The sequence below is a fragment of the Streptomyces sp. NPDC043746 genome (assembly GCF_056436485.1).
Genome location: NZ_JBWKCM010000017.1, coordinates 78059 through 134368 on the forward strand (window position 1 = coordinate 78059; position 56310 = coordinate 134368).

The 56310-nt window shown below is 71.9% G+C and carries 51 protein-coding genes, 3 tRNA genes and 1 pseudogene (2 of these 55 only partly in view); 31 read left to right on the plus strand and 24 right to left on the minus strand.

Translation table 11 applies throughout. From position 1 onward, the window contains the following. The 3 genes from AC0682_RS19545 to recQ all read left to right on the plus strand — a co-directional run. Window positions 1-1304, plus strand: the 3' portion of a protein-coding gene (locus AC0682_RS19545) for an NADH-quinone oxidoreductase subunit M (protein ID WP_254811944.1). 268 nt of this gene lie to the left of the window's left edge; the window shows 1304 of its 1572 coding nt (coding positions 269-1572); its start codon lies off the left edge, out of view; its stop codon occupies window positions 1302-1304. Further along, window positions 1301-2965, plus strand: a complete 1665-nt coding sequence (gene nuoN / locus AC0682_RS19550; RefSeq protein ID WP_254811943.1) for an NADH-quinone oxidoreductase subunit NuoN — start codon at window positions 1301-1303, stop codon at window positions 2963-2965. The genes AC0682_RS19545 and nuoN overlap by 4 nt, the downstream gene beginning before the upstream one ends. A gap of 188 nt (window positions 2966-3153) precedes the next feature. Next, on the plus strand, window positions 3154-5256 hold the full coding sequence (gene recQ, locus AC0682_RS19555; protein WP_478534253.1) for a DNA helicase RecQ: 2103 nt from the start codon (window positions 3154-3156) through the stop codon (window positions 5254-5256). Window positions 5257-5275: 19 nt separating this feature from the next. On the opposite strand, the gene AC0682_RS19560 is transcribed toward recQ, so the two are convergent. From AC0682_RS19560 to AC0682_RS19575, 4 genes are all read right to left on the minus strand, one after another. Beyond that, window positions 5276-5884: a Uma2 family endonuclease gene (locus AC0682_RS19560; protein ID WP_254813212.1), complete on the minus strand. Its 609-nt coding sequence runs from the start codon at window positions 5882-5884 to the stop codon at window positions 5276-5278. Between the two features lie 121 nt (window positions 5885-6005). Continuing rightward, complete coding sequence (locus AC0682_RS19565; RefSeq protein WP_254811942.1) at window positions 6006-6719, minus strand: GOLPH3/VPS74 family protein; 714 nt, start codon at window positions 6717-6719, stop codon at window positions 6006-6008. Then, window positions 6716-7945, minus strand: a complete 1230-nt coding sequence (gene fahA, locus AC0682_RS19570) for a fumarylacetoacetase (protein WP_254811941.1) — start codon at window positions 7943-7945, stop codon at window positions 6716-6718. The genes AC0682_RS19565 and fahA overlap by 4 nt, the downstream gene beginning before the upstream one ends. A gap of 178 nt (window positions 7946-8123) precedes the next feature. Further along, window positions 8124-10118, minus strand: coding sequence for a CocE/NonD family hydrolase (locus tag AC0682_RS19575; protein ID WP_478534255.1), 1995 nt, complete (start codon window positions 10116-10118; stop codon window positions 8124-8126). Window positions 10119-10333: 215 nt separating this feature from the next. On the opposite strand from AC0682_RS19575, the gene AC0682_RS19580 reads away from it, so the two are divergent. The 4 genes from AC0682_RS19580 (at window position 10334) to AC0682_RS19595 (ending at window position 16411) form a co-directional block, all read left to right on the plus strand. Then, window positions 10334-11344: a polyprenyl synthetase family protein gene (locus tag AC0682_RS19580; RefSeq protein WP_254811939.1), complete on the plus strand. Its 1011-nt coding sequence runs from the start codon at window positions 10334-10336 to the stop codon at window positions 11342-11344. A 224-nt stretch (window positions 11345-11568) separates the two neighbouring features. Continuing rightward, window positions 11569-12840 carry a LolA family protein gene (locus tag AC0682_RS19585; RefSeq protein ID WP_478534189.1) on the plus strand — a complete coding sequence of 424 codons (1272 nt, stop codon included), beginning with the start codon at window positions 11569-11571 and terminating at the stop codon, window positions 12838-12840. Between the two features lie 571 nt (window positions 12841-13411). Further along, window positions 13412-14002, plus strand: coding sequence for a TetR/AcrR family transcriptional regulator (locus AC0682_RS19590; RefSeq protein ID WP_478534191.1), 591 nt, complete (start codon window positions 13412-13414; stop codon window positions 14000-14002). A 285-nt stretch (window positions 14003-14287) separates the two neighbouring features. Beyond that, the gene (locus tag AC0682_RS19595; RefSeq protein WP_478534193.1) at window positions 14288-16411 is read left to right on the plus strand and encodes an ATP-binding SpoIIE family protein phosphatase; all 2124 of its coding nucleotides are present in this window, start codon (window positions 14288-14290) and stop codon (window positions 16409-16411) included. A 31-nt stretch (window positions 16412-16442) separates the two neighbouring features. On the opposite strand, the gene AC0682_RS19600 is transcribed toward AC0682_RS19595, so the two are convergent. The 3 genes from AC0682_RS19600 to AC0682_RS19610 form a co-directional block, all read right to left on the minus strand. Further along, window positions 16443-17261, minus strand: coding sequence for an HAD family hydrolase (locus tag AC0682_RS19600; RefSeq protein WP_478534195.1), 819 nt, complete (start codon window positions 17259-17261; stop codon window positions 16443-16445). Between the two features lie 219 nt (window positions 17262-17480). Then, window positions 17481-19340 (minus strand): glycosyl hydrolase family 18 protein, encoded by a 1860-nt coding sequence (locus tag AC0682_RS19605; protein WP_478534197.1) that lies wholly within the window; start codon window positions 19338-19340, stop codon window positions 17481-17483. A 220-nt stretch (window positions 19341-19560) separates the two neighbouring features. Next, window positions 19561-20016 (minus strand): VOC family protein, encoded by a 456-nt coding sequence (locus AC0682_RS19610; protein WP_478534199.1) that lies wholly within the window; start codon window positions 20014-20016, stop codon window positions 19561-19563. 22 nt (window positions 20017-20038) lie between these two features. On the opposite strand from AC0682_RS19610, the gene AC0682_RS19615 reads away from it, so the two are divergent. Together AC0682_RS19615 and AC0682_RS19620 are read left to right on the plus strand one after the other, a co-directional pair. Continuing rightward, entirely contained in the window at window positions 20039-20677 is a 639-nt protein-coding gene (locus tag AC0682_RS19615; protein WP_478534200.1) for a CGNR zinc finger domain-containing protein, read from the plus strand. A gap of 30 nt (window positions 20678-20707) precedes the next feature. Next, on the plus strand, window positions 20708-21097 hold the full coding sequence (locus AC0682_RS19620; protein ID WP_478534202.1) for an SRPBCC family protein: 390 nt from the start codon (window positions 20708-20710) through the stop codon (window positions 21095-21097). 30 nt (window positions 21098-21127) lie between these two features. On the opposite strand, the gene AC0682_RS19625 is transcribed toward AC0682_RS19620, so the two are convergent. The 4 genes from AC0682_RS19625 to AC0682_RS19640 all read right to left on the minus strand — a co-directional run bounded on the left by AC0682_RS19625 (window position 21128) and on the right by AC0682_RS19640 (window position 25625). Continuing rightward, the gene (locus AC0682_RS19625) at window positions 21128-21598 is read right to left on the minus strand and encodes a hypothetical protein (protein WP_478534203.1); all 471 of its coding nucleotides are present in this window, start codon (window positions 21596-21598) and stop codon (window positions 21128-21130) included. Between the two features lie 12 nt (window positions 21599-21610). Next, complete coding sequence (locus AC0682_RS19630; protein ID WP_478534205.1) at window positions 21611-23365, minus strand: FAD-dependent oxidoreductase; 1755 nt, start codon at window positions 23363-23365, stop codon at window positions 21611-21613. Window positions 23366-23447: 82 nt separating this feature from the next. Then, entirely contained in the window at window positions 23448-24515 is a 1068-nt protein-coding gene (gene rarD / locus AC0682_RS19635; protein ID WP_478534207.1) for an EamA family transporter RarD, read from the minus strand. 249 nt (window positions 24516-24764) lie between these two features. Next, window positions 24765-25625, minus strand: a complete 861-nt coding sequence (locus AC0682_RS19640) for an SDR family oxidoreductase (protein ID WP_478534208.1) — start codon at window positions 25623-25625, stop codon at window positions 24765-24767. Window positions 25626-25727: 102 nt separating this feature from the next. On the opposite strand from AC0682_RS19640, the gene AC0682_RS19645 reads away from it, so the two are divergent. After that, window positions 25728-26225 carry a winged helix-turn-helix transcriptional regulator gene (locus tag AC0682_RS19645; protein ID WP_478534210.1) on the plus strand — a complete coding sequence of 166 codons (498 nt, stop codon included), beginning with the start codon at window positions 25728-25730 and terminating at the stop codon, window positions 26223-26225. A gap of 59 nt (window positions 26226-26284) precedes the next feature. Here AC0682_RS19645 and AC0682_RS19650 read toward each other — a convergent pair whose 3' ends face one another. The 5 genes from AC0682_RS19650 to AC0682_RS19670 all read right to left on the minus strand — a co-directional run bounded on the left by AC0682_RS19650 (window position 26285) and on the right by AC0682_RS19670 (window position 33434). Beyond that, window positions 26285-27358, minus strand: coding sequence for a 2-oxoacid:ferredoxin oxidoreductase subunit beta (locus tag AC0682_RS19650; RefSeq protein WP_478534211.1), 1074 nt, complete (start codon window positions 27356-27358; stop codon window positions 26285-26287). Next, window positions 27351-29315, minus strand: coding sequence for a 2-oxoacid:acceptor oxidoreductase subunit alpha (locus AC0682_RS19655; RefSeq protein WP_478534212.1), 1965 nt, complete (start codon window positions 29313-29315; stop codon window positions 27351-27353). The genes AC0682_RS19650 and AC0682_RS19655 overlap by 8 nt, the downstream gene beginning before the upstream one ends. 339 nt (window positions 29316-29654) lie before the next feature. Continuing rightward, entirely contained in the window at window positions 29655-30314 is a 660-nt protein-coding gene (locus AC0682_RS19660) for a LuxR C-terminal-related transcriptional regulator (protein ID WP_478534257.1), read from the minus strand. A 327-nt stretch (window positions 30315-30641) separates the two neighbouring features. Further along, complete coding sequence (locus tag AC0682_RS19665) at window positions 30642-32048, minus strand: sensor histidine kinase (protein WP_478534214.1); 1407 nt, start codon at window positions 32046-32048, stop codon at window positions 30642-30644. Between the two features lie 195 nt (window positions 32049-32243). After that, window positions 32244-33434, minus strand: a complete 1191-nt coding sequence (locus AC0682_RS19670) for a sensor histidine kinase (RefSeq protein WP_478534215.1) — start codon at window positions 33432-33434, stop codon at window positions 32244-32246. Between the two features lie 369 nt (window positions 33435-33803). On the opposite strand from AC0682_RS19670, the gene AC0682_RS19675 reads away from it, so the two are divergent. From AC0682_RS19675 to AC0682_RS19740, 14 genes are all read left to right on the plus strand, one after another. Beyond that, the gene (locus AC0682_RS19675; RefSeq protein ID WP_388195597.1) at window positions 33804-34229 is read left to right on the plus strand and encodes an NADH-quinone oxidoreductase subunit A; all 426 of its coding nucleotides are present in this window, start codon (window positions 33804-33806) and stop codon (window positions 34227-34229) included. After that, the gene (locus tag AC0682_RS19680) at window positions 34220-34921 is read left to right on the plus strand and encodes an NADH-quinone oxidoreductase subunit B (RefSeq protein ID WP_478534217.1); all 702 of its coding nucleotides are present in this window, start codon (window positions 34220-34222) and stop codon (window positions 34919-34921) included. The genes AC0682_RS19675 and AC0682_RS19680 overlap by 10 nt, the downstream gene beginning before the upstream one ends. Further along, window positions 34918-36159, plus strand: a complete 1242-nt coding sequence (locus AC0682_RS19685) for an NADH-quinone oxidoreductase subunit C (RefSeq protein WP_478534219.1) — start codon at window positions 34918-34920, stop codon at window positions 36157-36159. The genes AC0682_RS19680 and AC0682_RS19685 overlap by 4 nt, the downstream gene beginning before the upstream one ends. Beyond that, on the plus strand, window positions 36156-37124 hold the full coding sequence (locus AC0682_RS19690) for a complex I subunit 1/NuoH family protein (RefSeq protein WP_478534220.1): 969 nt from the start codon (window positions 36156-36158) through the stop codon (window positions 37122-37124). The genes AC0682_RS19685 and AC0682_RS19690 overlap by 4 nt, the downstream gene beginning before the upstream one ends. Further along, the gene (locus tag AC0682_RS19695; RefSeq protein WP_254811933.1) at window positions 37124-37681 is read left to right on the plus strand and encodes a NuoI/complex I 23 kDa subunit family protein; all 558 of its coding nucleotides are present in this window, start codon (window positions 37124-37126) and stop codon (window positions 37679-37681) included. The genes AC0682_RS19690 and AC0682_RS19695 overlap by 1 nt, the downstream gene beginning before the upstream one ends. After that, window positions 37678-38370, plus strand: a complete 693-nt coding sequence (locus AC0682_RS19700; RefSeq protein ID WP_478534222.1) for an NADH-quinone oxidoreductase subunit J family protein — start codon at window positions 37678-37680, stop codon at window positions 38368-38370. Before AC0682_RS19695 ends, AC0682_RS19700 begins: the two co-directional genes overlap by 4 nt. Continuing rightward, window positions 38370-38753, plus strand: coding sequence for an NADH-quinone oxidoreductase subunit NuoK (gene nuoK, locus AC0682_RS19705; RefSeq protein ID WP_254811931.1), 384 nt, complete (start codon window positions 38370-38372; stop codon window positions 38751-38753). The genes AC0682_RS19700 and nuoK overlap by 1 nt, the downstream gene beginning before the upstream one ends. Next, on the plus strand, window positions 38750-40750 hold the full coding sequence (locus tag AC0682_RS19710; protein WP_478534223.1) for an NADH-quinone oxidoreductase subunit 5 family protein: 2001 nt from the start codon (window positions 38750-38752) through the stop codon (window positions 40748-40750). The genes nuoK and AC0682_RS19710 overlap by 4 nt, the downstream gene beginning before the upstream one ends. Continuing rightward, a complete protein-coding gene (locus tag AC0682_RS19715; protein ID WP_478534224.1) occupies window positions 40747-42435 on the plus strand; it encodes a complex I subunit 4 family protein in 1689 nt (562 codons plus the stop codon). The genes AC0682_RS19710 and AC0682_RS19715 overlap by 4 nt, the downstream gene beginning before the upstream one ends. Further along, window positions 42432-44000 carry an NADH-quinone oxidoreductase subunit N gene (locus AC0682_RS19720; protein WP_478534226.1) on the plus strand — a complete coding sequence of 523 codons (1569 nt, stop codon included), beginning with the start codon at window positions 42432-42434 and terminating at the stop codon, window positions 43998-44000. The genes AC0682_RS19715 and AC0682_RS19720 overlap by 4 nt, the downstream gene beginning before the upstream one ends. 116 nt (window positions 44001-44116) lie before the next feature. Beyond that, a complete protein-coding gene (gene mscL / locus AC0682_RS19725) occupies window positions 44117-44572 on the plus strand; it encodes a large conductance mechanosensitive channel protein MscL (RefSeq protein WP_254811927.1) in 456 nt (151 codons plus the stop codon). Between the two features lie 251 nt (window positions 44573-44823). Further along, window positions 44824-45687: a zinc metalloprotease HtpX gene (htpX, locus tag AC0682_RS19730; protein ID WP_254811926.1), complete on the plus strand. Its 864-nt coding sequence runs from the start codon at window positions 44824-44826 to the stop codon at window positions 45685-45687. Then, window positions 45684-46076 (plus strand): YccF domain-containing protein, encoded by a 393-nt coding sequence (locus tag AC0682_RS19735; protein ID WP_478534228.1) that lies wholly within the window; start codon window positions 45684-45686, stop codon window positions 46074-46076. The genes htpX and AC0682_RS19735 overlap by 4 nt, the downstream gene beginning before the upstream one ends. A 65-nt stretch (window positions 46077-46141) precedes the next feature. Next, window positions 46142-46414: a GlsB/YeaQ/YmgE family stress response membrane protein gene (locus AC0682_RS19740; protein ID WP_478534229.1), complete on the plus strand. Its 273-nt coding sequence runs from the start codon at window positions 46142-46144 to the stop codon at window positions 46412-46414. Window positions 46415-46493: 79 nt separating this feature from the next. Here AC0682_RS19740 and AC0682_RS19745 read toward each other — a convergent pair whose 3' ends face one another. From AC0682_RS19745 to AC0682_RS19755, 3 genes are all read right to left on the minus strand, one after another. Beyond that, the gene (locus tag AC0682_RS19745; RefSeq protein ID WP_478534231.1) at window positions 46494-47177 is read right to left on the minus strand and encodes an alpha-ketoglutarate-dependent dioxygenase AlkB family protein; all 684 of its coding nucleotides are present in this window, start codon (window positions 47175-47177) and stop codon (window positions 46494-46496) included. A 55-nt stretch (window positions 47178-47232) separates the two neighbouring features. Beyond that, entirely contained in the window at window positions 47233-47757 is a 525-nt protein-coding gene (locus AC0682_RS19750; protein ID WP_478534232.1) for a methylated-DNA--[protein]-cysteine S-methyltransferase, read from the minus strand. Between the two features lie 189 nt (window positions 47758-47946). Next, a complete protein-coding gene (locus AC0682_RS19755; protein ID WP_103416836.1) occupies window positions 47947-48435 on the minus strand; it encodes a YajQ family cyclic di-GMP-binding protein in 489 nt (162 codons plus the stop codon). Between the two features lie 166 nt (window positions 48436-48601). Between AC0682_RS19755 and AC0682_RS19760 the strand changes: the two genes are divergently transcribed. Continuing rightward, window positions 48602-48683, plus strand: a tRNA-Tyr gene (locus tag AC0682_RS19760). Window positions 48684-48802: 119 nt separating this feature from the next. On the opposite strand, the gene AC0682_RS19765 is transcribed toward AC0682_RS19760, so the two are convergent. Continuing rightward, entirely contained in the window at window positions 48803-49459 is a 657-nt protein-coding gene (locus AC0682_RS19765; protein WP_254811922.1) for an SDR family oxidoreductase, read from the minus strand. 34 nt (window positions 49460-49493) lie between these two features. Then, window positions 49494-50777 (minus strand): amidohydrolase family protein, encoded by a 1284-nt coding sequence (locus AC0682_RS19770; RefSeq protein ID WP_478534235.1) that lies wholly within the window; start codon window positions 50775-50777, stop codon window positions 49494-49496. Window positions 50778-51062: 285 nt separating this feature from the next. On the opposite strand from AC0682_RS19770, the gene AC0682_RS19775 reads away from it, so the two are divergent. The 6 genes from AC0682_RS19775 to AC0682_RS19800 all read left to right on the plus strand — a co-directional run bounded on the left by AC0682_RS19775 (window position 51063) and on the right by AC0682_RS19800 (window position 53703). Further along, a tRNA-Thr gene (locus AC0682_RS19775) sits at window positions 51063-51135 on the plus strand. Window positions 51136-51180: 45 nt separating this feature from the next. Next, a tRNA-Met gene (locus AC0682_RS19780) sits at window positions 51181-51253 on the plus strand. An 88-nt stretch (window positions 51254-51341) separates the two neighbouring features. Then, window positions 51342-51506, plus strand: a complete 165-nt coding sequence (rpmG, locus tag AC0682_RS19785; protein ID WP_003956487.1) for a 50S ribosomal protein L33 — start codon at window positions 51342-51344, stop codon at window positions 51504-51506. A gap of 118 nt (window positions 51507-51624) precedes the next feature. Further along, the gene (locus AC0682_RS19790) at window positions 51625-52077 is read left to right on the plus strand and encodes a MaoC family dehydratase N-terminal domain-containing protein (RefSeq protein WP_019765115.1); all 453 of its coding nucleotides are present in this window, start codon (window positions 51625-51627) and stop codon (window positions 52075-52077) included. Beyond that, window positions 52077-52502, plus strand: coding sequence for a MaoC family dehydratase (locus AC0682_RS19795; protein ID WP_478534237.1), 426 nt, complete (start codon window positions 52077-52079; stop codon window positions 52500-52502). The genes AC0682_RS19790 and AC0682_RS19795 overlap by 1 nt, the downstream gene beginning before the upstream one ends. A gap of 145 nt (window positions 52503-52647) precedes the next feature. Continuing rightward, window positions 52648-53703 (plus strand): UDP-N-acetylmuramate dehydrogenase, encoded by a 1056-nt coding sequence (locus tag AC0682_RS19800; protein WP_478534238.1) that lies wholly within the window; start codon window positions 52648-52650, stop codon window positions 53701-53703. A 56-nt stretch (window positions 53704-53759) separates the two neighbouring features. Here AC0682_RS19800 and AC0682_RS19805 read toward each other — a convergent pair. The 3 genes and pseudogenes from AC0682_RS19805 to AC0682_RS19815 all read right to left on the minus strand — a co-directional run. Further along, window positions 53760-53891 (minus strand): annotated as a pseudogene (locus AC0682_RS19805) (epimerase); the annotation flags it as partial. A gap of 81 nt (window positions 53892-53972) precedes the next feature. Then, on the minus strand, window positions 53973-54986 hold the full coding sequence (locus AC0682_RS19810; RefSeq protein WP_478534239.1) for an adenosine deaminase: 1014 nt from the start codon (window positions 54984-54986) through the stop codon (window positions 53973-53975). A gap of 116 nt (window positions 54987-55102) precedes the next feature. Beyond that, window positions 55103-56310, minus strand: partial view of a pyridoxal phosphate-dependent aminotransferase gene (locus AC0682_RS19815; RefSeq protein WP_254811917.1) — the 3' portion only. The gene runs 19 nt beyond the window's last position; the window shows 1208 of its 1227 coding nt (coding positions 20-1227); the start codon falls outside the window, past its right edge; it ends in the stop codon at window positions 55103-55105.

A 56310-nucleotide genomic window follows, 5' to 3' on the forward strand; every position in this document is an offset into this window, starting at 1 on the left:
TCACCGCGCTGCTCATCCCGTTCGTCATCGTGGCCGGCTGGCACGACGCCGACCCGCTGGAGACGACGTCCTCGCGCTGGCGGCCCACCCAGGGCTTCTTCGCGCTGATCCTCATGGTCGAGGCCATGGTGATCCTGTCGTTCCTCGCGACCGACGTCTTCCTCTTCTACATCCTCTTCGAAGCCATGCTCATCCCGATGTACTTCCTCATCGGCGGCTTCGGGGACCGGGCCCATGCGGGCAGCGACGAGAACGCCGCCAAGCAACGCTCGTACGCGGCGGTCAAGTTCCTCCTGTACAACCTGGCCGGTGGCCTGATCATGCTGGCCGCCGTCATCGGGCTCTACGTGGTTGCGGGAAGCTTCTCGCTCACCGAGATCGCGGCGGCCCGCGCCAACGGTGACCTGGCGATGGCGAGCAGCACCGAGCGGTGGCTCTTCCTCGGGTTCTTCCTCGCCTTCGCGATCAAGGCCCCGCTCTGGCCGCTGCACACCTGGCTCCCCAACGCGATGGGCGAGGCGACCGCGCCGGTCGCCGTGCTCATCACCGCGATCGTCGACAAGGTCGGCACCTTCGCGATGCTCCGCTTCTGCCTCGGGCTCTTCCCGGAGGCCAGCAAGTGGGCGACCCCGGTCGTCATCGCCCTGGCGCTGGTCTCCATCGTCTACGGAGCGCTGCTCGCGGTCGGCCAGCGCGACATCAAGCGGCTCATCGCCTACGCCTCGATCTCGCACTTCGGCTTCATCATCCTCGGCATCTTCGCGATGACCAGCCAGGGCCAGTCGGGCGCCACGCTCTACATGGTCAACCACGGCATCTCCACCGCCGCACTGCTCCTGGTCGCCGGATTCCTCATCACCCGGCGCGGTTCGCGCCTCATCGCGGACTACGGCGGGGTGCAGAAGGTCGCCCCCGTGCTGGCGGGCACCTTCCTCATCGGCGGTCTGGCGACCCTGTCGCTGCCGGGGCTCGCCCCGTTCGTCAGCGAGTTCCTGGTGCTGGTCGGCACGTTCAGCGCCTATCCGGTGGCCGGGATCATCGCCACCACCGGCATCGTGCTCGCCGCGCTCTACGTCCTCGTCCTCTACCAGCGGACGATGACCGGCCCGGTCAACGAGTCGGTCCGCACCATGCCCGACCTCAAGGCGCGTGAGCTGGTGGTCGCCGTACCGCTGATCGCGCTCCTGCTCTTCCTGGGCGTCTTCCCGAAGCCGCTCACCGAGGTCGTCAACCCGGCGGTCCAGCACACCATGTCCGACGTACAGAAGAAGGACCCCCAGCCCGAGGTGGAGGCCGCCAAGTGAGCGCAACAGCTGTCCACAGCCTGTGGACGACGGCGAGCGGGGTGACATCCGCAGCCCCGGGGGACCGCTTCACGGCGCCCACCATCGAGTACGCCCAGCTCGCACCCGTCATCATCATCGTGATCGGGGCCGTCCTGGGCATCCTGGTGGAGGCCTTCGTCCCGCGGAGGGCCCGCTACCACACCCAACTCCTGCTGACCCTGGTGGCGCTGGCCGCCGCGTTCGCCGCCGTCGTCTCCCTCGCGGCCGGCGGATACGCCACCACCAAGGCCCAGATCGCGGCCATGGGTGCCATCGCGACCGACGGTCCCACCCTGTTCCTGCAAGGCACCATTCTCCTGGTCGCCGTGGTGGCCGTCTTCACCTTCGCCGAGCGGCGGCTCGACCCCACGGCCCACGGCAAGAAGGTCGACTCCTTCGCCGCCCAGGCCGGCACGGTCCCCGGCAGCGACAGCGAGAAGGCCGCCGTCCGCGCGGGCTTCACCACCACCGAGGTCTTCCCGCTGGTCCTCTTCTCGGTGGCGGGCATGCTCGTCTTCCCCGCCGCCAACGACCTGCTGACCCTCTTCATCGCGCTGGAAGTCTTCTCGCTCCCGCTCTACCTCCTCTGCGCCGTCGCCCGCCGCAAGCGGCTGATGTCGCAGGAGGCGGCCGTGAAGTACTTCCTGCTCGGCGCGTTCTCCTCGGCGTTCCTGCTCTTCGGGATCGCCCTCCTCTACGGCTACGCGGGCTCCCTCTCGTACGCCACCATCGCCAACGTCGTCGACGGCGCGGTCCTGGAGATCGACCCCGCCCTCGCCGGCACCATGGGCAACGACGCGCTGCTGCTCATGGGCGGGGCGCTGATCCTGACCGGCCTGCTCTTCAAGGTCGGTGCCGTCCCGTTCCACATGTGGACCCCGGACGTCTACCAGGGCGCACCGACCCCGGTCACCGGCTTCATGGCCGCCGCCACCAAGGTCGCCGCCTTCGGCGCGCTGCTGCGCCTGCTGTACGTGGTGCTCCCCGGGCTCACCTGGGACCTGCGGCCCGTCCTGTGGGCGGTCGCCATCATCACGATGCTGGGCGGGGCGGTCGTCGCGATCACCCAGACCGACATCAAGCGGCTGCTGGCCTACTCCTCGATCGCGCACGCGGGCTTCCTCCTGGCCGGTGTCATCGCGACCAGCCCGGAGGGGGTCTCCTCGGTCCTCTTCTACCTGGGCGCGTACTCCTTCGTGACGGTCGGCGCGTTCGCGGTCGTCACGCTGGTACGGGACGCGGGCGGCGAGGCCACGCATCTGTCGAAGTGGGCCGGGCTCGGCCGCCGCTCGCCGCTGGTCGCGGCGGTCTTCGCGGTGTTCCTGCTGGCCTTCGCCGGTATCCCGCTGACCTCGGGCTTCGCCGGGAAGTTCGCCGTCTTCAAGGCGGCGGCGGAGAGCGGTGCGGGTGCGCTGGTCGTGGTCGGTGTGATCTCGTCGGCCATCGCCGCCTTCTTCTACATCCGGGTGATCGTCCTGATGTTCTTCAGCGAACCGAAGGCGGACGGCCCCACGGTCGCCGTCCCGTCCCCGCTGACGATGACGACGATCGCGGTGGGTGTGGCGGTCACACTGGTGCTGGGCCTGGCCCCGCAGTACTTCCTGGACCTGGCGGGCCAGGCGGGGGTCTTCGTGCGGTAGCCGGAATCCTCGCCGCACAGCGCCGGACGGTCGATATCCACAGACTGTCCGGCGTTGTCGTAGGAGCCGCCTATCGTGGTCGGGGACGGAGCAAGGACGGACGGGGCCGGGCGTGCGGCCGGGACGACGGGCGACCGACGGCGGACCGGACGGGCACGGACCCCGGGGACAGAGCATTGGGCGTGACCATGGATGTGACCGGGACGGTGACCGGCAACGGGACCGACACCGACGGCGGGAACGACGGCGGGACCGGTGGCGGAGTCGGCGGCGGGGCCGAGACCGAGGCGCTGCGGACGCTGCACCGGGTCTTCGGGTACGACGCGTTCCGCGGCGAGCAGGGCGCGGTCATCGAGCATGTGGTGGCCGGCGGTGACGCCGTCGTGCTCATGCCGACCGGTGGCGGAAAGTCCCTCTGCTATCAGATCCCGTCCCTGGTCAGGCGCGGCACCGGGGTCGTCGTCTCCCCGCTGATCGCCCTCATGCAGGACCAGGTCGACGCCCTGCGGGCGCTCGGCGTGCGGGCCGGCTTCATGAACTCCACGCAGGACTTTGACGAGCGCCGCTCGATGGAGGCGCAGTTCCTCGCGGGCGAGCTGGACATCCTCTATCTGGCCCCCGAGCGGCTGCGGCTCGACGCGACTCTCTCCCTGCTGGCCCGGGGCGAGATCTCCGTCTTCGCGATCGACGAGGCGCACTGCGTCGCCCAGTGGGGCCACGACTTCCGCCCCGACTACCTGGCGCTCTCCGTGCTCGGTGAGCGCTGGCCGGACGTCCCGCGCATCGCCCTGACGGCGACCGCCACGGACGCCACCCACCAGGAGATCACCCGCCGCCTCGGCATGCCCGAGGCGAAGCACTTCGTCGCCAGCTTCGACCGGCCCAACATCCAGTACCGGATCGTCCCGAAGTCCGACCCGAAGAAGCAGCTCCTCACCTTCCTCCAGGAGGAGCACGCCGGGGACGCGGGCATCGTCTACTGCCTCTCACGCAACTCCACCGAGAAGATCGCGGAGTATCTGACCCGCAACGGCATCGACGCCGTGCCGTACCACGCGGGCCTGGACGCCGCCACGCGCGCCGCCCACCAGTCGCGCTTCCTGCGCGAGGAGGGCCTTGTCGTCGTCGCGACCATCGCGTTCGGCATGGGCATCGACAAGCCGGACGTCCGCTTCGTCGCCCACCTGGACCTCCCGAAGTCCGTCGAGGGGTACTACCAGGAGACAGGCCGGGCGGGCCGGGACGGGGAGCCGTCGACGGCGTGGATGGCGTACGGCCTCCAGGACGTCGTCCAGCAGCGCAAGCTCATCCAGGGCGGCGAGGGCGACGAGGCGTTCCGCCGCCGGGCCGCCGCGCACCTGGACTCGATGCTGGCCCTCTGCGAGACGGTCCAGTGCCGCCGCGCCCAGCTGCTGACCTACTTCGGCCAGGAGCCCGCGGCGGCGAACTGCGGCAACTGCGACACCTGCCTGACCCCGCCGGAGACCTGGGACGGCACGGTCGTCTCGCAGAAGCTGCTCTCCACGGTGGTCCGCCTCAAGCGTGAGCGGAACCAGAAGTTCGGCGCGGGCCAGATCATCGACATCCTGCTGGGCCGCAAGACCGCCAAGGTCATCCAGTTCGACCACGACCAGCTCTCCGTCTTCGGCATCGGCGAGGAGCTGTCCGAGGCGGAGTGGCGCGGGGTGGTCCGCCAGCTGCTGGCCCAGGGCCTGCTGGCGGTGGAGGGGGAGTACGGCACGCTGGTCCTCACCGACGCCAGCGCCACGGTCCTCGGCCGCGAGCGCGAGGTCCTGCTCCGCAAGGAGCCGAAGAAGCCCACGACCCGCTCGTCGTCGGCGGCGGGCGGGTCCCGGGGCGCCAAGGGCAAGGCGGCCCCGACCGACCTGCCGCCCGCCGCGGTGCCGGTCTTCGAGGCCCTGCGCGCCTGGCGCGGCGCGACCGCCAAGGAGCAGGGCGTCCCGGCATACGTGATCTTCCACGACGCGACGCTGCGGGAGATCGCGACGGTCCACCCGACGTCCCTGGCGGAGCTGGGCGGGATCAGCGGCCTGGGAGAGAAGAAGCTCGCGACGTACGGGGAGGGCGTCCTGGAGGTGCTGGCGGAGACGTCCCCGGGGGCGGCGGACGCTCCGGAGACCCCGGCACCACGTCCGGCGGCGACCCCGGCCCGTACGAAGGCCCCGGCCGCCCCGGACCGCACCGACAAGGCCCCGCAGACCCCGGCGACCACGCAGCAGTACGGCGACCCCGAGTTCGCCTGGGACGAGGAGCCGCCCGAGTACGAGTGAGGTTGACCGGGCGGCGGGGCTACTGCGGGTCCGCCGCCCGGCGCCGGGGCGTGATCGCGGTGAGGTCCAGGTCCACGGGGAACGGCACCGACACCTTCATCCGGTCGTGGAAGATCCCGGTGGAGGTGTACGCCCCGGTGGCCGGCTCCAGCTCGAAGACGTACACCACGGCCCGCCCGTCGTGGTTCTCCACCCGCCAGTAGTGGGGGATCGTCGCGCGGGCGTACTTCACGGGCTTGGTCTCCCGGTCGCGGGACCGGGACTCGGGGGAGACGACCTCGATGGCGAGGCGCACCGACTCGGCAGGGAAGCGGGTCTGGTTCGGGTCCTGGATGATGTCGCCGTCGATGACGATCACATCGGGCTCGGGCCGGTTGTAGCGGTCGATGTCGATGGTGAACTCGCGCACGACCTCCAGCTCGGGCGGCGCCAGGGACTGCAACTGCCAGTTGAAGAAGTCGACCGCCCGGGTGTGGAACAAGGTCTGCGGACTCACGAAAACGAGACTCCCGTCGATCAGCTCCGTGTGCGGAGGCAGATTCGGGAGTGTGTCCAGGTCATCGGCGGTCCAGCCGCCCTCGGGCGGGACCGCCCACCGCGGCTCGGAGGCCTCGGGCTCGATGCTCATCATTGCTCCCATGGGGAGGAGTCTCGCGGGCCTGACCAGCGTATCCGCCGGAAACCGGCTAAGGCTCCCCCGAACGTGTGACCGCATCGCGCGCCGCTGACCGAGCCTTTCCGGGCGCCCCTCAGTCCCCACCCCCGCAGCCGCCCCCGCCCGCACTGCCGCCGCTCCAGCCGTCGCTTCCGCCGCCACCGCCGGACTCGCTCTGCTTGACGTTGTCGTGGACGGCCGTCGCGGTCCACTCGGAGCGGCGCAGGACCTTCATGGCGGTGCGGCCGGGGCGGCCGTTGCGGGTGAGGCTGGAGGCGAGGCCCATCGCGGAGACCAGGGCGGCCAGGAGGCGGTCGCGGGGGTCGGGGTAGCCCGCCCTCTCGGCCTGGGTGAAGCGCCTGCGCAGGCCGGGCACGAGGTCCGGGTGGACCGGGAAGTGGCGGTGGTACGGGAAGAGGCCGAGGACGCGGCGGGTCTCCCGGGAGAGCACGGAGCGCTCGACCAGGGAGTCCAGGTGGGTGTCCCGGACGTGCTTGTCGAAGTCGGCCACCCAGCGCCGGGCGCGCATCCCCGAGCGGGGCTTCTTGCCCTGGGGCAGGGTGCGCAGCAGGGCGGCGAGGCGCGGGTCGGCCGGGTCCAGCGGGTTCACCACCTGGACCCGGCCGCGCTCCTCGCGTATCCGGCCCTGGAGCTCCAGCTCCGCGAGTGCCGCCCCGGCCGTCCCGTACGCCAGGGCGGCGGCCGCGCACAGCGGCTTGCCGCTCCCCGGGTCCAGGGTGAGCAGGATCAGCTCCTCGGGGAGCGTCAGCGCGGGGGTGTCGGGGCCGGAGGCCGCGGGGGCCGTCATGGTGCCGTGACGATCCTGCCGGTCACATCGCCGAGGCCCACCCGGGTGCCGTGCGGGCCCGGGGCCCAGGCGGTCAGCGTGACCGTGTCGCCGTCCTCCAGGAACGTCCGCTTGCCCTCGGGGAGTTCGAGGGGGTCGCGGCCGTTCCACGTCAGCTCCAGGAGCGAGCCGCGCTGGGCGGTCTCGGGCCCGCTGACCGTGCCGGAGCCGTACAGGTCGCCCGTTCGCAGCGAGGCGCCGTTGACCGTCATGTGTGCGAGCTGCTGCGCCGCTGTCCAGTACATCGTGGCGAACGGCGGCTCGGAGACGACCTGGCCGTTGATCTCCACCGTGATCCGGATGTCGAAGCCGCCGTGCTCCTCCTCGTTCGCGTCGTCGAGGTAGGGCAGGAGGGGGACGTCCCGGGCCGGCGGTTCGGTGCGGGCCGCGTCCAGGGCCTCCAGCGGGGTGACCCACGCCGATACGGAGGTGGCGAAGGACTTGCCGAGGAACGGGCCCAGCGGTACGTACTCCCAGGCCTGGAGGTCGCGTGCCGACCAGTCGTTGAGGAGGGAGAGCCCGAAGACGTGCTCGCGGAAGTCGGCCAGCGGGACCGGGGTGCCGTGGGCGGAGGGGACGCCGACGAGGAAGCCGACCTCGGCCTCGATGTCCAGCTTCACCGAGGGCCCGAAGACGGGCGCCGGGTCGGTGGGGGCCTTGCGCTGGCCGCTGGGACGGACCACGTCCGTACCGGAGACCACGACGGTGCCGGAGCGGCCGTGGTAACCGATCGGCAGGTGCTTCCAGTTGGGGGTGAGCGCGTCGCCGTCCGGTCGGAACATCTGCCCGACGTTGGTGGCGTGGTGCTCGCTGGCGTAGAAGTCGACGTAGTCCGCGACCTCGTACGGCAGGTGCAGGGTCACCGCGTCCACCGGGTGCAGCAGCGGTTCGATCTCCGCGCGGTGGGCGGGCACCGTCACCCAGGCGGTGAGCGCGCGGCGCACATCGCTCCAGGCGGTGCGGCCCGCCGCGAGCAGCGGCGTCAGGCTCGGCTGGGCCAGCAGTCCGGCGTAGGGCGAGCCGAGTGCGTGGGCGGCGGCGCCGGCGTCCAGGACGTGGTCGCCGATGCGGACGCCGACCCGGCGGTCCTCGGGGTGGCCGGGGGTGGAGAACACACCGTAGGGCAGGTTGTGCGGGCCGAAGGGGTCGCCCTCGGGGAGGTCGAGCGGGCTGCTCTGCTCGGGCATGTGTTGCTGCCTCGCTTTCCAGGTCGTGTGAAGGACACGTTACGTCGGAGGCCCTGCCCCACGGCAGTGCCCTGACCATCCCCAACTGCGCCTAATGCCCGGAAAGTTCAGTGCGTCCCCCGCGCATCCGGGGGATCCGCCCACGCACCGTCTCGTAACACCGTGCCACTGGGGCCGCTCAGCCCGCCGTGCGCGGAATCCGCTTCTCCCAGGTGCGGTGGAAGACGATCTCGTCGCCGTCCTTGCAGATCACCTCGTCGGAGGTGATGAAGTCGTGCTCGTCGGCGGCGATCTCGGAGCGCGTCTCGATCTCCACGTCCCAGGCCGTCTCCGGCCGGTGCAGCCGGATCCGCCAGTCGGAGCGGGTGCGGGCGGAGAGCGGGTCGTCCTGCTGGATCGTGTACGTCTCCAGGGCGTCCTCGGTGAATTCGAGGCCGTCGGGGTACACCCGCGTACCGCCGTAGCGCGGGTCCACCTCCAGGCGCCACTCGCCCTGGGCGACATCGCGCACGACGAGCCGTTCGGGGCGCGGCTCCTCCAGGGTGACCGGGTGGACCACGCCGAGCGGTTCGGACTGCTCCGGTTCGCCGAAGGCGATCGCCGGGTCCTCGGTGTGGCGGCGCACCGGCAGCTCGACGAAGCTGCCGTCGGCGTCGAGCGTGAAGCCGGCCGACCCCGCCTGCGGCCAGATCCAGGGCCAGTACGCGGAGGAGACGGCGATCCGGATGCGGTGGCCGGGCGGGAAGGTGTGGCCGATGCCGTTGAGGGCGAAGACCACGTCCTCACTCTCGCCGGGCGGCCAGTCGTCGGTGCGGTCGCGGCCGTGCCGGGCGGCGAGGTTGAGGGCGCCCCGGGTGACCAGGGTGGAGGCCCCGTCGGGCGCCACGTCGCAGAGCCGGGCGATGACCTGCCCGCGCGGGACGTCCATCCGGAGCCGGAGCTTCACCCGCGGGCGGCCCAGGATCTCGATCGGCGCCCCCTCCACCGGGAACTCGAACGACACGGACTTCGCGTCCTCGTCCCGCTGGTCCGGCGGCAGGTCCGCGTCGTTGCCGAAGGGGAAGAACCGCCCCGCGTCCAGCCCGGTCTGCTGCGGCGAGGCGACGATCCGCTCACCGCCCTGGAGTGCGTACGCCACCGGGGTGACGTTCTCCGAGGGCCAGGAGGCGTCCCCGACCCACCGGCCGGGCAGCGTCCCGTAGACCGTGGCGGGCGGGTGCGAGCCGCTGATCCAGGACCGCAGCAGCGGCTCCCGCATCACGCCCGTCTCCTTGCCCTTCAGATGCTGGTCCCACCAGCGCAGCGTCTCCTGGAGGAAGCCGATCGCGGGCCCCGGCGGCAGCCCCCGGTCGGGGTACTGGTGCGACCACGGACCGATGATGCCGCGCACCCGCTCCGGGTCCAGGTGCTCGACGAGGCGCAGGACGGTGTCCCGGTACGGGTCGTGCCAGCCGCCCACCGCCAGCACGCTGGCCTTGATCGCCCCGTAGTCCTCGCAGACGCTGCCGTGCTTCCAGTAGTCGTCGCGGCTCTGGTGGGACAGCCAGGTGTGGACGAAGGGCTCGATGGCCTCCAGCCGCTTCAGCCACATGGCCTTCCACTCGTCCCCGACCTGCGCCGGGTCGGGCGGGCGGGCGACGAAGGCGAGCATGGTGGCGGCCCAGGCGTGCATGTCCACGGCGAGGACCGAGCCGCCCATGTAGTGGACGTCGTTGTCGTACCGGTCGTCGGCCGAGCAGACGGTGACGACCGCCTTCAGCGGGTCGGGGGCGAGCGCGGCGATCTGGAGCGAGTTGAAGCCGCCCCAGGAGATCCCGAACATGCCGACCCGGCCCGAGCACCACTCCTGCTGGGCCAGCCAGTGGACGACGGCCACCCCGTCGGCCAGCTCCTGCGCGTCGTACTCGTCGCCCGGCAGCCCCTCGCTGTTGCCGTGGCCCCGGACGTCGACGCGTACGGAGGCGTAGCCGTGGCCCGCGTACCAGGGGTGGCGCTGCCAATCGCGGGGAGCGGTCCAGTCGCCGAGCCGGTAGGGCAGGTACTCCAGCAGCGCGGGGACCGGTTCGTCGGTCATCGGCCGCCAGATCCGGGCGTAGAGCCGGGTCCCGCCGGGGAGCGGGATGCGGACGTCCTCGCGGGTCGTCTCGTACGGGAACTCGGTCGTGATGTTCATGGTCACCTCGATGGACGACGACGGGTGCGGAGAGGGCCGGAGGTGCTGCTGGACAAAGCGGTTGCTCATGGCCATAGGGGCTGATCGCGAACATACCGGCGGTGGCGGGAAGGCGCCCACGGTGATCCACAGGGGACCGGATACGCTGAAGTTGCCAGGAGAGACAGCGACACATCGACATCGGGTGTGATCGTCAGCAGACAGGAGATGCCCCCGTGACCGTCGTCGGGCCGTTCGGACTGCACGTGCGGGACCAGGCTCTTGAGGCCGATGTCCACGCGGGCCTGGCCGCTGTCGAGGCGGGGCTGCTCGAAGCCACCAAGAGCGACGTGCCCTTCATCACGGAGGCCGCCCAGCACCTGGTGCGGGCGGGCGGCAAGAGGTTCCGCCCCCTGCTGGTCATGCTCGCGTCACAGTTCGGCGACCCGGACGCACCGGGTGTCGTGCCCTCGGCCGTCGTCGTCGAGCTGACCCACCTGGCCACGCTGTACCACGACGACGTGATGGACGAGGCCGACGTACGTCGAGGGGTGCCCAGCGCCAACACCCGCTGGGGCAACTCGGTGGCCGTGCTGACGGGCGACTTCCTCTTCGCGCGCGCCTCCCACATCCTGGCCGACCTCGGCCCCGAGGCCGTGCGCATCCAGGCCGAGGCGTTCGAGCGGCTGGTGACCGGCCAGATTCTGGAGACCGCGGGCCCGCGCGACGGCCGCGACCCGGTGGACCACTACCTGGACGTGCTCAGCGGCAAGACCGGCTCGCTGGTCGCCGTCTCCGGCCGGTTCGGCGCGCTGATGGCCGGGGCCGACGAGCGGACCGTGGACATCCTCACGCAGTACGGCGAGCGGCTGGGTATCGCCTTCCAGCTCGCCGACGACGTCCTCGACATCGCATCCGACACCCACGAGTCCGGCAAGACCCCCGGCACCGACCTGCGCGAAGGCATCCCCACCCTCCCGGTCCTGCGGCTGCGCGCCCGGGCCGCGAAGGACCGCAGGCCCGACGACCTGGCCCTGGTCGAGCTGCTCGACGGCGACCTCGCCGACGACGCCACCCTCGCCGAGGCGCTGCGCCGGCTGCGTGCCCACCCGGCGCTGGAGCAGGCCCGCCAGGACACCGTCCGCTACGCCCAGGAGGCGCGCGCCACGCTCGCGCCGCTGCCCGAGGGGTACGCGAAGTCGGCGCTGGAGGAGCTGTGCGACGCGGTGGTCCACCGCGCGGGCTGAGCGCCCCCGACCGTACGAGGGCCCTACCCCTACTGGATGGCCGATGAGGCATGCCCGGTTGTCATACCGGAGCAGTAGGCGGGTTGATCCCCGGGGCTGACGCTTCGGGCCGCCCGATTTGGTCAGATGGAGAACAACCACTCCTGACCCCATCGGGTGAGAAGGGCGGCAGGGAGTGGACGGGCAACCGGACGGAAGCCGCCGACCACGGAGGTAGGGCACACATGGCACCGAACGACAGCGTGGAGACCACCGGCAAGGCCACGGGCACTGCCGTGGGCCGCCGGAAGGCGGCGCGCTACATCGTCCCCGTCGCGGTCGCGGGGGTGGCGGCCGCGACCATCGGACTCGTCCCGGCCCTCGCGAACAGCGGCGACCCGGACCTGCCGAAGATCAGCGCACAGGAACTCATCGAGAAGATCGCCGCTTCCGACGAGGAGCAGCTCTCCGGAACCTTCAAGATCAGCACGGACCTCGGCCTGCCCCTCGACGGCCTCGCGGGCTCGCTCCTCTCGGGCGTCGGCGGGGACGGGGGCAAGGGCTCGGCGGCGCCGGAGGACAGGTTCATGGAGCTGACGTCCGGCACGCACACCCTGCGGGTGGCCGTCGACGGCCCGGAGAAGCAGCGCCTCTCCCTTCTCGGCAAGGCCTCCGAGTACAGCGTCATCCACAACCAGGGCGAGGTCTGGGCGTACGACTCGCAGTCCGACGAGGTCTACCACTCCAAGGCCCCCGAGGGCCGGGGCGACGGCGACGGCGCGAAGGCCCCGAAGGGCGCCCCCGCCCTGCCGAAGGACTTCGCCGAGCAGGCGCTTGCGGCGGTCGGTGACACCACGTCGGTCACCGTGGACGGCACCGCGCAGGTGGCCGGGCGGGACGCGTACCAGCTGGTGATCAAGCCCAAGCAGTCCGGCTCGACGGTCGGTTCGGTACGGATCGCGGTCGACGCCGCGAACGGCGTACCGCTGAAGTTCACCCTGGCCGCGGCGAGCGGCGGCAAGGCCGTGGTCGACGCGGGCTTCACCAAGGTGGACTTCGCCAAGCCCGCCGCCTCCACCTTCGACTTCACCCCGCCCAAGGGCGCCAAGGTGACGGAGGCGGACGAGCTGGAGCACGGCAACGGCGACGCGGACGGGCCCGGTGCGGCGGAGAAGTCGCTCCAGGAGAAGTTCTCCGGCCAGATCCCCGGACTGGAGGGGCTGGGCGGTCTCGAAGGCTCCGAGGGCGTCAAGGTCATAGGCGAGGGCTGGACGTCGATAGCCGCCATCGAGATCCCCGGCGGCAAGGGCCTCCTGCCCCCGGCGGGTTCGGGCGACGTCCCGGCCGAGGCACAGGGCTTCCTGGACGCGCTGGGCGACAAGGTCACCGGGAAGTTCGGCTCCGGCACGGTCTTCAAGACCCGCCTGGTCAACGCCCTGCTGACGGACGACGGCAAGGCGTACGTCGGCGCGGTGACCAAGGACGAGCTGGTACGGGTGGCGAACGGCGCCGAGTAGCGCCTTCGGGCCGCTGTGGTTCCCCGGCCGGGCCGCCCCGCCGCGAGAGAGTGTGCGGCGGGGCGGCCCGTTCGCGGTGAGCGTGCGCGGTGGTCCGGTCCGGCCGCAGTGAGGTGCGGTGGCCCGGCTGCTGGGCGGTCGCCCTGAGGGCGTGCGGCGGGTCGGCCGGCCGCTGGGCGCGAGTGCGGATGCGAGCGTCGAGAGCTCTCGACCCCGCCGGTCCTCCGGGGAGGCCCGGTGAAGAACTTCCCACTCCAGGACCTGTACGCGGCGGTGTTCGGCCCGGTGGCCCGGGCCCGCTTCGCGGCGAAGGGCATCACGGCCTGAGCGAGACCGCGGGGCGGACCGTGGGGGTGGCTGTCCCGTGGCCGGATCGGATCGGTGAGCGGTCGTCCGCGCCGTCGGCCGGGCGAGCCGTCCCCCGATCGGCTCGTCGCGGCACGAACGGCACGAACGGTGTGGGGAGCGGGATCGAACCGACACGGTACGTTCCGTTTCCCCCTGGGTATTGTTCGGCCTATGACGACTGGCTGTCAATAAGGAATGGCTCAAACCGTCCTATGCTCACCAAATGATCACGCCGCCCAGTAGCCTGCGCCGCAGCGAGAGATCACGCCGCGCGACGCTTCAGGCCGCCCTCGACCTCTGTACGGAGAAGGGGTACGGGCGCGTGACGATAGAGGCCATCGCGGCCCGCGCGGGCGTCAGCAAGAAGACGATCTACCGCTGGTGGCCGTCGAAGGGGGCGATCCTGCTGGAGGCGTTCACGGACGCCCTGGTGGACGCCACGCCGTTCGTGGACACCGGGGACATCGGCGCCGACCTGCGTACACATGTGGCGGGCGCGGTGAAGCTGCTCAACGTCCCGCCCTTCGGCCCCGCGTACGCGGGCATCCTCTCCGAACTCCACCACGACGACGTCCTCGCACAGGCGCTCAAGGACCAGCTGGTGGACCCGCGCGTGGAGGAGGCGGTGGCGCGGCTGCGCAGTGCGCAGGACCAGGGCCAGATCCCGCCCGGCGCGAACCTCCCGCTGGCGGTCGAGATGCTGTACGGCCCCCTCTACTACCGCCATGTCCTGCGCAAACCGGTCCAGGACGAGGAGACGATCGCCGCCCTGGTCGCGCATGTGCTGCGCTCGCTGGGCTCGCCGGGCTACTGAAGGCCGTGCCGGGGGCCGTTGGCCCGGTCGGCTCCAGCGCCCGCGCGGTGTCGGCGGCCAGGACCCGGGGGTCTCCGGGGCCGTGACGATGGTGCCGGGCGGGCACGCGGGGAGGGCACGCGGGGAGGGTGCCGCGCCGCTCGCCCTCCCGGCCTCGCGGGGGCGTCACACCCCTGCTGCCCCTCCGGTGGCCGCTCCCCGGCCCGCAGGTAATGCTGGACCGGCACGTGTCGGTGCTCCGGTGGTCCGGTGCACCGGGGCCGGACCCTGAGGGTGGGTGGAGCCGTGTCGTACGCCGATACCCCGGCCGGGGACCGAGCCGGGAAGGACGGGCCCGGCGCCCTGGACGACGCCCTGCTGGAGGTCCTGTTCGCCCAGTCCGCCGTGGGGCTCGTCGTGCTCGACCCGCAGCTGCGGCTGGTCCGCGTCAACTCCCTGGTCGAGGGCGTCGGGACCGAGGAGTACGTCGGACTCCGCTTCACCGACGCCTTCCGGCTCGACGACCCCGACGGGTGCGAGCAACTCCTGAAGCGGGTGCTCGCGGGGGACGGGCCCGTACACGAGCATCTCGTACGCGGTCGGCTCAGGCAGATCCCCGGCGACCGCACCTTCCTGGTCTCCGTCTACCGCCTCGCAAGCCCTGACGGCCCGGGGGACCCCGCCATCGGCCTGCTCGGCGCGGTCGTCGACGTCACCGAGCGGGAGAGGGCCCGGGCGCGGGAGGCCGCGCTGGCCGCCGTGCGGAACGCGGTCGGCGGTTCGCTGGACGTGGCGGCCACCTGCCGGTCGCTCATCGGCGCGCTGGTGCCCGGGTTCGCCGGGCTCGCCGTCGTCGAGGTGGTGGACGAGGTGCTGCGCGGGGCCGATCCGCCCGTGGGTCCGCTGCCGCCCGAGACCCCGCTGCGCCGGGCGGCGACCGGCCGCTGCGCGACCGTACGGACCACCCCGGGCGACGATCCGCCCCGGGGCCGCCCGGTCGGCGGGACCCGCCGCCTCCCGCCCCGTACGCCGTACGCGCTCGCCGTCGCGGACCTGCGGCCCCGGCTCGTCCCGCTCACCGCCGACACCCCGTGGCTGGACGCCGACCCGGACGGGGCCGGTGCCCTGGCACAGGCCGGTGCGCACTCCCTGATCGTCGTGCCCCTCACCCTGCGAGGAGCCGTGCTCGGCCTGCTCAGCCTCTACCGCTGCGGGTCCGCCGAACCCTTCGACGAGGACGACGTCTCCCTCGCCGCCACCGCCGCCACCCGTGCGGCCCTCGCCATCGACAACGCCCGCCGGTACGAGCGCGAGCACATCGTCGCCTCCACCGTGCAGCGCCGCCTCCTCCCGCAGGCCGAACGCCACCAGGCCGCCGTGGAGACCGCCCACGTGCTGCTGCCCGGCCGGGACAGCGGCTGCTGGTTCGACACGATCGCGCTCTCCGGTGCCCGTACGGCGCTCGTCGTCGGCGATGTCGCGGGGGAGGGGCTCCAGTCGGCCATCGCCATGGGCCAGCTCCGTACGGTCATCCAGGCACTGGCCGGTCTCGACCTGGAGCCGGAGGAGGTGCTGGCCCGCCTCAAGGAGACCGCCGACCGCCTCGCCTGCGAACGCGCGGCCCTGCCCCCGAGCGACGCTCTCCAGGGCGAGGAGCTGCGGGCCGGGTGTGTGTACGGGGTCTACGACCCGTTCACCCGCACCTGTACGGTCGCCCGCGCCGGACACCCCGCGCCCCTGGCCGTCGCCCCGGACGGGCGGGTCGTCGCGCTCGACGTCCCTGAGGGGCCCGGCCTCTTCGACGCGGACGGCGGCCTCTTCGCCCCCGCGGCCATCACCCTGGAGGAGGGCAGCGTCCTCGCCTTCTGCACGGGCGACCTGCTCGCCGACGAGCGCGCCGAGGACCGCGTCAGGCAGTCCCTCACCGAGGGCATCCGGTCCGCCCGCGCCCTGCGGCACCTGGCCGACGACGTCGTGTACGCCCTCCCCGACGACCCCCGCTCCGCCGGTGCGGCGCTGCTCCTGGCCCGTACCGGCACGGTCTCCGATCACCGCGTCGCCACCTGGGACCTCGCCCAGGACCGTACGACCCCAGCCACCGCCCGCCTGCTGGTCCGCGACCGGCTCCAGGGGTGGGGGCTCGACGAGGACACCGTCGACTCGACCGAGCTGATCGTCAGCGAACTGGTCACCAACGCCGTCTGCTACGGCAGCCCGCCGCTCCGGCTCCGCCTGCTCCTGGACACCACCCTCACCTGCGAGGTCCACGACGGCTCCACGGCCTCCCCGCACCTGCGCCACGCCCGCACGGTCGACGAGGGCGGCCGCGGCCTCTTCATCGTCTCCCGCCTCGCCGCCCACTGGGGCGCCCGGCACGGGCCGGACGGCAAGGTGCTCTGGACGGAACAGCTCCTTCCGGGGGGTGGCTGACCGGCCGGCCGGGCGCGAGCCGGTGCGGGTCTCAGCCGAACAGCCGCTCCAGCACCGCCGCCACCCCGTCCTCCGCGTTGGTGGCCGTCACCTCGTCGGCCGCCGCGCGCAGTTCCGGGTGGGCGTTGCCCATGGCGACGCGGTGGCCGGAGCGGTGGAACATCGGGAGGTCGTTGGGCATGTCGCCGAAGGCGATCGTCCGCTCGGGGCCGATGCCCAGCAGTTCGGCCGCCGCCGCGATGCCGGTGCCCTTGTCGACGCCGTACGGAGCCAGCTCGACCGTGCCCGGCCCCGCCATGGTGACGCTCGCCAGGCCGCCCACGGCGCCGCGCGCGGCGGCGGCCAGGGCGTCGTCTCCCAGCTCCGGGTGGCGGACCAGCACCTTGATGACGGGGCGTTCCCACAGGGCGTCCCGGGAGTCCACGCGCAGGGCCGGGAGTGTCGGGTTGGGCATCCGGTAGCCGTGCTCGATGAGGGTGACGCCGTCGGCCCCGTCCTGGTCCACGGCCGCGTACACGGCGCCGACCTCCGCCTCCAGCTTGCCGAGCGCGGTGTCGGCGGCCTCCCGGTCCAGAGTCACCGAGCGCAGGAGCCGGGCGCTGTCGGCGTCGTACAACTGCGCGCCCTGCCCGCACACGACCAGCCCGGTGTAGGCGAGATCCGCCAGCAGGGCCCGTATTCCGGGAACCGGCCGACCGGTGACGATCAGGTGCCGGGCGCCCGCGGAGGCGGCGAGGGCGAGTGCGGCGCGGGAGCGGGCGCTGACGGTGTCGTCCGGGCGCAGCAGGGTGCCGTCCAGGTCGGTGGCGACGAGGGCGTACGCGGGCGGCATGGGCGAGGGCGAGGGCATGGGCCACAGCCTAGAAGGGCCCGGACGGCGGCTTGCGCGCGAGGGGAGGATCGGGTATCGGCCGGGGACGGGGTGCGTGGGAACCCTCGGGGCGCCCCGGGGCCGCGGCCGGGAACGGAGCGAGCCCGCCCGCCCCTGTGCGGGGCGGACGGGCTCGGGACCGTACGGGAGTCGCTGCGGGCCGGAGTGCTTCAGGCTGGAGCTGTCCCGGGCCGGAGGCTACTTCAGGCCGTTGCTGATGGCCTTCACGAGTTCGCCGTCGGTGGTGTCTCCGTTGAACTCCCAGAAGAACGCGCCACCCAGGCCCTGCTCCTTGGCCCACGCCATCTTGGTGCCGATGGTGGCCGGGGTGTCGTAGCTCCACCAGTCGGTGCCGCAGTGGGCGTACGCCGTGCCGCCGATGGTGCCGGTGGCCGGGCAGGTGGTCTTCAGGACCTTGTAGTACTGGTTGCCGGGCTCGATGCCGGCCGCCGGGCCGGTGGCGGTGCCGCCGGGGGCGGACTGGGTGACGCCGGTCCAGCCGCGGCCGTAGAAGCCGATGCCGAGGAGCAGCTTCTCGGCCGGGACGCCCTTGGCCCTCAGCTTGGCGATCGCGTCGGCCGAGTTGAAGCCCTGCGCGGGGATGCCGGGGTAAGCGGTCAGCGGCGAGTGCGGGGCGGTCGGGCCCTGCGCGGACCAGGAGCCGAAGTAGTCGTACGTCATCACGTCGTACCAGTCGATGTACTGCGCGGCGCCGCCGTAGTCGGCCGCGTCGAGCTTGCCGCCGTTGGAGCCGTCGGCGGTGATGGCCGCGGTGAGCAGGTTGTCCGGGCCGAACGTGGCCCGCATCGCCTGCATCATGTTCCTGATCGCGGCCGGGCCGCTGTTGTCACAGGTCAGACCGCAGGCGTTGGGGTACTCCCAGTCCAGGTCGATGCCGTCGAAGACGTCGGCCCAGCGCGGGTCCTCGACCAGGTCGTAGCAGGACTGGGCGAAGGCGGCCGGGTTCTGGACGGCCTGGCCGAAGCCGCCGGACCAGGTCCAGCCGCCGAAGGACCACAGCACCTTGATGTGCGGGTACTGCGCCTTCAGCTTCCGGAGCTGGTTGAAGTGACCGCGCAGCGGCTGGTCCCAGGTGTCGGCGACACCGTCGACGGAGTTGGCCGCGGTGTAGGTCTTCTCGTAGTCCTCGTACGCGTCGCCGACCGTGCACTTGCCGTTCTGCACGTTGCCGAAGGCGTAGTTGATGTGCGTGATCTTGTCGGCGGAGCCGGAGGTCACGAGGTTCTTCACCGTGTAGGAGCCCCAGTTGGTGAAGTAACCCAGGTTGATCTTGCCCCCGCCCGGAGTCTCGCCGCCACCGCCGCCGGTGGTGCGGACCGTCGTGGCGGCCGAGGCCGGGCCGGTCTGGTCGGCGGTGTCGCGGGCGACCACGGTGTAGGTGTAGTCGGTGCCCGCGGTCAGACCGGTGTTGGTGTACGTGGTGCCGGTGACGGTCGCGACGGTGGCGCCGTCGCGCTTGACGTCGTAGTTCTTGATGCCCTTGTCGTCCGTGGCGGGTGCCCAGGAGAGCTTCACCGAGGTGTTGGTGATGTCGCTCGCGGTGGGCTTGCCCGGGGCGGAGGGGGCGTTGTCACCGGGGGCGGTGGAGCCGTCGCAGGGGTTGCCGTTGAGCTTGCAGCCGGAGGGCGCGCCGGAGCCGGAGCCGTTGAACCCGAAGGAGACGGAGGCGCCGGGGGCGAGCGTGCCGTTCCAGCCGAGGTTCTTCGCCGTCCAGTGGTTGGCGGAGTTGGTGACGGTCGCGTCCCAGGCGGAGGTCACCTTGGTGTTCGCGGGGAAGTCCCACTCGACGGTCCAGGAGGAGAGCGTGGTGGTGCCGGTGTTCTTCACCGTCCACCTGCCCTCGAAGCCGGAGCCCCAGTCGGAGGCCTTGGCGTAGGTGGCGGTGGCCGAGGTCGCGGCGGACGCGGGGGTGGCGAGGCCGACCATGGCGGCCAGCGGGAGGGCCAGCGCCGTGGCGCCCGCGAGGACCTTGGACCGCTTGTTCGGGGTGCTGCCGTGCGGCGATCTGATCCGGCGCCGGCGTGTTTCCGTGCTCAAGGATGCTCCCTGGGGGCTCTGGACGGACAGGGGGACCCCTGGCCTGTCAACCCTGCGTGGCCCTGAGCGCGTCGCGCCTCTCCTCGGCACCCCCGCAGTGTTCCCGCGACCCTAGGAAGGCCTAGACCAATCGTCAAGAGGTCTGGACCAAGAGGCTGTTGAGGTGCCGCCAGGGATGCCGACTCCGTCGTGAAATGTCTTCGATTGCTTCCCCTTGTCGTCAGTTGACACAGAATTCGTTGCCCTCAGGATCTTCCAGGACGAGCCAGCTCCCGCCCTGTTCGTCGACCGCGCGCAGGATGCGCGCACCGAGCCCCACCAGCCGTTCCGCTTCCGTGTCGCGCTCCCCGGGAGGGGTGTGCACATCGATGTGCAGGCGGTTCTTGACCGTCTTCGGCTCAGGGACGCGCTGGAACAGCAACCGCCGCCCCAGCCCCGTACCGCTGTTCTCGTCGTACGGGTCGTCCGGGTGCCGGGCCGCCGCCAGATCGCGCCAGGTGCGGCGACCGTGGGCGTGGGTGGTGACGGCCTCGGGGACGGCCCCGGCGGCGAGCAGCTGCTCGACGAGGGCGCTGTTGTCCTCGACCAGGTAGCCGAGGGCATCGGCCCAGAATCCGGCCTGGGCGTGCGGGTCGGCGCTGTCGACGACGAGCTTCCAGGAGAGTACGCGTGTCATGGAAACTGTTTATAGTGGTTACATGAGTGGGAAGGCAATGGACACACCGAAGGTGGACGCGGAGGCGGCGCCTCGGGGGATGCTGCTGGTGCATCCGGACGGCAGCTCGTTCCGGTTCGACCCGGGCGCGCTCTGTCTGGAACTTCTGCCGACCGGTGGGCCCGGGGTGCTGGCGTACTTCGAGGTGCTGCACGGGCCCGAGGACCTGGTGGACTGGGCGGGGCGGAGCCGGTTGCCGGGCGGGCTCGACCTGGTCGTGAGCCCGGCCGAGGTGGTGGCCGCGCGGCGGCTGCGCGATGCGCTGTGGCGGCTGGCGGAGGCCCGGGTGGCGGGGGACCCGATCGGGGCGGACGACCTCGCCGCGGTGAACGACGCGGCGGAGCAGCCGCCCCTGACACCCCGGCTGACGGCCGACGGGGGGTGGGAGTGGTCGGCCGGGGCGACCGGGACCGGGCTGCTCTCCACCGTCGCGCGGGATGCGGTGGACCTGTTCACGGGGGCGTACGCCCACCGCATCCGTACGTGTGGCGCGGATGACTGCCGCCTGCTGTTCGTCGACACCTCCCGGCCCGGCAAGCGGCGCTGGTGCTCGATGGAGCGGTGCGGGAACCGCCACAAGGTCCGGGCCCACCGGGCGCGGACGTCTGATCGGGACGACTGACTGCGAAACGACTGACTGAAGGGGTTTGCCATGCCTGTCGGACTTACTCAGGACGCCGGCTGGGAGATCGGCGTCTCCCGGACCCTCCACCAACCGCCTCAGGCCGTCTGGGAGTTCATCACCGGTCCGGAGGGCGTCGCCCTGTGGCTCGGCGCCGAAGGCCCGCTACCCACCCGGAAGGGCGCTCCGTACCGTACGGCCGACGGGACCGAGGGCGAGATCCGCAGCTACCGCCCCGGCGACCGCATCCGCCTCACCTACGGCACCTCCACCGTCCAGGTCGCGGTGACCCCCGGCAGCTCCGAGGGCCGGACCGTCCTCCGCTTCCACCAGGAGCGGCTGGCGAGCGCGGAGGAGCGGGAGGAACGGCGTACGCACTGGAAGGGCGTGATGGACCGGGTGGTGGCCGAGCTGGGCTGAGGCCGGCCTGCCCCTACGGTTTCCGGCGGGTCAGTCCTTCTGTGCCCGGCAGGCCGGGCACCTGTGGCCGTCCAGCGTCGCCAGCAGCCGGGCGGCGGCCTCCCGTACGGGGTCGGCGTGCGGCGGCGAGGACGTGCCGGCCGCCAGACGCACCGCCGTCGGTCGGCCCTCCGCCACAGCCTCGTGCGCGGAGCGCGCCCACTCCGGGTGCTCGGCGTGACCGGCGGCGAGGATCGTGGTCAGCAGGTCCAGGACGCCCGCCCGGTCGCTGACCGTCTCCGTCCCCGCCAGCTCCCACAGGAACGGCACCGCCGCCGCTGTCGCGTCGAAGACGGCCGGGGCACCGATCCACCGGCCCAGCTCGCCCAGGGCGTCCTCGGCGGTCGGCCCGTCACCCCAGGCGACCCGCGACAGCATCCCGGGGACCTGGGAGGCGGAGCCGTACGCATGCTGCAATTCGTGCCACCGCACGTTCCTCATCCCGCCCAGGACAGTCCCCATCCGGGCACTCAATCAGCCTTGTCGCGCGGCGTCCACCGTGCCGGGCGCTCCGTGCAGCCGCCGCAGGTACTCCCGTACGGGAGCGGGGTCGTCGGCGGAGGTCACGGCGCCCACATGGTGGTCGGGGCGGACGACGACGAGAGCGGCGGCGTACGCCGCCGCGGCGTGACCCTGGCCGTCGACGAGTGAGCCCGACGGTGCTGTCCCGCGGTCCTCGTGGGGCGCGTACACCCGGCAGGTGCGGACGTGGGCGTTCCCGTACGCGCTCGCCACCTCGCGCAGAGCCGCCGCGCTCGCCGGGCCGAAGCCGAGGACGGTGGTGTGCGGGCCCGCGAAGGCGCGGTGGAGGCGCGTGGGCTCTCCCGTGTCGGCGTCCTGGCAGGGGGCGTCGGGGGCGCGGTCGCCGGGGAGGGCTCCTCGCCCCTCGGTGCCGGGCCTCGGTCGAGCGGCCGGGGCCGGTGGCGAGGTGGTCTCGGGGGCCGAAGTCGGGGGCGGGGTCTCCTCGGCGTTCGAGACCGGTGGCGGGGTGTCCTCGGGGGTCGGGGTCGGGGCCGGGGCCGGGGCCGGTGGGGAGGTGGTCTCGGGGGTCGGGGCGGTCAGGGTGCTCCAGCGGTAGCCGATGCCCAGCCCCGTCGTGTCCTCGGTCATCGCGGAGGCCAGGCTTCCGCCCGGCTCGCGGATCGCCTCCAGGGTGGCCCGCAACCGGTCGGAGGCGAGATCGAGCGTCCAGGCGGCGACGGGCAGCCGCTCCTCCTCGTACGTGTCGAGCAGCTCCGCGTCCGCGTGCCCGGCGAGTACCTGGCCCAGCTTCCATCCCAGGTTGAACGCGTCCTGGATCCCCGTGTTCATCCCGAGCCCGCCCGCGATGGCATGCACATGAGCCGCGTCCCCGGCGAGGAGGACCCGGCCGACCCGGTAGCGGTCCACCATGCGGACGTTCACCCGGTACGTCGACAGCAGCTCGGCCCGGGTCAGGTGGCGGCCCGGCAGTCCGGTGTGGCGGGTGAGCAGCCTCCGGAAGCCGTCGGCCGAGGGCGAAAGCGGCCGGCCCGCCCCGTCCCGCTCGGGCCCGGCCTGGAACCACCACCCCGTCCGCGTACCGGGAATGGGGCAGAGCATGACCGCCCCGTCCTCGTCGAACCACTGGTGCCACCGGTCCCGGCCCAGCACCCCGGGGGCCAGCTCCACATCGCCGGTGACCATGACCTGGTCCTCGGCGGTCGTCCCGTCGAAGGGGACGCCGAGCAGCTTGCGTACGGAGCTGTGGGCGCCGTCGCACCCGACGACGTACCGCGCCCGTTCCGCGGGCCCCCTCCTGAAGGCGACGGTCATGTGCGGCCCGTCGGTCCCCTCTGCCAGGCCGTCCACCTCGCGGCCCAGCTCGACGTGGACCCCGTAGGTCGCCAGCCGGGCGCGGAGAATCCCCTCGAACCGCCACTGGGCGATCAGCCACGGCCGGTCGTAGTGCGCTGCCGGGGTGGGGGCCGCCCGCGCCCACGGGTCGGTGTCGGAGACCGGGCGCAGGTCGCGGTACACGCGCATGGGCAGCGGTGCCGAACCGGCTGCTAGCACCTCGTCCACCACGCCCAGGTCCGCCAGGATCTCCAGCGACCGGGGGTTCGGGCCTTTGGCGCGCGAGGTGCGGGGATGGGCGGGGGCCTTGTCCACGATCCGGACCGCCCTGCCGCGCCGGGCCAGGTCGATGGCGAGGGTGAGGCCGGTGGGACCGGCGCCCACGATGAGGACGTCGGCGGGGATGTCGGGCATGGCGGTCGCTGCTCCTCGGTCACGGTTCCGTCGGAGCCACCAGGGAAGCGCAACTGAGTCATAAAAGCAACCAGGTAAGATTTTACTGGTTCGCGGTCTCCGAGGTCGCGGTCCTCGGGGCCGCGGTTTTCGGAGCCGCAGTCCCCGGAGTCGCGGTCTTCGGAGTCGCAGTCCCCGGAGTCGTCGGCGCGGGGGGTGAGAGCGTGGGGGCTGCCTGTGCGGGGGTCGCCGCCGCGGCCGCCAGCAGCTCGGCCGCCAGGATCCGGTTGCGTCGTGCGTTCCGCAGGGCGTCCCAGGTCAGCAGGGCGAGGGCCAGCCAGACCAGCGCGAACCCGGCCCACCGCTCCGGCGGCATCTCCTCATGGAAGTAGACGACGCCCAGGATGAACTGGAAGACCGGCGCCAGATACTGGAGCAGCCCCAGCGTGGAGAGCGGCACCCGGATCGCCGCCGCGCCGAAGCAGATCAGCGGCACCGCCGTGACGATCCCCGTCGCGGCGAGCAGGGCCCAGTGGCCGGTGCCCCCGGCGGTGAACGTGGACGCGCCGCTCGCCGTCAGCCAGAGCAGGAAGCCGAGCGCGGGCAGGAAGAGGACGGCGGTCTCGGCGGCCAGCGACTCCAGGCCGCCCATGTTGACCTTCTTCTTCACCAGGCCGTACGTGGCGAAGGAGAACGCCAGCACCAGCGAGATCCACGGCGGACGCCCGTAGCCGATCGCCAGGACGAGCACGGCGGCCAGACCGATGGCGACCGCGACCCACTGGACGGGGCGCAGGCGCTCGGCGAGCAGGATGACGCCCATGGCGATGGTGACGAGCGGGTTGATGAAGTAGCCGAGCGAGGCCTCGACGACGTGGCCGTTGTTCACGGCCCAGATGTAGAGGCCCCAGTTGATGGTGATGGTCGCCGCCGCGAAGGCTATGAGGCCCAGCTTCCGCGGGTCGCGGGCCAGCTCGCCGATCCAGGCCCAGCGGCGCACCGCGAGCAGCGCGATCCCGACGACGGCCAGGGACCAGACCATCCGGTGGGCCAGGATCTCGATCGCCCCGGACGGCTTCAGCAGTGGCCAGAAGAGGGGGACGATGCCCCACATCCCGTACGCGCCGACTCCGTACAGCAGGCCGGCCCGCTGTTCGTTCTTCCCCTTCACGGGCCCCTCCAGGACTTGCCGCGCCGCTCGCCGTGCCGACACGTCTGCCGACGGGATGACGGTAGCGCTGGAAGGGCTCCGTGTCATAGCCGTTTCAGGTGAACGCTCATGACAGCGTTCATGACAGCGTTCATGACAGCGCTCATGACAGCGCTCATGACAGCGCTCGCGACGGCGTTGGCGGCGGCGGGCGGCTGCGACGGGTGTGTGCGGGGCGGCTGTGGCGGGTGTGGGCGGGGTGGCGGTGGCTCAGGCGGTCGCGAGAGCCGCGCGTACGGTCGTGGCCAGGGGGGTCGTCGGGCGGCCGATCAGCCGGGCCAGGTCGCCGCTGGTCCCCGCGAGCCGCCCGCGCCCGATCGCCTCGTCCACGTCGGTGAGGATCGCGGCGAACCCCTCGGGCAGGCCCGCGCCGACCAGGATCTCCTGGTGCAGGGCGGCCGGGACGTTGTTGTACGCGATCTCCCTGCCGGTCACCTCGGAGAGCAGGGCCGCGTACTCCGCGAACGACCAGGCGGTGTCGCCGCTCAGCTCGTAGGCCTTGCCGAGGTGTCCCTCGCCGGTCACCACGACCGCGGCCGCGGCGGCGTAGTCGGCCCGCGAGGCGGAGGCGACCCGGCCCTCGCCCGCGTTGGAGACGACCGCGCCGTGCGCCAGGACGGAGGCGAGGTTGGCGGTGTAGTTCTCCGTGTACCAGCCGTTGCGCAGGAAGGTGTACGGCAGCCCGGAGTCCAGGATCAGCCGCTCGGTGGCCCTGTGCTCGTCGGCCAGCGTGAAGTCGGCGTCCGGTCCGCCGAGGATGCCGGTGTACGCGAGCTGCGCCACGCCCGCCGCCTTGGCCGCCTCGACGACCGCGGTGTGCTGCGCCACCCGCTTGCCCACCTCGCTGCCGGAGATCAGCACCACCCGGTCGCCGGCCCGGAACGCCCCGGCGAGGGTGTCGGGGCGGTTGTAGTCGGCGACGCGCAGCTCGACACCGCGGGCCGCCAGCGGGGCGGCCTTCTCCTTGTCGCGGACGACCGCCGCGATCTCGCCGGCCGGGACTGCGGCCAGCAGTTCGTCGATGACGAGGCGGCCGAGTCCTCCGGTTGCTCCAGTGACGACGATGCTCATGGGTGGCTCCTGTTTCGGGTTCTTCGGTGGGGTGTGTTCCCGATCGAGCGTAGGACGAGCACTAACTATTGGAAAGTACCCACTTTGAAGTAAGGTACTGGCATGGGAGTTAGCTATGGAGTGGCGGGCGCGACGGGCCTGCAAGGACTGCCGAAGCCCGTCCAGGACGTCAACCAGCCGATGTGTCCGTCCCGGCTGGTGCTGGAGCATGTGACGAGTCGCTGGGGCGTCCTCGTCCTGGCGGCCCTGCTGGAACGTTCGTACCGCTTCAGCGAGCTGCGCCGCACGATCGGCGGGGTCAGCGAGAAGATGCTGGCCCAGACCCTCCAGACGCTGGAGCGCGACGGCTTCGTCCACCGCGACGCGAAGCCGGTGATCCCGCCGCGGGTGGACTATTCGCTGACGCCGCTGGGCACCGAGGCCGCCGAACAGGTGTGGGCACTCGCCCGCTGGTCCGAGCGCCGGGTCGACGCGGTACAGGCGGCGCGCAAGGCGTACGACGAGGGCAGGGCGCAGGGCCGGGGTGCGGCCCAGGGTGTCCCCCCACGTGAGGGCGAGGCCCACGGCCGGAGCGGGGCGGACGACGAGGCCCGGGCCTGATCCCGCTGGTCGCGGGGTCGGGTCCGGGCCGCTGCCGTGCCTGGTGACTCTCTGCCCGGTCAGCCGATGACGGTCCAGGTGTCGGTCCCGGTGAGGAGTGCGTTGAGGTCACCCTTGCCGTCGCGCTGTACGGCGGTGTCGACCTGGTCGGACATCAGGGTGTCGTAGACCGGCCGTTCGACGCTGCGCAGGACTCCGATGGGGGTGTGGTGGAGGGTGTCGGCGTCGGCGAGGCGGGAGAGGGCGAAGGCTGTGGTGGGGGAGGCGGCGTGGGCGTCGTGGACGAGGACCTGCGCGCGGTTCTCGTCGGTGACGGCGACGACCTCCAGATCACCGGTGGCCTGGTTGCGGACGACGCCCTTGGAGCCGTCGGCTCCGAAGAGGATCGGCTCGCCGTGTTCGAGGCGGATGACGGCCTCGGCGGCCTGCTCCTTGTCCTTGAGGACCTCGAACGCGCCGTCGTTGAAGATGTTGCAGTTCTGGTAGATCTCCACGAGGGCCGTGCCCGGGTGTTCGGCCGCCGCGCGGAGCACGCTCGTGAGGTGCTTGCGGTCGGAGTCGACCGTGCGCGCCACGAACGTGGCCTCGGCGCCGAGGGCGAGGGACACCGGGTTGAAGGGCGCGTCGAGCGAACCCATCGGCGTCGACTTGGTGATCTTGCCCAGCTCGGAGGTGGGGCTGTACTGGCCCTTCGTCAGCCCGTAGATCCGGTTGTTGAAGAGCAGGATCTTCAGGTTGACGTTGCGGCGCAGGGCGTGGATGAGGTGGTTGCCGCCGATGGAGAGCGCGTCGCCGTCACCGGTGACCACCCAGACCGACAGGTCACGGCGAGAGGTGGCGAGCCCGGTGGCGATGGAGGGGGCGCGGCCATGGATGGAGTGCATCCCGTAGGTGTTCATGTAGTACGGGAAGCGGGAGGAGCAGCCGATGCCGGAGACGAAGGCGATGTTCTCCTTCGCCAGGCCCAGCTCGGGCATGAACCCCTGGACGGCGGCGAGAACGGCGTAGTCGCCGCAGCCCGGGCACCAGCGCACTTCCTGGTCGGATTTGAAGTCCTTCATGGACTGCTTCGCCTCGGCCTTGGGCACCAGCTGCAGCAGTTCGTTGTGCTGCAGTTCCTGGGTGTCAGGCATCGATGGCCTCCTTGAGAGCTGTGGCGAGCTGCTCGGCCTTGAACGGCATGCCGTTGACCTGGTTGTAGCTGTGGGCGTCCACCAGATACTTCGCCCGCAGCAGCATCGCGAGCTGTCCGAGGTTCATCTCCGGGACGACGACCTTGTCGTACCCCTTCAGCACTTCGCCGAGGTTCCTCGGGAAGGGGTTGAGGTGGCGGAGGTGGGCCTGGGCGATGGGGAGCCCGGCGGCGCGGAGCCGGCGGACGGCGGCGGTGATCGGCCCGTACGTCGATCCCCAGCCGAGCACCAGCGTCGCCGCTCCGGCGGGGTCGTCGACGGCGAGGTCGGGGACGGTGATGTTGTCGACCTTGGCCTGGCGGGTGCGGACCATCAGGTCGTGGTTGGCGGGGTCGTAGGAGATGTTGCCGGTGCCGTCCTGCTTCTCGATGCCGCCGATGCGGTGCTCCAGGCCGGGGGTGCCGGGGATCGCCCAGGGGCGGGCCAGGGTCTGCGGGTCGCGCTTGTAGGGCCAGAAGACCTCGGTGCCGTCGGCCAGGGTGTGGTTCGGGCCGGTGGCGAAGGGGGTGGAGAGGTCGGGCAGGCTGCTCGTCTCCGGGATGCGCCACGGCTCGGAACCGTTGGCCAGATAGCCGTCGGAGAGCAGGAACACCGGGGTCCGGTACGTCAGCGCGATCCGGGCCGCGTCGATCGCGGCGTCGAAGCAGTCGGCCGGGGTCTGCGGGGCCACGATCGGCACCGGGGCCTCCCCGTTCCTCCCGTACATCGCCTGGAGCAGGTCGGCCTGCTCGGTCTTGGTCGGCAGCCCGGTGGAGGGCCCGCCGCGCTGGATGTCGATGATCAGCAGCGGCAGCTCAAGGGAGACCGCGAGCCCGATCGTCTCCGACTTCAGCGCCACCCCGGGCCCCGATGTCGTGGTCACACCGAGCGCCCCGCCGAACGCGGCACCCAGCGCCGCCCCGATCCCGGCGATCTCGTCCTCTGCCTGGAAGGTGCGTACGCCGAAGTTCTTGTGCTTGGACAGCTCGTGCAGGATGTCCGAGGCCGGGGTGATCGGATACGAGCCCAGGTAGAGCGGCAGATCCGCCAGCTGCCCGGCGGCGATGAGGCCGTAGGAGAGGGCCAGGTTCCCCGAGATGTTGCGGTAGGTGCCGGTGGGGAACGCCTGCGCGGCCGGAGCGACCTCGTAGCTGACGGCGAAGTCCTCGGTCGTCTCGCCGAAGTTCCACCCGGCCCGGAAGGCGGCCACGTTCGCCTCGGCGATCTGCGGCTTCTTCGCGAACTTCTGCCGCAGGAACGTCTCCGTCCCCTCGGTCGGCCGGTGGTACATCCACGACAGCAGCCCGAGCGCGAACATGTTCTTCGACCGCTCGGCCTCCTTGCGGGAGAGCCCGAACTCCTTCAGCGCCTCGATCGTCAGTGTCGTCAGCGGCACCGGGTGGACGTTGTACGCCTCCAGCGACCCGTCCTCCAGCGGACTGGTCGCATACCCCACCTTCGCCATCGGCCGCTTGGTGAACTCATCGGTGTTGACAATGATCTCGGCGCCACGCGGCACGTCGTCGATGTTCGCCTTGAGAGCGGCGGGATTCATCGCGACCAGGACATTGGGAGCGTCGCCGGGGGTGAGGATGTCGTGGTCGGCAAAGTGCAGCTGGAAGGAGGAAACCCCGGGCAGAGTGCCGGCAGGGGCCCGGATCTCGGCAGGGAAATTGGGCAGAGTGGAGAGATCGTTCCCGAACGATGCCGTCTCCGAGGTGAACCGGTCACCCGTGAGCTGCATCCCGTCACCCGAGTCACCCGCGAAACGAATGATCACCCGGTCCAGGCGGCGGACCTCTTTTCCGTCGCCGCCGGTCGTTCCCGTCGTACCTGACAGAGGGGCACGCTGACCCCCGAGGACGGCGTCATTGGCCTCGTCGGCCTTCTCTGCCGCGCTACTGACCTGGCTCGTCACTGAACTGGACCTCCCTTGGGGCGGCGGCTCGGAACTGTCCGGCCGGCCGGCGGTTCCAGAGGCAACCCTACGTCCGTGCGGTTCGCCCTCCAGGGGCCGATCATATGGTGGACGCTGTTTTGAGACACCCTTTTAGCCGGTTTTGCCATCTTTCTCAAGCCCTCCGATCGCTGGATGGAAGTGCTCTGTCCGTAGGTCTTTGGTGCTAGGTCCCACCGCCCAGGACTGCCCGGCGGGGGTCCGCCGGACACCCCCGGCAAAGACCGGAGGGGCGTGCGCCGTCCGCTCGCCGGGTGTGCGGCGGCTGCCCGGGCAGGTGCCTGACAGGGTGTCAGATGGCTAGGAGTTGAGGTAGGTGAGTACGGCGAGGACGCGCCGGTGGTCCCCGTCGCTGGGCGAGAGCCCCAGCTTCAGGAAGATGTTGCTGACGTGCTTCTCCACCGCCCCGTCGCTCACCACGAGCTGCCGGGCGATCGCGGAGTTCGTCCGGCCCTCGGCCATCAGACCGAGGACTTCCCGCTCGCGCGGAGTCAGCCCGGCCAGCACGTCCTGCTTCCGGCTGCGGCCCAGCAGCTGCGCCACCACCTCCGGGTCCAGCGCCGTCCCGCCCCGGGCCACCCGCACGACCGCGTCGACGAACTCGCGGACCTCGGCCACCCGGTCCTTGAGCAGGTACCCCACGCCCCGGCTGCTTCCCGCGAGCAGCTCGGTGGCGTACTGCTCCTCCACGTACTGCGAGAGGACCAGCACTCCTATGCCCGGGTACTCCCTGCGCAGCCGCACCGCCGCCCGTACGCCCTCGTCGGTGTGGGTCGGCGGCATCCGCACATCGGTCACCACCACATCGGGCAGCGCCTGCTCCGCGCCGAGGTCCGCCACGGTCTTCAGCAGGGCCTCCGCGTCGCCCACCCCCGCGACCACGTCGTGTCCCAGATCGGTCAGCAGGCGGGTGAGCCCCTCCCGCAGGAGAACCGAGTCCTCGGCGATGACTACCCGCACCCTGTTCTCCACGTGCTTCACGTGCTCCACGTCGCTGTGTCCCCCGCTGGTTCTGCTCTGCGCCCTGCGCCCGACACCCCCAGCATCCCAGGACCACCCCACAGATGGGCCACCTGTGGACAACCGCCCCCACTTCCCTCCAGCTCGTCCGGTGTCCGAGGGCGGAATTCCGGAGGAGGCTGGCGGCGGCCTTCGAGAGGGCCTGGGCGGTGGAATCCCAGCCCGTCCGGCGTTTGAGGGCGGAACCCTCGACGGGGTGGCCGACAACCCCGCGGGGGCCGACGCGGGGCGGCCGGGCCCGGGGCGACAGGGCCAGGCCGACGCAGGTCAGCCGCGCCAGGGAAGCTCGGCCGTGACCGTCGTCGGGCCGCCGGACGGCGAGTCCACCACCAGGACCCCGTCCACCGCGTCCAGCCGCTCCGTCAGGCCGGCCAGTCCGCCGCCCGCAGCCGCAGCCGCCCCACCCCGCCCGTCGTCCGTGACCTGGAGCATCAGCCGGTCCGAGGTCCGCCACACATCGACCGCGGCCCGGGTCGCCCCCGCATGCTTGCTGACGTTCTGCAACAGCTCCGACACGGTGAAGTACGCGATGCCCTCGATGGCCTGTGCCGGGCGCGTGTCCAGGTCCACCTCGACCGTCACCGGGACGGTGCAGCGGGAGGCGATGGCGGAGAGGGCGGCGTCGAGGCCCCGGTCGGTGAGGACGGCGGGGTGGATGCCCCGGGCGAGGTCGCGCAGCTCTTGCAGGGCCACCTTCACCTCGCCGTGGGCCTCCTCCACCATCCGCGCGGCCGCTTCGGGGTCGTCCGTCAGCTTCTCCTTCGCCAGCCCCAGGTCCATCGCCAGGGCGACCAGCCGGGCCTGTGCCCCGTCGTGGAGGTCCCGTTCTATGCGGCGCAGGTCGGCGGCGGCCGTGTCCACGACCACCCCCCGGTCCGACTCCAGCTCACTGACCCGGGCCGAGAGCGCGGACGGGCCCAGCAGACCGGACACCATCAGCCGGTCCACCGAGACCAGCCCCCGCACGATCCACGGCGACACCAGCACCAGCACCAGACCCACCGCGCTCGTCACCGCCAGCTCGGCGGGCGAGTCCAGATACTCCGCGTGGGTGCGGTCCCCGTACAGCTGGATGCCGTCGGCCCCCACGAAGACCGGGAAGATCCACTGCCAGAGCGGGTACGTCAGCGCCATCACGCCGTACGTCCAGAACGTGACCGAGACGCAGAACGTGAACACCGCCCAAGGGAAGTGCAGCAGCGTGTAGAGAAGGTGACGCCAGGAGACCCCGCTCTTGAGGACGGCCCCTATCCACGCCATCGGGCCGCCGGTCTTCCCCCGCACCCGCACCGGCTCCGCCACGTCCAGCTTCAGCAGCCCGCGCGCCCGGGCCCGCTCCACCACCCCGAACCCCCGGCAGACGGCCAGACCGACCGCCAGCAGCGGTATCCCGATGAAGGTGATGAGCAGACCGGCGCTGACCGACGTCATGGCGATCGCGAAGACGAACATCGCCATGCTCAGCGGCAGGCTCAGGAGGACATAGAGCAGCTCGCGCCAGCTGCGCGCCTCCAGCGGCGCACGCAGTACCGCCGGGAGGAACCGCCTCACCGGCTCCGGCCCCTGGGGCCGGCCGGGGTGGCCGTGCGGGCCGGGGTGGCTGTGCCGACCCGTATGGCCGTGCGAGCCCGCTGCCTTGTGGTCCCGGGTGTCCGGTCCGTATGCCGTGGCCATGAGTGCCGTCCGTTTCCGTCTCTTCTGTCGAAACTCTTCTGCCGACTCTTCCGGCGATCGGCGGAGAGTCCCGCTTCCCCGCCCTGCTCCCTCAAGGGTGCTGGCCCGCCGCCTCCGGCACCATGCGGTCGGTCTCCGTATCCGTACGGGGGTTTTCCCCACCCCCGGCCCCCCCCGTGGGGAGTGCGGATCGGCTCAGGTCGCCCCGCTGCCCGCCGGGGCCCGGTCGCGCCAGGGCAGCTCGGCGGTGACGGCCGTCGGCCCGCCCACCGGGGAGTCCAGGACGAACAGCCCGTCCACCGCACCCAGCCGCTCGGCCAGCCCCGCCATGCCCGAACCGCCGTCGAGCCGTGCGCCCCCCGATCCGTCGTCCGTGACCTGGATCAGCAGCCGGTCCGCCGCCCGCCACACCTCGACAGAGGCCGACCGGGCACCGCTGTGCTTGCTGACGTTCTGCAACAGCTCCGAGACCGTGAAGTACGCGATGCCCTCGATCGCCTCCGCCGGACGCCCCGGCAGATCCACCGACACGCTGACGGGGACGGTGCAGCGGGAGGCGATGGCGGAGAGGGCGGCGTCGAGGCCCCGGTCGGTGAGGACGGCGGGGTGGATGCCCCGGGCGAGGTCGCGCAGCTCTTGCAGGGCCACCTTCACCTCGCCGTGGGCCTCCTCCACCATCCGCGCGGCTGCCTCCGGATCGTCCGTCAGCTTCTCCTTCGCCAGCCCCAGCCCCATCGCGAGGGCCACGAGCCGGGCCTGTGCCCCGTCGTGGAGGTCCCGCTCGATGCGGCGCAGGTCGGCGGCGGCCGTGTCCACGACCACCCCCCGGTCCGACTCCAGCTCCGCGATCCGCCGCTCCAACTCGTCCGAGGGCGACAGCAGCCCCCGCACCATCGCCCGGTCGGCCGCCGTCAGCCCCCGCGCGATGAACGGGAGTACCGGCCACAGGACGAACAGGCTCACCAACGTCACCGTGAACGTCAGCACGCCCCAGGGCAGCCGGATGAACCCGTACAGCAGGGAACGCCAGCCCACCGGGTCCTTGAGCCCCGACCAGAGCCAGGCGAACACGCCCTTGTCCTGGCGGCCGCGCGACAGCGGACTCGGCTCCTCCATCCGCACCCCGAGCAGCGACCGGGCACGGCCGCGCTCCGCCCGGCCCAGCCACCGCGCCCCCCGCAACCCGCTGACGAGCACGGGCAGCCCGATCACGGTCACCGAGAGACCCACGCCGACGGCGACCACGAGGAGCGCGTACACGAAGCCGACGACGGCCAGTGGCAGATTGACCAGCAGATGTGCGATCTCCCGCCAGGTCCACCGGTCGAGGGCGAAGCGGGCGGGCGGCAGCCGGTCGGGGGCCGGAACGGGAGGGCTCATGGTCATGGAACCAGCCTGCCGGGCCGTGTCCGCGCACGCCATGGGGCTCGTAGGTGGCATGAAGTAGGGATAACCCCACCTGGGCGCGACGCGGCTGCTTGCTGTGCGCTTATCAGGGCCCAAGGGCTGTCCCGCAATCCCTGGTGGATCAGCGCGGCGTCAGATGTGGTGCACCGCAAGGCGGAGGGACGTCCGCATACTGGATGTATTCGGGCGTTCCGACAACGCGGCGAGGCGCCGTAGCTGTCGTCGTGCGCCCGCCCGGGACTGCGGGACAGCCCTTAGACTCCCGTGCGTACGAAGGGACCTCGTGAACGGGCGGGGTCAGAACTGGATGACGAGGAGCGAGGGGCGGACGTGAAGGACGTGGCGTACGTGCCGGAAGTGCCGCACGTGGCGTACGTGCCGGTCCACCAGCAGACCGCCCTCGCATCGGAGTACTTCCAGAGCTACTCGGTGGTCGGCCTGCTGGCGCTGGTCGGCGTCCTGTTCGTGGCCGTCGCGTTCGGGGCAGGACGGCTGCTGCGGCCGGTGGTCCCGACGCCGGAGAAGCTCCTGACGTACGAGTGCGGGGTCGACCCGGTCGGTGAGGGCTGGGCCCACACCCAGGTCCGTTACTACGTCTACGCGTTCCTCTACGTCATCTTCGCCGTCGACTCCATCTTCCTGTTCCCGTGGGCCACGGTCTTCGCGGCACCCGGATACGGTGCGACCACGCTGGTGGAAATGTTCATCTTCCTCGGCTTCCTCGCCGTGGGACTGCTCTACGCATGGAAGAAGGGCGTCCTCGCATGGGCCTGACGAGCCGGCCGACCGCCGCAGGACCGCAGCCCGAGCAGGAGGCCCCATCGGGCGGGCCTGCCGCGCAGGAGCCGGTGCTTCTCCCGGAACCCCGGCGCCTCGGCCTCCTCTCCCGGCTCGCGCCCGAACCGATGAAGGTCGTCCTCAACTGGGGCCGTCGCTACAGCCTCTGGGTCTTCAACTTCGGACTCGCCTGCTGCGCCATCGAGTTCATCGCCGCGTCCATGGCGCGCCACGACTTCATCAGGCTCGGTGTGATCCCCTTCGCACCCGGCCCCCGACAGGCCGATCTGATGATCGTCTCCGGCACGGTGACCGACAAGATGGCCCCGGCCGTGAAGCGCCTCTACGAACAGATGCCCGAACCGAAGTACGTCATCTCCTTCGGCGCCTGCTCCAACTGCGGTGGCCCCTACTGGGACTCGTACTCCGTCACCAAGGGCGTCGACCAGATCATCCCCGTCGATGTGTACGTACCCGGCTGCCCGCCTCGGCCCGAGGCGCTTCTCCAGGGCATTCTCAAGCTCCAGGAGAAGATCGCGCGCGAGTCCCTGGCGGAGCGCTACGCCCCCGCCTCCGCTCCCGCCGGCGGAGTCCCGTCCACGGGGGCGCTGCGCAGTGGCCTGATCACCCCGCCGACGGCACCGGGTACGGGATCGGGCACGGGACCGGGGAAGGGGGAGCAGCGGTGAGCGAGCGTCAGCACCGCGGCCACCACCCGTACGACGGGCTGCCGGATGCCGTCACGGAGCTGTTCGGCGAGGGTGCGACGGCGGAGTCGGCCTACGACCTGCTCACCGTCGACGTCCCCGCCACGGAGTGGATCGCCGCGCTGCGGACCGCCCGCGACGGACTCGGCTGCACCTATTTCGACTGGCTCAGCGCCGTCGACGAGCCGGGCACCGGCTTCCGTGTCTGCGTCCACGTCGCGGCTCTCGGGAACGGCACGGTCCGGCGGCTCATGCTGCGTACGACCGTTCCGTACGACGTGGCCGTCCTGCCCACCGCGGTCGACGTCTACGCGGGCGCGGCCTGGCACGAGCGCGAGACGCACGAGATGTTCGGCGTCGCCTTCGAGGGCCACCCCGGTCTCGCCCCGCTCCTGCTTCCGGAGGGCTTCGAGGGCCACCCGCTCCGCAAGGACTTCGTCCTTGCTGCCCGGGTCGCCAAGGCCTGGCCCGGAGCGAAGGAGCCCGGCGAGTCCGAACACGGTGGCCCCAAGCGCCGTACGATGCTGCCCCCCGGCGTTCCCGACCCGAACGAGTGGGGGCCTCTCAAAGGCCAGCTCCCCCCTGCCGCCGCTCGCCCGGGCCGTGCGGCCCGTCCCGCGGCGGTGGGCGACCGACCGCCCCGCCGTACCCGGTCGGCGAGCGAGGGTTCGGCCGAGCAACGCCCGCAGCCGACAGAGGTGGAGGCCCCCACCGGCCCGGACGCGTCGGCCGAACCGTCGGGCGCCACCCGGCCTGAGGCCGTACCGCCTCCGCCCACGCGCCCGCGCCGCTCCCGTTCGGCATCCGGCGGTTCGGCGAGTCAGCGCAGCGAGCAGGGGGCGGAGACCGTACAGCCGGGCACCCAGACACCCGCGACTCCCGAGGCCTCGGCACCACGCCCGCCCCGCCGGTCCCGCTCCGCGTCGGACGGCTCCGCGAGCCAGCGGGCCGAGCAGGGCTCTGAGACGTCCGCACCACGCCCGCCCCGCCGGTCCCGCTCCGCGTCGGACGGCTCCGCGAGCCAGCGGGTACGCAGCACCGACGCCCCCTGGCACGACGCCCGACCGGCGTTCGACGACCCCTCACCGCGCCCGGAGCCTCCGGAAGGCAGCAGCCCCACCTCGGAACCCTCCGAAGCCGAGAAGCCCACCGACTCCGACAAAGCCGGGCCCGGGTCCGGCCCCGACACCCCCCACCCCGCCGGAGGCGATGCCGAGTGAACGACGTGTCCGACGTCGCCCTCCGCCTGGCCGTCATCTTCGCCGTGTTCCTGGTCGCCCCCCTCCTCGTGGGCCAGACCGAGCACAAGGTGATGGCCCACATGCAGGGCCGACTGGGCCCCATGTACGCGGGTGGCTTCCACGGCTGGGCCCAGCTCGTCGCGGACGGTGTGAAGTTCGCGCAGAAGGAGGACGTGGTCCCGGCCGCCGCCGACCGCCGCGTCTTCCAGCTGGCCCCCGCCGTCGCCCTCCTCCCGTACCTCCTCGTCCTCGTGGCCATCCCCGTCGGTCCCGGCGACGGCGCGGTGGGCCAGGTCATCGACGCGGGCATCTTCTTCGTCCTGGCCGTGATGGGCATCGGCGTCCTGGGCTCGCTCATGGGCGGCTGGGCCTCGGCCAACAAGTTCTCCCTGCTCGGCGGCCTCCGTACCGCCGCGCAGCTCCTCTCCTACGAACTCCCGATGCTCCTCGCCGCCGCCTCCGTGGCCATGGCGGCCGGTACGGTCTCGCTCACCGGCATCCTCGACGCCTTCGAGTGGTGGTGGCTGCCCTGGCAGATCGTCGGAGCCCTGGTCTTCTTCGTCGCCGGTCTCGCCGAACTCCAGCGCCCGCCCTTCGACATGCCGGTCGCCGACTCCGAGATCATCTTCGGCGCGTACACCGAGTACACGGGGCTGCGCTTCGCCCTGTTCCTCCTCGCCGAGTACGCGGGCATCGTCATCCTCTGCGTGCTGACCACCGTCCTCTTCCTCGGTGGCTGGCACGGCCCGTTCGGCGCCGACGGACTCGGCTGGCTCTGGACCCTCCTGAAGACCGCCCTCCTCGCGTTCGTCGTCATCTGGCTGCGCGTCAGCTACCCGCGGCTGCGGGTGGACCAGCTGCAGAAGCTCGCCTGGACCACCCTCGTCCCCCTCGCCCTCGCGCAGATCGCGCTCACCGGCATCGTGAAGGTGGCGATCAACTGATGTCCCCGGTCCCCGGCTCGGGCCTCGCCAAAGGCCTCGCCGTCACCCTGCGCACGATGACGAGGAAGACCGTCACCGCGCAGTACCCCGACACCCAGCCCGAACTCCCGCCCCGCTCCCGGGGTGTCATCGGGCTGTTCGAGGAGAACTGCACGGTCTGCATGCTCTGCGCCCGTGAGTGCCCCGACTGGTGCATCTACATCGACTCCCACAAGGAGACGGTGCCCCCGGCAGCGCCCGGCGGGCGGGAGCGCAGCCGTAACGTCCTCGACCGCTTCGCCATCGACTTCTCCCTCTGCATGTACTGCGGTATCTGCATCGAGGTCTGCCCCTTCGACGCCCTCTTCTGGTCGCCCGAATTCGAGTACGCGGAGACGGACATCCACGAGCTGACCCATGAGCGGGACAGGCTCCGCGAGTGGATGTGGACCGTGCCGGAGCCGCCCGCGCTCGACCCCGGGGCGGAGGAGCCGAAGGAGATCGCCGCCGCCCGCAGGACGGCCGAGAAACTCGCCGTCCAGCAGACCCGGCAGGAAGAGGAGGGAGGGGCCCCGTGACGCTCCCCACCGCCGCGTCCGTCCTCGCTGCGGCCGCCGACCACCCCGGCTTCCTCTCCCCGACCGGCGTCGAGATCGCGTTCGTCCTCGTCGGCCTCGCCACCCTCGGCGCCGCCGTCATCAGCGTCACGACCAAGCAGCTGGTGCACGCCGCCCTCTGGCTCGTCGTGGCGCTCGGCGGGCTGGCCGTCGAATACCTTCTGCTCACCGCGGAGTTCATCGCCTGGGTGCAGGTACTGATCTACGTGGGTTCCGTCGTCGTCCTCCTCCTCTTCGGCCTGATGCTCACCCGGGCCCCCATCGGCCGCTCCCCGGACGCCGACTCCGGCAACCGGTGGGTGGCCCTCGGTGTGGCCCTCGCCTCGGCCGCCGCGCTCGTCTGGGTCGTTGTGGACGCCTTCCGTACGACCTGGATCGACCTGGAAGGACCGGCCCAGGGCTCCACCGCCGTCACCGGAGCCTTCCTCTTCCGGAACTGGGTCCTCCCCTTCGAGGCGCTCTCCGTCCTCCTGCTCGCCGCCCTCGTCGGCGCGATCGTCCTGTCCCGCAAGCACGACACGGACACGGCGGTGCGGTCCGCCCCGGACCCGGTCGGCCGGGGGCAGCGGCACAGCGGCAGCGGCAGCGGCAGGAAGCAGGGTCAGGGTCAGGGCGGGAGCCAGGGCCGGGGCCGGGAGGAGCAGCACTGATGCACCTCGCCTATCCCGCCGTACTCGCCGCCCTCCTCTTCTGCACCGGTCTCTACGGCGTCCTCGCCCGCCGCAACGCGATCCTGGTCCTGATGTCCGTCGAGCTGATGCTCAACGCCGTCAACCTCAACCTCGTCGCCTTCGACGTCTGGCTCCGCGACACCCTCCACTCCGGCCAGGCCCTCACCCTCTTCACCATCGCCATCGCCGCCGCCGAGATCGGCATCGGCCTCGCGATCGTCCTCGCCGTCTACCGCAACCGCGGCTCCTCCGACATCGACCGGCTCCGCGACACCGCCGAGACCGGCACCGCCGACGGTCACCCCGCAACGGCAGGAAACGCCACGGCAGGACACACCACGAACACAGAGGCCACCGCGTGACCACGACGACCCTCGCCGCCCTCGTCCCGCTCCTGCCCTTCCTCGGCGCCGTCGCCGGGCTCGGGCTCGGCCGCACCGCCCCCGGTTTCGTCCGCCCCCTGGCGATCCTCCCGACGCTCACCGCGGCCGTCCTCGCCGTGGTCGTCGCTGTCCGCCAGGGCGGCGGCCGTGCCATCGACGCAGCCACCCAGCTGACCCCCACCGGGTCGGTCCCCATCGACCTGGCCCTGCACCTGGACGGCTTCGCGGTCCTGGTCGCCGTCCTCGTCGGGATCGTCGCCACCTGCGTACAGCTCTACTCCACGGCCTACCTCCGCGACGACGCCCGCTACCCCTCCTACGCGGCCCTGGTCTCCCTCTTCACCTCCGCGATGCTGCTCGTCGTCTACTCCGGCGACCTGATGGTGCTCCTGGTCGGCTGGGAGATCATGGGGATCTGCTCGTACTTCCTGGTCGGGCACTACTGGGAGACGCCCGAGGCCCGCGCCGCCTCCCTGAAGGCCTTCCTCGTCACCAAGCTCGGTGACGTCCCCTTTCTGATCGGCCTGTTCGCCCTGGCCGCCGACACCGGCAGCTTCCGGATCACCAAGATCCTCGCCGCCGTCACCCACGGCGGCCTCGACCACCCCACCCTCATCGCCCTGCTGCTCCTCGCGGGCGTCGCCGGGAAGTCCGCCCAGTTCCCCCTGCACACCTGGCTGCCCGACGCGATGGCCGGCCCCACCCCCGTCTCCGCGCTCATCCACGCGGCGACCATGGTCGCCGCCGGTGTCTACTTCGTGGCCCGGCTGCTGCCCGTCTTCGCCGCCTCCGGCGCGGCCCTCACCGTCCTCGCCGTGATGGCGGCCGTCACGATGGTCGGCTCCGGGCTCGCCGCCCTCGCCCAGGACGACATCAAACGCGTCCTCGCCTACTCGACGATCGGTCAGCTCGGCTACATGTCCGGGGCCCTGGCCGTCGGGGACCGCGGCGCCGCCGTCTTCCACCTGATCTCGCACGGTGCGTTCAAAGCCGTCCTCTTCCTCGCGGCCGGGGTCGTCATCCACGCCGCCGGCACCAACTCACTGGCCGCCATGTCCCGTATGGGCGGCCTCGCGCGCCGGATCCCCGACGCCTGCTGGACGATGACCGTCGCCCTTCTCGCGCTCGCCGCCATCCCACCGTTCGCCGGCTTCTTCTCCAAGGAAGCCGTCCTCGTCGCCGCCGAGCACACCGCCGTGGGGGACCGGACCGTCGCCCCCGCCGCCGCGGGCTGGCTGGTCCTGGTCGCCGGGCTGCTCGCCGCCGTCCTCACCGCCGCCTACGCCACCCGCCTCTGGCTCCTCGCCTTCCGCGGCCGTGGCGCCGAACTCCCCGACCACGGCCGCCAGCCCGTCGCCATGACCGCCGTCCTGTGGACCCTCGCCGTCCCCACCATCGCCTTCGGACTCACGGCGGGCGTGATCGGTGACTGGTTCGACGGCCACGCCCTCACCCCGTCCCTCACCACGGCCGTCCTCGCCACCGGCGTCACCCTCGTCGGCGGCCTGGTCACCTACGGGGCGTGGCGGCACACCACCGCCCTCGCCACCCGCACCCCCATCGGTGCCGTCGCCGCCCACCCCGGTGCGGAACCCGCCCTCGTCGAAGCCGAGGCCATGACGTCCCACACCGCCGCCTACGGCACCATCGCGGCCGCCGCCGACCCGGCCGACCCCGGACGCCTTCTCCTGGGCCCGCTCCACCGCCACGCGGCCAGCGGCTTCCACCTCGACGCCCTGTACACGGCGCTGTTCGTCCGGCCCGTCCAGCAGGCCGCCCGGCTCGTACGCTTCCTGGACCGCACGGTCGTCGACACCTACGTCAACGGATCGGGCGCCGCCACACGCCTCCTCGGAACCGCCGTCCGCCGCGCCCAGACCGGCAACGTGCAGACCTACCTGGGTGCCCTGCTCGCCGGGTCCCTCGCCCTGGCGATCGCCGCCGTCGTCTTCGCCAACGTCAACGCGGGGTCGTGACCGTGATCGATATCAGCCCGTCCGTGATGCAGTTCCTCCTCGCGTTCATCGTCGTCGCCCCGCTCCTCGGCGCCGTCGCGGCCCTGCTCCCCGCCCCGCCCGGTCTCCGGGGCAAGAGCCCCGACCAGGCCGTGCTCCGCCACGGCGTGACCGTCACCGGCGCCGTCCTCATCGCCGCGATCGTCCTGGCCGTCGGCTTCGACCACGGCCACCCCGCCACGATGCAGGCCACCACCGACATCAGCTGGATCCCGGCGCTGGACGTCCGCATCCACCTCGGCATCGACGGCATCTCGCTCCCCCTCCTGCTCCTGACCGCGCTGCTGACCTTCCTCTGCGCGCTCCACAGCTACTTCAAGCCCCCGGCGGGCCCCTCCCCGAAGGCGTTCACCGCCCTCGTCCTCGTCCTGGAATCCGGCACCCTCGCCACCTTCGCCGTCCTCGACCTGCTGCTCTTCTTCCTCGCCTTCGAGATGGTCCTCATCCCGATGTACTTCCTCATCGCCCGCTGGGGTGGTGACCAGCGGCGCGCCGCCGCCTGGAAGTTCATCCTCTACACGCTGCTCGGCTCGGTCGTCATGCTGCTCGGCCTGCTCCTCATCGGACTGAGGAGCGGCACTTTCGACATGGTGGCACTCGCCACTGACAACGGCCGTGGCCTCACCACATCCGTGCAGGTCATCGCCGTTCTCGCGATCGGCGTCGGGCTCGCCGTCAAGACCCCGATGTGGCCCCTGCACAGCTGGCTCCCCGACGCTCACACCGCCGCGCCGACCGTCGGATCGGTGCTCCTGGCGGGCGTCCTGCTGAAGATGGGCACGTACGGATTCGTCCGGATCCTGCTCCCCATCGCCCCCGACGGGATGCGCACCTTCGCGCCCTACCTCGCCGCGTTCGCCGTCGTCGGCATCGTCTACGGGTCGCTCGCCTGCCTCGCCCTCGCCCGCAGGGGCGCCAAGGGCGACCTGAAGCGGCTCATCGCCTACTCCTCCGTGGGCCACATGGGGTTCGTGCTCCTCGGCATCGCCACCATGACCCCCACCGGGGTCAACGGCGCGCTCTTCGCCAACATCGCCCACGGCCTCATCACCGGCCTGCTGTTCTTCCTGGTCGGCGCCGTCAAGGACCGCTACGGCACCGCCGACCTGGACACCCTCGCCGGTGCCACCGGGGCCGCCCTCTACGGCCGCGCCCCCCGTCTCGGCGCCCTCCTCGCCTTCGCCGCCGTCGCCTCGCTCGGCCTGCCCGGCCTCGCCGGATTCTGGGGCGAGATGCTCACCCTCTTCGGCGCCTACAGCCCCGCCGAAGGCCTCAGCCGTCCCGCGTTCCGCACCTTCATGGCCATCGGAGCGTTCGGCACCCTGCTCACCGCCGCGTACATGCTCATCGTGGTCCGCCGCGTCTGCATGGGCGGGCACACGCCCCACCCCCGGCTCTCGCCCGCCGCCCCGGCCGACGCACCCGAGCCGACGGCGCCCGCCGAAGCCCGACCCGCCACCCCGCGGCAGGCCACCGCCATCCCGCAGTCGGCCACCGCCCCCCAACTCGCCGACGTCCAGCGGTACGAGGCCGTCACCTGGACCCCGCTCGCCGCCCTCACCGTCCTCGCCGGACTCTGGCCCGCGGTCCTCCTCGGCCTCACCGATCCGGCCGTGCAGAAGCTCCTCGCAGGAGGCAAGTCGTGACCGCGGACCCCAGCGCCGCCCCGGGCCCCCTCACCACCGCGGCCGACACCGCCCCCAGCGTCGTCCAGAGCGTCGACTGGCTTGCCATCGCGCCGCCCACCCTCACCGCGCTGGCCGCCCTCCTGGTCCTGGTCGCCGACCTCTTCCTCCCCGCCCACCGGAAGAAGCTCCTCGGCTACGGAGCCCTCACCGCCCTCGCCGCCGCTCTTGCCCTCCTCATCCCGCTGCGCGCCGGCGACCGCGCCACCTTCTGCGTCACCAGCGGCACCCAGCCGTGCAGCTACACCGCCGACCACTTCACCCTGGTCATCCAGGCCATCGTCCTCGGCGGGGCCTTCCTCACGGCGCTGCTCTCCCTCGACGACACACGGAAGCTCCCGGCGGGGGAGTACGGGTTCCTGCTCCTCGCCTCCGCGGCGGGCGCGGCCCTCCTGCCCGCCTCCCGGGACCTCGCCACCCTCGTCGTGGCCCTGGAGGTCGCCTCGCTGCCCGCCTTCGCCCTGGTCGGCATCGTGCGCGGCGACCGGCGCTCCTCCGAGGCCGCGCTCAAGTTCTTCCTCTCCTCCGTCGTCGCCACCGCCGTCACCCTCCTCGGCGTCAGCTTCGTGTACGCGGCCACCGGGACCCTGCACCTCAGCGAGATCGCCGCCCGCCTGGACGACGTGCCCCCGGCCCTCGACACCCTCGCCGAGACCGGTGTCGTCCTCACTCTCGTGGGCTTCGCCTTCAAGGTCGCGGCAGCCCCCTTCCACTTCTGGGTTCCCGACACCTATGCAGGGGCGCCGCTCCCGGTCGCCGCCTACCTGTCGGTCGTCGGCAAGACGGTGGGCTTCTCCGGCCTCATCCTGGTCACGGTCGTCGCGTTCCCTTCCCATGCCGATGTCTGGGGCCCCGCCGTCGCCGTCCTGGCCGCCCTCACCATGACCGTCGGGAACGTCGCGGCCCTGCGCCAGCGGGCCGACCGCGACCGCAGCGCGGTCCGGCTCCTCGCCTGGTCCTCCGTCGCCCAGGCCGGCTATCTGCTCGTCCCGATCGCCGCCGCCGCGTACTCCAGCGACGAACAGATCGGCTCCACCGTCGCGTACGCCCTCATGTACGCCGTCGTGAACCTGGGCGCCTTCGCCGTCGCCGCCCTGGTCTCCCGTACGTGTCCCGGCAACCGCGTCGACGACTACCGGGGCCTGTACGCCACCCGGCCCCTCGCCGCCCTCGCGCTCGGCTTCTTCCTGCTCTGCCTGGCGGGACTGCCGCCCGGCATCATCGGGCTCTTCGCGAAGGTCACCGTCTTCTCGGCGGCCGTCGACGCGGGGCTCGGCTGGCTCGCCGTCGTCATGGCCGTCAACGTCGTGATCGCGCTCTACTACTACCTTCAGTGGACCGCGATCCTCTTCAGGAGCCCGGGGAACGCGGAGCCCAGCGGCGGAGCACCGGCCTCCGGAACGTCCCGCCGATTCCCCGTCTCCGCCCCTCTGACCACGGCGATCGCCCTCACCGCCCTCGTGGGCATCCTCCTCTCCGGCGCCCCCCAGCTCGTCCTGAGGTTCGCCGCCGTCACCCTCTTCTGACGCCTGACGGACGCCGAAGATCGGTTTGCCCGGGGCCGCGGCCACAGGGCAAGGTCGTGGCTGCATGCGTCCCGTACACGACGAGGACGTACGAAATCAATAGAGGAGAGAGAGCAGTGCTGAACGGGTTCAAGGACTTCATCCTGCGCGGGAACGTCATCTCGATGGCGATCGGCCTCGCTGTCGGAGCGGCCTTCACCGCCGTCGTCACCGGCTTCAGCACCGCCTTCATCACCCCGCTGATCGGCCTCGCCACCGGCTCGGTCGGTGACTTCAGCACGGCGGAGTTCGCGGTCGAGGGCACGATCTTCCCGTACGGAAAGTTCCTCGCGGCCGCGATCGCCTTCCTCATCACCGCCGCCGTCCTCTACTTCTGCGTCGTCGTCCCCATGACCAAGGTGCAGAACCGCTTCGCCAAGGAGGAGGAGGTCGACGTCAAGGCCGCCCTCCGTGACTGCCCGCGCTGCTACAGCGCGATCCCGGCCATCGCCTCCCGCTGCGGCCACTGCACCAGCGAGGTCGAGCCGGACCCCGAGGCCCTCTCCCTCGCGAAGCTGCCCGTCCAGCGCTGACGGCCGATCTGCCCTTCCAGGGCTGACACACGGGGCACGCCCGCCCCTCCACCCGTACGGCCCAGTGCCGCGCCGTACGGGTGAGGAACCCGGACCGGCCGGATCACGCCGCACCGGGCCCGCCCTCCGGCCGCGCGCACCAGGGAACCAGCTCCCCTCGCCTGGCGTTGACCAGTACGGGAGGCTCCACTGGGGGAGTGGAGCACCACCCCGCGAAGGGTTCCCCTGCCGCACCACTTGGAGGGCGTACCGTGCACCGCCGGCACAACAGGCTGAAAACCGCCGTACTCCTCGGGGGACTGTCCGCACTCATCATCATCATCGGCAGCTTCTTCGGACGTACGGGTCTCGTCGTCGCCCTCGTCGTGGCCGTCGGTACCAACGCCTACGCCTACTGGAACAGCGACAAGCTCGCCCTGCGGGCCATGCGGGCCCGCCCCGTCAGCGAGTTCGAGGCGCCACGGATCTACCGGATCGTCCGTGAGCTGTCCACGGCGGCCCGTCAGCCGATGCCCCGCCTCTACATCTCACCGACCCAGGCACCCAACGCCTTCGCCACCGGCCGCAACCCGCGCAACGCGGCCGTGTGCTGCACCGAGGGCATCCTCCAGATCCTCGACGAGCGGGAGCTGCGCGGCGTCCTGGGCCATGAGCTGAGCCATGTCTACAACCGGGACATCCTCATCTCCTCGGTCGCCGGAGCCCTCGCCTCCGTCGTCATGTTCCTGGTCAACTTCGCCTGGCTCATCCCCATCGGCCGCTCCAACGACGACGAGGGCCCCGGCCTGCTGGGCATGCTCCTGATCATGATCCTCGGCCCGCTCGCCGCATCCGTCATCCAGCTCGCCGTCAGCCGCTCCCGGGAGTACGAGGCAGACGCCTCGGGGGCCCAGCTCACCGGGGACCCGCTCGCCCTCGCCAGCGCCCTGCGCAAACTCGACGCAGGAACGAAACAGCTACCGTTGCCTCCGGAGCCCAAGATCGAGACCGCGAGCCACATGATGATCGCGAACCCCTTCCGCCCCGGACAGGGGATGGCCAAGATGTTCTCCACCCATCCTCCGATGGCGGAGCGCATTGTCCGACTGGAACAGATGGCAGGTCGCCGCCCGTGAAAACCATCCTGAACATCATCTGGCTCGTGCTGTGCGGGTTCTGGATGTTCCTCGGCTATTTCCTCGCGGGCGTCCTGCTCTGCATCACGATCATCGGCATTCCCTTCGGCATCGCCGCCTTCCGGATCGGGATGTACGCGCTCTGGCCCTTCGGCCACACCGTCGTCGACCGGCGGGACGCCGGATCGCCCTCCTGTGCCGGAAACGTCCTCTGGCTGATCCTCGCCGGATGGTGGCTCGCCCTCGGCCACATCACCACCGGCATCGCCCTCTGCATCACGATCATCGGCATCCCCCTGGGCATCGCCAACTTCAAGCTGATCCCCGTCTCGCTCATGCCCTTCGGCAAGGAGATCGTCCCCACCGACCAGCCCTTCGCCAGCCGCTGAGCAACCGATCACCCCATCCCCGGCGTCCTGGGTTTCAGAACCGAGCAAGGGGTAGGTAGGTCGCCATGGGCATCATCAGTTGGATCGTTCTCGGGCTGCTCGCGGGAGTCATAGCGAAAGTCCTGCTGCCGGGGCGCGACCCGGGCGGGATCGTCGGGACCACGCTCATCGGTATCGCCGGTGCGTTCGTCGGTGGCTGGCTCTCCAGCCAGTTCCTCGACCGTCCCATCAGCAACGACTTCTACGACACCGCGACCTGGATCGCCGCCGTCGTCGGCTCCCTGGTCCTGCTGATCCTCTACCGGGTGCTCTTCGGCCACTCCCGCGAACGCCGCTGACCACGCAGGCCGTCGGCATCGGCCCCGCGGGTCACCGGCCGCGCGTCGTCGGCCCCACACCGCCGACCGTGGGTGCCGTTCAGCTCAGCCCGGTCTCCCGCAACGTCACATTCAGTCGGCCGGCCCGCATCCCCGCATCCGGGTCGGCCGTTCCGGCGTACACCTTCGGTACCCCGTGGAACGCGAAGCGCGAGGGGCCACCGAAGACGAAGAGATCCCCGGAGACCAACTCCAGGTCCGTGTACGGCCGGCCACGGCCCTCGGTGTTCCCGAAGCGGAACACACACGTCGCCCCGATGCTCAGCGACACCACCGGAGCACCCGACCGCTCCTCCTTGTCCTGGTGCATCCCCATCCGGGCCGCGTCGTCGTAGAAGTTGACGAGTGCGGTGTCCGGAGTGAAGGCCTCCGCCGCGCGCTCGTCCTCGTACGCCTCCGCCACCGCCGCGCGCCCCAGGTCGACCAGCCACCGGGGCAGGGCGGCCACCCGCGCCCCGTTCACGTCGTCGGCCGTGCGCGTGTACCGGTACGGCTGCCAGTGCCACCCCAGGCACACCGTCCGCACGGACATCACCCCGCCGCCCGGCAACACCGTGTGCCGCAGCGGAACGGGCCCGCGCGCCCACTCCCGGCACGCCGCCACCAACTCCCGCCGCCGCTCGGCCGGGAGCCACTCCGGGACGTGTACGGCGCCCGGCGCGACCACCCGCCGGGGCCGCGGGAACAGCCCGCCCGAAGCCCCCGCAACCCCACGCGAGCCCATCCGTCACACCGCCCTCAACCCGTCACACCGCCTTCGACGGCCGGCCCTCACCGCACTACGCGCGCTCCGCCCCCGCCACACAGGCCGCCCCCTCCAGCCCCAGCAGCAACTGCTTGCGCTCCAGGCCACCCGCGTACCCGCGCAGCGCCCCGTCCGCGCCGATCACCCGGTGGCACGGCCGCACGACCAGCAGCGGGTTCCGCCCGATCGCCGTCCCCACCGCCCGCACACCGGCCCCCGAGGCCCCCACCCGCGCGGCGACCTCCCCGTACGACAGGGTCCGGCCGTACGGGATCTCCTCCAGCACCTTCCAGACGCGCTGCTGGAACTCCGTACCCACGCCCTCCGCGAACGGCACGTCGAACCGCGTCGAGCGCCCCGCGAAGTACGCCTCCACCTGAGCCACGACCCCCGCGAACAGCCCGGGCTCCCGCAGCCACCCGTCCTGGACGACCGCACCGCCCTTCTGTCCGGGCACGGACAGCGACACCAGCCGCAGCCCCTCGGCCGTCCCGTCCGACTCGCCCACCAGCAGCAACTCGCCCAGCGGACTCGCCACCCGCGTGTACACCGTCGTCACGACCGCTCACTTCCTTCGACCGGAGAACCGTGCGGACCACGGCGAATCCGTACCCGCACGGCCAGTCTGCCCCGCGCCCCGGCTCCCGGCTGGCGGTTTTCGGACGCCGTGCAGGGCAGGCCCCGGAACGGAAGAGGCACGCCGTCCGGGGTGACCCCGACGACGTGCCCCCTCCGCGCACGAACTGTCCTACCGGTAGTTCACGAACTGGATCGCGAAGTCGAGGTCCTTGTCCTTCAGCAGCGCCTGCACGGCCTGGAGGTCGTCCCGGCTCTTCGAGCTGACACGCAGCTCGTCACCCTGGACCTGTGCCTTGACGCCCTTGGGGCCTTCGTCGCGGATGATCTTCGCCACCTTCTTGGCGTTCTCCTGGGAGATGCCCTCCTCGATGGAGGCGAAGATCTTGTACTCCTTGCCGGAGAGCTGCGGCTCACCGGCGTCCAGCGACTTCAGCGAGATCCCCCGCTTGATCAGCTTGGACTGGAAGATGTCGAGGATCGCCTTGACCCGCTCCTCGCCGTTCGCCTCCATCAGGATCTTCTCGCCGGACCACGAGATCGAGGCGCCCGTGCCCTTGAAGTCGTAACGCTGGGAGATCTCCTTGGCGGCCTGGTTGAGGGCGTTGTCGACCTCCTGCCGCTCGACCTTCGAGACGATGTCGAAACTGGAGTCGGCCATGACGTGTGGCTCCTTGCGTCGAATGTGCGTGGGATACAGCGCAAGCCTAGCCACCGCCGCCCCCTCCGGCTGCTGATCAATGAGGTGGCGGAGCACCCCTGGTCATCAGGTATTGTTTACGTCGTCGCCAAGGAGCCCACCAACTGGGATCCAACGCGTCGTTCGAGGCGGTGTGCCCGAGTGGCCAAAGGGAGCAGACTGTAAATCTGCCGGCTCAGCCTACCCAGGTTCGAACCCTGGCGCCGCCACGCGAACGAAGCCCCCGACCGGTTCTTCCGGTCGGGGGCTTCCTCGTTGTCGGAGTGGGCCGGCGCCGACGGAATCCCCCGACCCCTGGCCCCGGCCCCGCGGCCCTCAGGGCCCCGGTTCAGTTGCCCGCCACGTCCTTCACGGCCACCGTGACCGGGACGTTCCCCGAGATCAGCTCCAGGGTCAGGCCCGCCGTCGCCGGGGTGTCCAGCAGCTCCAGGAGCGTGGCCGCCACGTCGTCGCGGGGAATCGGGCCGCGGCCGGTCTTCGCGGCCAGCAGGACCAGGCCCTTGCCCGCGTCGTCGGTGAGCATCCCGGGGCGCAGGATCGTCCAGTCGAGCGCGGAGCGGGAGCGTACGTCGGCGTCCGCCGCGCCCTTCGCCCTCAGATAGACGTCGAACACCTCGTCGCCGGGGTGGTCGGGGTCGGCGCCCATGGAGGAGATGACGATGTACCGGCGTACCCCCGCGGCCTGGGCGGCGTCGGCGAAGAGGACGGCGGCGCCCCGGTCCACGGTGTCCTTGCGGGCGGCGCCGCTGTTCGGACCGGCGCCCGCCGCGAAGACGGCCGCGTCCGCGCCGCGCAGCACCTCGGCGGCCTCTTCCACGGTGGCCGATTCGAGGTCCAGCACGGCGGGTTCGGCGCCGAGTTCGGTGAGGGTCTGACTCTGTCCGGGGTCACGGATGATCCCGACGGCCTCATCCCCGCGAGCGGCGAGCAGCCGCTCCAGTCGCTGTGCGATCTGTCCGTGTCCACCTGCGATGACAATGCGCATACCTCCGACCGTACGCCCGGCGGCCACCGTGCGCTCAGCTCCCGGGCCCGCTCCCGGAGTCGGGCCGCCCCTGGCGGGGGAGGTCGGGGCCGGCGGCCGGGTCGGGCTCGGAGTCGCAGTACTCGCGTACGGCGCTGGTGCGGGAGACGATCCGGCCGCGGTGGATGACGATCCGGCTGTACGCGAGGGAGAGCACGGCCGGGAGCCGTTCACCGCGTACGGCGAGGAGTTCGGCCGGGAACCCCGCCTCCACGCGGACATCGGGCAGGCCGAGGGCGGCGCGGGCGTTGGTGGAGACCATGGCGTAGGCGTGCTCGGCGCGCAGGCCGTGCTGCGAGGCGAGGAGGTACGCGGCCTCCAGCGGGTCGCCGCGCCCCACCGGGTTGGCCGTGTCGCGCAGTGCGCCGCTGCCCGCCGCCACGCGCACGCCCGCGGAGCGCAGGAGGCGCACGGGGGCGGTCGTCCGGCGCTCGGAGCCCGTGCAGCCGCCCTGGGGGAGGCAGACGACGGTGATCCCGGCGGCGGCCAGCTGGTCGGCGGCCCGGCCCGCCGTCTCCAGGGGGAGGTGTGCGAGGCCGGCGCACGGGCCGAGGGTGACCCCGGGGCGCAGCCCCCCGGCCATCGCGGCGAGGCGGGCGAGGCGGGCCGGTTCGTCGCCGTCGGTGTGCAGGTCGACCGGGCAGCCGTGCTCGGCGGCGACCTCCAGGACCGCCGCCGTGTAGCCGGTCGGGTCGGGGTCCAGGTCGGGGCAGCCGCCGACGACCGCAGCGCCCATCTTCACGGCGTCCCGGAGCAGGGCGAGGCCCTCGGCTCCGGCGACACCGGTGAGCAGCCGGGGGACGGCGACCGCGGTCAGGTCGGCGAGGCCGCGCAGCGCCCGCCGGGCCTGGAGGACGGCTTCCAGCGCGGCGAGCCCCTGGACGTCGCCGATCCGGACGTGGGCGCGCAGGGAGGTGGCGCCGTGGCCGAGCTGGAGGAGGGCGGCTTCGGTGGCGCGGCGCTGGATGTCCTCGCCGCGGTGGGAGGCGGGCCCCGGGCCGTCGCCGTCGGCGCTGAGGGCGGTGTCGCCGTGGGCGTGGGGCTCGGCCGGGGCGGGGAGGAGGAGGTATCCGCGCAGGTCGATGCGGGGGCCGCGGGTGGCGAGGCTGCCCGCGGTGCCGACTGCCTCGATACGGCTGCCGCTGAGGCGTACGTCGACGGCGCGGCCGTCGACGAGGCGGGCGCCGCTCAGGACGAGGACGGGGGCGGGGTCGCCGGGGGTCGCGTCGGCGCTGTCCGGCGCGTTGTCGTCGGGCCGCCGTGGCCGGCTGTCGGGCATCGCGCTCCTGGGAAGGGTGCGGGACCGCGCGGAGCGGCCGGGCCTGGAGTGGTCCCGTCGATCATGGCCGGGTCCGCGACGCGTGGCACGGCGGCTTCCGGGAGGAGCTGAATAGTCGTACCGGCGCGGCCGTACCGGGCCGGGAAAGGAAGCCGTCCCCGACGGTGCGCGAGGTGGATCAAGGCCTGATCAGGGCGTGTGGGCGGGCCCGGACCGAGGACCCGAGCGCGGCGCGGAAACGGATTTGGGCGATCGGCCGGGGACCGTGTAATGTCTTCCTCGCTCGCCCCAATAGCTCAGTCGGTAGAGCGTCTCCATGGTAAGGAGAAGGTCTGCGGTTCGATTCCGCATTGGGGCTCTGGTGATCGGGAAACCCCGCTTCGGCGGGGCGACTCATCATCAAAGCGGTGTAGCTCAGTCGGTAGAGCAAGCGGCTCATAATCGCTGTGTCACCGGTTCAAGTCCGGTCACCGCTACTAACGGTAGCCGATTGCTGGGTCGGTCCTTCGATCGGCTACTCTTTTATGCGTTCATCCGTCCATCGTCCGTCCAAGGAGCACTCACGTGGCTGCCACCGACGTCCGCCCGAAGATCACGCTGGCCTGCGTGGAGTGCAAGGAGCGGAACTACATCACCAAGAAGAACCGGCGTAACAACCCGGACCGTCTTGAGATGAAGAAGCACTGCCCGCGCTGCAACTCGCACACCGCGCACCGCGAAACGCGCTGAATCAGGCTCGTACACGAGGCCGTCCCCTCTGGGGGCGGCCTCGTGTCGTTGTATGGGGTGGTTCCCCGCACAGGGGCGTGCCCTCATTTTCGTCTTTCCATCAGGAGGTAGCGCGCGCATGGCGCTCGACCAGTCCTTCGTGGGGCGGACCTATCCGCCCACCCCGGCGTACGAGGTAGGCCGGGAGAAGATCCGCGAGTTCGCCGAGGCGGTGGGCGATGCCCATCCGGCGTACGTCGATGTGGACGCGGCCCGCGCGCTCGGCCACCCCGATGTGATCGCCCCGCCCACGTTCGTCTTCTCCATCACCTACCGGGCCGCCGGAGAAGTGGTGCAGGACCCGCAGCTGGGCCTGGACTACAGCCGGGTCGTCCACGGCGACCAGAAGTTCACCTACGTGCGTCCGGTACGGGCGGGGGACCGGCTGACGGTCACCTCCACGATCGAGGGCATCAAGTCCCTGGCGGGCAACGACATCGTGGACATTCGCGGGGACGTGCACGACGAGAGCGGCGAGCTGGTCGTCTCGGCGCTCACGAAGCTGGTGGCGCGCGCCGCCGAGGAGGCGTGATGACGGCGAAGGTCTCCTACGAGGCGGTCGAGGTCGGTACGGAGCTGCCCGCGCAGTCGTTCCCGGTGACGCGGGCGACGCTCGTGCAGTACGCGGGCGCGTCGGGCGACTTCAACCCGATCCACTGGAACGAGAGGTTCGCACGCGAGGTCGGGCTGCCGGACGTGATCGCGCACGGCATGTTCACGATGGCCGAGGCGATCCGCGTGGTCACGGACTGGGCCGGGGACCCGGGCGCGGTCGTCGAGTACGGGGTGCGGTTCACCAAGCCGGTCGTCGTGCCCGACGACGAGGGCGCGCTCATCGAGGTCAGCGGCAAGGTCGCCGCCAAGCTGGAGGACAACCTGGTCCGGGTGGACCTTCTCGCCGTCTGCGACGGCAAGAAGGTGCTGGGCATGTCCCGCGCCGTCGTCAGACTCGCCTGAGGACCACGCGCCGGCCGTACGGTCCCCGTACCGGCCCTGAGCGGGCGCACGGACGCCGAACCGGTCCGCGCGCCAGGACCACGCGGAACCTGTACGGTCCGTGGCCCCGCCCGAGCGGCGGAGCCGCGGACCGTACCCTTGTTCCGTGCAGGAACTCCACGACGCCCCCCTCGCCCCCCTGACGACCTTCCGGCTCGGCGGCCCCGCCACCCGGCTGCTGACGGCCACCACCGACGCCGAGGTGGTCGCCGCCGTGCGCGAGGCCGACGCGAGCGGCACCCCGCTGCTGGTGGTCGGCGGCGGCTCCAACCTGGTCATCGGCGACAAGGGCTTCGACGGCACCGCGCTGCGGATCGCCACCAAGGGCTTCACCCTCTCCGGCACGTCGCTGGAGCTGGCGGCCGGCGAGGTCTGGACCGACGCCGTCGCACGGACCGTGGAGGCGGGGCTCGCGGGCATCGAGTGCCTGGCCGGAATCCCCGGCTCCGCGGGCGCGACGCCGATCCAGAACGTCGGGGCGTACGGGCAGGAGGTCTCCTCCACCATCACCGAGGTCGTCGCCTACGACCGGCGCACCGGGGAGACGGTCACCCTGCCCAACGCGGAGTGCTCCTTCTCGTACCGCCACAGCCGGTTCAAGGCGGAGCCCGACCGTTTCGTGGTGCTCCGGGTCCGGTTCGCACTGGAAGAGGCCGACGGGCTCTCCGCGCCGCTCGCGTACCCGGAGACGGCCCGGGCCATGGGCGTCGAGCAGGGCGAGCGCGTCGCCCTGACCGCTGCCAGGGAGACCGTGCTGAAGCTGCGCGCGGGCAAGGGCATGGTGCTCGATCCGGAGGACCACGACACCTGGTCCGCGGGCTCCTTCTTCACCAACCCGATCCTCGACGAGGCCGCCTTCCAGGAGTTCCTGGCCCGGGTCCACGAGCGCCTCGGACCGGATGTGAGGCCCCCGGCGTTCCCCGCCGGGGACGGCCGCACCAAGACCTCCGCGGCCTGGCTGATCGACCGGGCCGGGTTCACCAAGGGGTACGGCACCGGCCCCGCCCGGATCTCCACCAAGCACACCCTCGCCCTGACCAACCGCGGCGAGGCCACCACCGACGACCTCCTCGCCCTGGCCCGTGAGGTCGTCGCCGGGGTCCACGCGGCCTTCGGCGTCACCCTGGTCAACGAGCCGGTGACGGTCGGCGTGACCCTGTAGGCGCCCGTACCGCCCCGCAGGGCACGTGACGGCGCTCAGCAGGCCACGCCCACGCCCTACGTCACCGTCGCCGGGTCGTCGATCAGCGCCGGCATCGCGTGCGCCACGTCGGCCCGGGAGATGGTCCGGCTGCTGCGCGGCGTCCCGCCCACGGCCCGCCGGTAGACGCCCGTACGCCGCCCGTCGCTCCGAACCCCGTGAGCCGCATGGGTAGCTCTCCTCAGGTGGGCAGGTAGTCACTCACCTCGCCCGTACGCTGGCGGCCGGGATCAGCCGGCCAGCCAGTCGTCGATCCCCGACAGCAGCTTCTCCCGTACGTCGACGGGCGCCGCCGAGCCGCGCACCGACTGGCGGGCCAGCTCGGCCAGCTCCGCGTCGGTGAAGCCGTGGTCGCGGCGGACCAGCTCGTACTGCGCGGCCAGCCGCGAGCCGAACAGCAGCGGGTCGTCCGCGCCCAGCGCCATCGGCACCCCCGCGTCGAACAGAGTGCGCAGGGGGACGTCCGCGGGCTTCTCGTAGACGCCGAGGGCCACATTGGAGGACGGGCAGACCTCACAGGTCACCTGGCGCTCGGCCAGCCGTGCCAGCAACCGGGGGTCCTCGGCCGCCCGCACCCCGTGGCCGATGCGGGAGGCGTCCAGGTCGTCCAGGCAGTCGCGGACGCTGGAGGGGCCCGCCAGCTCCCCGCCGTGCGGCGCGGCCAGCAGACCGCCGTCCCGGGCGATGGCGAAGGCCCGGTCGAAGTCGCGGGCCATCCCGCGCCGCTCGTCGTTGGAGAGCCCGAAGCCGACGACGCCCCGGTCCGCGTACCGCACGGCCAGCCGGGCCAGGGTCCGGGCGTCCAGCGGGTGCTTCATCCGGTTCGCGGCGATCACCACGCGCATCCCGAGCCCGGTGTCCCGCGAGGCGCTGTCCACGGCGTCCAGGATGATCTCGATGGCCGGGATCAGCCCGCCGAGCAGCGGGGCGTACGAGGTGGGGTCGACCTGGATCTCCAGCCAGCCGGAGCCGTCCGCCACGTCCTCCTGGGCGCTCTCGCGGACCAGGCGGTGGATGTCCTCGGGGGATCTCAGGCAGGACCGGGCGATGTCGTAGAGCCGCTGGAAGCGGAACCAGCCGCGCTCGTCGGTCGCCCGTAGCCTGGGCGGCTCGCCGCCGGTCAGCGCGTCGGGGAGGTGGACCCCGTACTTGTCGGCGAGTTCGAGCAGAGTGGTGGGCCGCATCGACCCGGTGAAGTGCAGGTGCAGGTGGGCCTTGGGCAACAGACGTACATCACGCTCCATCGGAAGATCCTGCCGCACGGGCGGGCCGGAGCGAAAGCCGCTTTCCTCTTTGGAGTGGGCCCGGCACGAAAAGCGCCCCCGGCCGTGGCGGCCGGGGGCACAATCGCGCGGGCTTCTCAGGCCTTGGCCTCGGCCAGGAGCTTCTGGATGCGGGAGACGCCCTCGACCAGGTCGTCGTCGCCCAGGGCGTAGGAGAGGCGGAGGTACCCAGGGGTGCCGAAGGCCTCGCCCGGGACGACCGCGACCTCGGCCTCGTCCAGGATCAGGGCGGCCAGCTCGACCGAGTCGGCCGGGCGCCTGCCGCGGATCTCCTTGCCGAGCAGCCCCTTCACCGACGGGTAGGCGTAGAACGCGCCCTCGGGCTCCGGGCAGAACACGCCGTCGATCTCGTTGAGCATCCGCACGATGAGCTTGCGGCGGCGGTCGAAGGCGGTCCGCATCTCCGCGACGGCGTCCAGCGGGCCGGAGACGGCCGCGAGCGCGGCCACCTGGGCCACGTTGGAGACGTTGGAGGTGGCGTGCGACTGGAGGTTGGTCGCGGCCTTCACGACGTCCTTGGGGCCGATGATCCACCCCACGCGCCAGCCGGTCATCGCGTACGTCTTGGCGACACCGTTGACGACGATGCACTTGTCCCGCAGCTCGGGCACGATCGCCGGGAGCGAGGTGAACGTCGCGTCGCCGTAGACGAGGTGCTCGTAGATCTCGTCGGTCATCACCCACAGGCCGTGCTCGACGGCCCAGCGGCCGATCGCCTCGGCGTCGGCCTCGCTGTAGACGGCGCCGGTCGGGTTGGACGGCGAGACGAAGAGGACGACCTTGGTCTTCTCGGTGCGGGCGGCCTCCAGCTGCTCGACGGAGACCCGGTAGCCGGTGGTCTCGTCGGCGACGACCTCGACGGGGACACCGCCAGCGAGCCGGATCGACTCGGGGTAGGTGGTCCAGTACGGGGCGGGGACGATGACCTCGTCGCCCGGGTCGAGGATCGCGGCGAAGGCCTCGTAGATGGCCTGCTTGCCGCCGTTGGTCACCAGGATCTGGCTCGCGTCGACCTCGTAGCCGGAGTCCCGCAGGGTCTTCTCGGCGATGGCGGCCTTCAGCTCGGGGAGGCCCCCGGCCGGGGTGTAGCGGTGGTACTTCGGGGTGCGGCAGGCCTCGACCGCGGCGTCGACGATGTAGTCGGGGGTCGGGAAGTCGGGCTCACCGGCACCGAAGCCGATCACCGGACGGCCGGCGGCCTTGAGGGCCTTGGCCTTGGCGTCGACGGCGAGGGTCGCGGACTCGGAGATCGCACCGACGCGGGCGGAAACCCTGCGCTCGGACG

Coding starts and splice junctions, on each gene's coding strand:
- AC0682_RS19620 (WP_478534202.1), top strand. CDS start 20,708: ATGCCTGTCGGACTTACTCAGGACGCCGGCTGGGAGATCGGCGTCTCC.
- AC0682_RS19640 (WP_478534208.1), bottom strand. CDS start 25,625: ATGAGCATCGTCGTCACTGGAGCAACCGGAGGACTCGGCCGCCTCGTC.
- AC0682_RS19810 (WP_478534239.1), bottom strand. CDS start 54,986: ATGGAGCGTGATGTACGTCTGTTGCCCAAGGCCCACCTGCACCTGCAC.
- AC0682_RS19755 (WP_103416836.1), bottom strand. CDS start 48,435: ATGGCCGACTCCAGTTTCGACATCGTCTCGAAGGTCGAGCGGCAGGAG.
- AC0682_RS19565 (WP_254811942.1), bottom strand. CDS start 6,719: ATGACGGCCCCCGCGGCCTCCGGCCCCGACACCCCCGCGCTGACGCTC.
- AC0682_RS19560 (WP_254813212.1), bottom strand. CDS start 5,884: ATGAGCATCGAGCCCGAGGCCTCCGAGCCGCGGTGGGCGGTCCCGCCC.
- AC0682_RS19670 (WP_478534215.1), bottom strand. CDS start 33,434: ATGACCATGAGCCCTCCCGTTCCGGCCCCCGACCGGCTGCCGCCCGCC.
- AC0682_RS19615 (WP_478534200.1), top strand. CDS start 20,039: ATGAGTGGGAAGGCAATGGACACACCGAAGGTGGACGCGGAGGCGGCG.
- AC0682_RS19625 (WP_478534203.1), bottom strand. CDS start 21,598: ATGGGGACTGTCCTGGGCGGGATGAGGAACGTGCGGTGGCACGAATTG.
- AC0682_RS19665 (WP_478534214.1), bottom strand. CDS start 32,048: ATGGCCACGGCATACGGACCGGACACCCGGGACCACAAGGCAGCGGGC.
- AC0682_RS19745 (WP_478534231.1), bottom strand. CDS start 47,177: ATGGGCTCGCGTGGGGTTGCGGGGGCTTCGGGCGGGCTGTTCCCGCGG.
- AC0682_RS19795 (WP_478534237.1), top strand. CDS start 52,077: ATGACGGCGAAGGTCTCCTACGAGGCGGTCGAGGTCGGTACGGAGCTG.
- fahA (WP_254811941.1), bottom strand. CDS start 7,945: ATGCCCGAGCAGAGCAGCCCGCTCGACCTCCCCGAGGGCGACCCCTTC.
- nuoK (WP_254811931.1), top strand. CDS start 38,370: ATGCACCTCGCCTATCCCGCCGTACTCGCCGCCCTCCTCTTCTGCACC.
- AC0682_RS19610 (WP_478534199.1), bottom strand. CDS start 20,016: ATGACACGCGTACTCTCCTGGAAGCTCGTCGTCGACAGCGCCGACCCG.
- AC0682_RS19645 (WP_478534210.1), top strand. CDS start 25,728: ATGGGAGTTAGCTATGGAGTGGCGGGCGCGACGGGCCTGCAAGGACTG.
- AC0682_RS19590 (WP_478534191.1), top strand. CDS start 13,412: ATGATCACGCCGCCCAGTAGCCTGCGCCGCAGCGAGAGATCACGCCGC.
- AC0682_RS19790 (WP_019765115.1), top strand. CDS start 51,625: ATGGCGCTCGACCAGTCCTTCGTGGGGCGGACCTATCCGCCCACCCCG.
- AC0682_RS19740 (WP_478534229.1), top strand. CDS start 46,142: ATGGGCATCATCAGTTGGATCGTTCTCGGGCTGCTCGCGGGAGTCATA.
- AC0682_RS19630 (WP_478534205.1), bottom strand. CDS start 23,365: ATGCCCGACATCCCCGCCGACGTCCTCATCGTGGGCGCCGGTCCCACC.
- AC0682_RS19575 (WP_478534255.1), bottom strand. CDS start 10,118: ATGAACATCACGACCGAGTTCCCGTACGAGACGACCCGCGAGGACGTC.
- AC0682_RS19695 (WP_254811933.1), top strand. CDS start 37,124: ATGTCCCCGGTCCCCGGCTCGGGCCTCGCCAAAGGCCTCGCCGTCACC.
- AC0682_RS19765 (WP_254811922.1), bottom strand. CDS start 49,459: ATGCGCATTGTCATCGCAGGTGGACACGGACAGATCGCACAGCGACTG.
- AC0682_RS19770 (WP_478534235.1), bottom strand. CDS start 50,777: ATGCCCGACAGCCGGCCACGGCGGCCCGACGACAACGCGCCGGACAGC.
- AC0682_RS19680 (WP_478534217.1), top strand. CDS start 34,220: ATGGGCCTGACGAGCCGGCCGACCGCCGCAGGACCGCAGCCCGAGCAG.
- AC0682_RS19650 (WP_478534211.1), bottom strand. CDS start 27,358: ATGCCTGACACCCAGGAACTGCAGCACAACGAACTGCTGCAGCTGGTG.
- recQ (WP_478534253.1), top strand. CDS start 3,154: ATGGATGTGACCGGGACGGTGACCGGCAACGGGACCGACACCGACGGC.
- AC0682_RS19585 (WP_478534189.1), top strand. CDS start 11,569: ATGGCACCGAACGACAGCGTGGAGACCACCGGCAAGGCCACGGGCACT.
- AC0682_RS19600 (WP_478534195.1), bottom strand. CDS start 17,261: ATGCCCTCGCCCTCGCCCATGCCGCCCGCGTACGCCCTCGTCGCCACC.